The organism is Providencia rustigianii DSM 4541 (genome assembly GCF_000156395.1).
Classification (GTDB): domain Bacteria; phylum Pseudomonadota; class Gammaproteobacteria; order Enterobacterales; family Enterobacteriaceae; genus Providencia; species Providencia rustigianii.
In genome coordinates, this window is the sequence record NZ_GG703817.1 from 825066 (window position 1) to 881619 (window position 56554).

The window sequence follows — 56554 nt, forward strand, 5'->3', positions numbered from 1 at the left end:
ATAAATGGAATAATCCATCTTCACCACGAATCAGCTCATTCGGCTGTGCTTCAACGACTTTTAATCGACCAATCTGCCCTAGCATCGTCGGTGGGTCTGTGGCTAATAGCGCCGTGATCGTTCCATCAGCCCCAATAGTCAGATCGGCATTCGGTGGAACATCAATAGGACCACCATCACCTTGCAGAAGATTCCCACCAATCATTAATTCACCATCAGGGGATACTTGAATGTTCCCGTTACGGGTATACGCCTCTGAGCCATCTGCTAATGCGACCGCCAAAAAGTGTTTATCATTCAATGCCACGTCCGTGGCTTTTCCTGTGTAATTCAGTGGTCCTTGGCTCATATCCGCACCGGGCGTTGAAGCCACTACCATCGTCCGAGTCTGCTCGCTATCCCCATGAATAGGCACTGCACGCATCGCAGAAAGTTGAGCTTTAAAACCCGCCGTGGAAACGTTGGCAATGTTATTAGAAACAATCCCTTGATTTTCAAGCGCATGACGCGCCCCGCCCATTGCGGTATAAATGACATGATCCATGGACAACCTCTACCCTTAACGTAAGTTAACCAATGTTTGTAGCATTTGGTCTTGAGTCTTGATGGTTTGTGCGTTGGATTGATAGTTACGCTGCATCACGATCATGCTAATCAGCTCTTGGCTCATATCCACGTTTGAGGACTCTAATGCACCGCTAGTTAATTTACCGAACTGACCCACACCCGGTACGCCATCCATCGGGTTACCCGACGCATTTGAAGATGCCCAGACGTTACCCCCTTGGGAAACTAAACCATTTGGGTTAGCAAATGCAGATAAGGCGATTTGACCAACAACACGTTTTTGTTGGTTAGAATAGTTAGCCACAACCAGACCGTTATCTTCGATCTTGAAGGTGGTGTATTCACCTGCGGGATAGCCATTAACATCGATGGCACTGACTGAAGATTCACTGACTTTTTGTTGACGGGTTTTATTTAAGTCAATTTTCAGAACTCCATCATTTGCACCATTTAATCCTTTATAATCAAAATCAAATATTGCATCTGTTGGTGCTTGTAAACGACCATTCCCATCAAAAACGAGTCTGTCATGAACTATTACTGGGTCAGCCGGATCTGTGGGTTCTTCCGTATTTATCAGCTGAGTAGCTTTCGTTTCATTTGCGTCTTTGGCGTACACTTTCCATTCATTATTTGCGCCTTTAACAAAATAAACAGAAATCTCATGAGTATTCCCTTGGCTATCATAGGAAGTCATCGTGGTACTAAAGTTATACGTCGCGATGTCATCTGGGTTGTTAACATCAAACGCTTTTTCTTTAATTTTATCTTCTGAATTTAGGTTAATGGTTAACTTGGCTAATTCAGATTTTTTTGCATCCATCATATCCGTTGGGATATTCATGCCCGCAGGTACGCCACCACTTTGAATTGACACATTGCCTTTAGCATCAACGCTAGCGGGATACCCCGTCACAACCATGCCTTGGTTATTCACTAAATTACCGCTTTTATCGCGCTGAAATTGCCCATCACGGCTATAAAAAACATCACCATTTTGGTCTTCAACACGGAAAAAACCGTTGCCCGAAATCGCTACATCGGTCGCTCTATCAGTTCGGGTAATAGGACCATCTTTAAAGTTTTGGGTAACCGCAGCAACGTTAACCCCTAACCCAACACCTGAGCCGGCAAACATATCAGCGAACGATGTCGTTGCCCCTTTAAAACCATTGGTTGCGGAGTTGGCAATATTGTTACCAATTGAATCTAGCCCCGCTGATGCTGCATTTAAGCCGCTAACTGCTTGTGAAAAAGACATATTTTCTCCATAAATATTTGGGGAATAAAATTAAGATGCGGGATACACTTTGAAGATGCTGCTTAGTGGCACACTTTGCCCTATGCCGACATCCAATAACGGTGCATCTGAGCCGGGTGTTACACCATTGACACGGGTATAGCCGAGTTTGGTGACCTCAATTTCAGACCCCATCCTGACGGCTTTCACATCAAAGAAATATTTACCTTTCGGGTCAGCAACCAAATTGCCGTTGTTATCACGCCCATCCCATGCCATATCGTAAATATCGGGTTTAACTTCTGAGTCATAGCTAATGGTGCGGATAACTGTGCGGTTTTTGTCACGAATGGTAATTTCAACGGTATCGGCTAACTTCGGTAAGAAGAAACCAAATGGCGATGAAATATAATCGGTTTGTGGCTCTTCAGAGCCCTCATCACCTTCATTAGCCCCTAGATTACTGAGACCAAAATTCGATGGGCTGTTCGCGCTGATCACCTCATCTGGCAATGGATTTGCTGGTTTGGTCACGGTACTATTTTCACCGTTACTCTCTTTTTTCAGTGACGCTAAAATGATTTCATTACGCGGGATCAGGACCCCTTTTCCAACTAATTGCGTCGCCTGTAATGATTGTCCAGAACCAATTTGCTGAGAAATGCCACTCACGCTATCGCTCAACTTATTCATGCTCTCGAGGGTGGCTATTTGCGCTAATTGCCCCGTCAAATCGGCATTATCCATCGGTTTTGTGGGGTCTTGGTTTTGCATTTGCGTCACAATCATGGTTAGAAATGTGTCACGCATATCATCACTTTGACTTTTCTTTGGTACATTACTTGCCACAGCCGCTGGGCCTGCAACAGAGTTATCCAAAGAATCATTCATTGAGGCAGAAATTCCCATTTCGCGTCTCCGTTACTGACCTAGCGTTAAGGTTTTCTGTAGCAATGTTTTAGCGGTATTCATCACTTCTAAGTTAGCTTGATAGCTACGTGATGCCGATATGGTGTTGATCATCTCACCAACCGTGTCGACATTCGGCATCTGGACATAACCTTTTTCATCAGCAAGAGGATGTCCCGGTTTATACTCCATGCGCGGTGGAGAAGGATCTTCAATCAGTTCACTGACTCGCACGCCCCCCACTTGATGACGACCTTGCGGAGCCATTTGGAAAACGACCTGTTTTGCACGGTAAGGTTGTCCATCGGGACCCGCCACACTTTCCGCGTTCGCCATGTTACTGGCACTCACGTTCAGGCGTTGAGATTGCGCAGTTAATGCGGAAGCGGAGATATCAAAAATACTCAATAGAGCCATGACAATTACCCTTGCTGTAGAACGGCCAACATACTTTTGACTTGGCTATTAATAAATGTAAGATCGGCTTGATATTTCAACGTGTTGTCAGCAAATTGACTACGTTCTATATCCATATCAACGGTATTTCCGTCCATTGATGTTTGGTAAGGCACTCGGTATTTCAGATCCATTGCCGCAGGCTGCATATCATGCCCTTCAATGTGCCCTTTCGCCGTCACAGCCAGTGAAATTCCCTTACCTTTAACAACTCCTTTATCCATCGCTTGCTGCAATTGACGATTAAAATCGATGTCACGAGCTTGATAGCCTGGGGTATCCGCGTTGGCGATGTTAGATGCCAAAACGGTCTGTCTTGCTTCTCTTATGGACAAAGCCCGCTGTTGAAAAGCAAAAGTGGCATCTAATTTATCAATCATGGTTACCCTCAATGGATTTCAGTCAATTCCTAACTTTTTAATGAGTAAATTAGGAATTTTTTGGTTGCAGATTTCATCAATACAAAAATTCGATGCTCATATTAGCTGGCAGATAAAAAATCTAATGGCGAGATAAAGGCAAAATTATTGACCTATTTGCCTCATTCATTATTGAGGATGTCGGTAAACTTCAGCGGAATAAAAGTGAGATACTGAAAAGGAAATGGTGTAATGAGACGTGTTTATTTAGTTAAATATATTTTATATATCAGTCTATTAAATCTAATTCCTTTATCTGTTCAAGCTTCACTACCCCAAGATATTGACCAGTATTTTCGCCATGTTCACGGTAAACAAAATACTGTCTCCATTGAAATAAAAACGCCGATAGATAAATGGCCAAAATGTGATAAGCCCCAAATTAGCCCACCAAGCGGGGGCAGAAATATGGGCAATGTCTCCTTACCCGTACAGTGCGACAAAAAAAAACAATATATTCAATTAGTCGTCAATGTGACCGGTCAATATTATGTGGCAACCCGTAATATCAATCGTGGTGAGACAATTGAATTTGTAGATATCGGCACAAAAAAAGGGTTAATCCATCAATTACCGTCTGGAGCAGCAACAGAAAAAATAGCATTACGTGGAACCATTGCTCTACGTAATATTACTGCGGGACAAACATTAACCAACTCAATGGTAAGACGTCCTTGGGCAATCAAATCAGGTCAAACCGTACATGTGTTCGCGACTGGAAATAATTTTTCGGTGAAATACGAAGGAAGAGCGATTAACAACGCTGTCATCGGCGAGAATATTCGAGTCCGGTTAATTAATGGGCAAGTTGTGAATGGTGAGGCTCAAGAAAATGGCAGTGTTCAGGTTGCATTGAATTAATTGAAAGCGAAATATAATCATTAACTTAGCGGATGATAATTTTCTGTTTTTCATGGGAATTGCAGGTATAATTTTTACAATTCGTCCGACATAGTAAAAAATAAAAAAGTGGCATAGCGGCAACTTGAAATATAACGGAATATTAAAGGTTCATTAATATCTGCCGATAACTGACTATATGAAAAATATCGGGAACAGGAAAAAACACTATGGCTATTGAGCAAACATCTGCAATTTCTGCGCTGACTCAGGTTACGACTCGCGATCCACAAGATGCGACAGCCCCGATGCGCGATAAAAAAATTTCAGCTAATGAAGCAGTTAAAGAAAGTTCTTTCGCACCCAGCGAATTACAAAAGAAATTACTCCAGCCTCAAGCAACCGATATTGATACGGCAAAAGTCGAGAAGATCAAGCAAGCTATCAAAGACGGCACTTTAACGATGGATGCAGGTAAAATTGCTGATGGCATTTTGCGTGACGCCCATGAATGTATGCTTTCCATGAAATAAATTGAATTACTATGAACGACGAATTATTGCTATTACTAGAACAACAATTGGGTCATTTGCAATCACTGGAAATTGTGATGAAAAATGAAGAGTTATTATTAGGTTATCATCGCGTTCCACCGTCACCTTTTCAGGAAACGACTGAGCAAAAACGCTTTTTGGTCGCCGCTATTAGTCACGGAGAAAATCACCGTTTGCAGCTAGAAGAGCAAGCGCAGATTGCAGCGCCTTACGATGACAACCTTGTACTGAGTAATATTTGGGAATCGATTAAAGCCCTGACCACTTCATTAAAAGAGCTAAATTATCGTAATCACCAAATGCTACAACTGCATATTGAACTGAACTCACAGCGCCTTAATTTTGTGAAAAAACACAATAATCAATCCACATATGGTGCCGATGGTTTAGAGTCGAAACGCCCTGCATTAGGAAAGAAAATCTCGATTTAGATTTCTGACTATCTCCCTGTTATCTATCTCTATCTGGTTAAATAATCAGAGTCTTTTGCTCGATTAAATTTAGTAATCTCAACGCTGCGCCGTTGGGTTTGATTTCATCACGTTCCCACTTAGACACACTTTCTTTTGTCATATTTAATATAAGCGCTAAAGATGATTGAGAAATATTATTCTCTTCGCGAATACGTTTAATATCCTCACCCGTCATTGGCTTAAGAGCACTAAATTTCTCCTTTAACTCTCTCGCCTTAATTCTTGCTTCAATACGTCGAGAGGCAATATCATCAGTCACTCCAATCTTTTCCAATCCTTGAGCAAATTCAAGTAACTCTTTCATCGTATTAGACATTTTCTACCTCAATTAAATAGCCAGTTTTAAGCATATGTGCAATTTTCATTGGATCAGAATTTAGTAATATTCGAGCAATATCTTTATAGGATTCAAGATCATCATCCTCAATTTCTTTTCTTCCTTTTGAGGCTAATCGTGATTTGGACCAACCATCAGCAAAAAATAGATGAGAACCTTGTTTATAAAAAATAATCGTTCGTATTCCAGCTCTTTTCCCAAAGCCTTGAATAGCCAGACGCTTTTTAATCACACCGCCACCCAAATCCGCTTCATAACAGCCGGATAAAACCTGCTTAGCCGCTAACAATACGTCAATTTCATCCAGTTCTAGCTTTTTTAGCTTACTCTTAAAAATCTTAGTTTTATAAATTGCCATCCTTAGCCCACCAATTAAACCATAGTAATCCTTACTACAGTTGGCATCAATAAAAAACAGGCGAAAAACAAGATTTCATCAAGAAAACCCCATTAAATCGCCTGCTACCTGTCTGTATTAAACAATAAATTAATCGGTTGTTTATGACCCGCTAATCATCGACGTCATTCTAATCTTACGATGATCCGTCATCTCTAAATTCGACATCACGACCAACTGTGGCAAGCTACGACGCAAGAAACGAGACAATATCAATCGTAAACTGTGATTCACCAATAATACCGTTGGTGCCCCCATGGCTTCTTGATGAGAAATCGCTTCTTCCGCTTGAGATTGAATAAATTGCGCAAGATTTGGTTCTAAACCGCCACCATTTTTAGCCGCTTGTAACAGAATTTGTTCTAACTTAGCATCGAGACCAATGACTTGGATTTCTTCTGCATTACCAAACCACTGTTGGGTAATTGCCCGTCCAAGCGCGATCCGTACCTGAGAAGTCAGATAGTCGGTATCTTTTTGTTCACCATTTTCCCCTGACATTTCAGCTAAGGTTTCAATAATGGTGCGCATATCGCGGATCACGACATCTTCCATCAATAAGTTTTGCAGAACGCGATGTAAAATTGTCAAAGATATAGTATCTGGGATCAGGTCATCCGCCAGTTTTGGCATCTCTTTTTTCACTCGGTCATACAACATTTGGGCTTCTTGACGCCCAAACAATGTACTTGAATATTGCAGTAAAATTTGATTGAAGTGTGTTGCTACTGCGGTACTGGCAGAAACAACCGTATAGCCTTGGATTTGTGCTTGTTCACGGAAATCATCATCAATCCAAACCGCAGGTAAGCCGAACGCTGGCTCTTTCGTCACATCCCCTTGCAATGAACCAGCGGCATTTCCCGGATCAATCGCTAGGCTACGACCAGGTTGTGCTTCGCCGCGCCCGACCTCTGCGCCTTTAATAAGAATACGATACTCACATGGCGACAATTCTAAGTTATCGCAGATATGCACCACGGGTGGTAAGTACCCGACTTCTTGAGCAAACTTTTTCCGTAATCCACGCAAACGGCCTAATAATTCCCCTTGCTGGTCATTATCGACGAGTGGAATTAAGCGATAGCCCACTTCCATCGCTAATAAGTCCTCTAACTGAACATCCTCCCAAGTCGCTTCCACTACTTTATTGGCTTCTTGAAAGTGTTGTGCTTGACCGTCATCAGAAACTTTCTCTGGGCTTTGGGATTTACGAACGAGATACCAACCTAATGCAGCTAGCGCCGCAGTAAATAAGAGAAACACGAAATTTGGCATGCCAGGAATCAGACCAATAAGCCCTAAAACTCCCGCACTTAGCCACATAACTCTAGGATTATTAAATAGTTGAGTGACCATCTGCTCACCGACATCTTCATCGGTTGCAACACGGGTAACAATTACCCCTGCGGCGGTAGAGATAATCAATGCTGGGATCTGAGCGACAAGTCCATCACCAATAGTTAATAGGGTATATGTACTGGTGGCATCACCTAAGGTCATATTGTGTTGAGCAACACCAATGATTAAACCACCAATCACGTTGATGACCATGATCATAATACCGGCGACAGCATCACCACGGACAAACTTACTCGCACCATCCATCGAACCGTAAAAATCTGCTTCTTGAGTTACTTCTGAGCGGCGTTTTTTGGCTTCATCATCATTAATAATTCCTGCGTTTAAGTCCGCATCGATTGCCATTTGCTTACCAGGCATACCATCAAGAACAAAACGAGCGCCCACTTCAGCAATACGCCCCGCACCTTTGGTAATGACCATAAAGTTAATCAAGACGAGAATAATAAATACCACGATACCAATGGCAAAATTACCACCTACCAAGAAATGACCAAAAGCTTCAACTACCCGTCCTGCGGCATCAGGTCCGGTGTGACCATCTAATAAAATAATTCGAGTAGAGGCGATATTGAGCGATAAACGCAGTAATGTGGCAAATAATAAAATCGTTGGGAAAGCCGCAAAATCCAATGTCCGTTTAGTGAACATCGCCACTAACAACACCATGATGGAGAGCGCAATATTAAAGGTAAACAGCAGGTCGAGCAAAAATGCCGGTAATGGTAAAACCATCATCGACAAGATCAGCAAAATCAGTACGGGCCCAGCGAGAATTTGCCACTGAGTTCCCTGTAAGTTCTTCGGCAATTTTAAAAGTGTAGCCAAATTAGCCATCGCGATTGTCATCTCCAGCAAAATCCAGCGTCGGTGGCACTGGTAAATTTTTCGGTTTTTTGGGTTTCAGGCCACCTTCTCGACGCCAACGGCGTAATTGGTAAACCCATGCTAAAACTTCTGCTACTGCTGCATACAGCGCAACAGGAATACTTTGTCCAATCTCAGCGTGTCGATATAACGCACGCGCTAACGGAGGAGCTTCAAGTTGTAAAATTCGATTCTCTTCGCCAATTTCTTTTATGCGTTGAGCGATAACTCCCGCCCCTTTTGCCAATACCTTTGGAGCCCCCATTTTTTTATCATCATATTTGAGTGCTACCGCATAGTGTGTTGGGTTAGTGACGATAACATCTGCACTGGGAACATCGGCCATCATTCGGTTGCGAGCAATCGCACGCTGTTGTTGACGAATTTTGGCTTTAATATGCGGGTCACCCTCTTGCTGCTTGAATTCATCTTTAATTTCTTGGCGGCTCATTCGTAATTTTTTTAAATGCGAACGAAATTGGTAAAACACATCAAATGCCACCATCGGAATCAACATAAAAACAATCAAGTAACCGGCAAAAATGACTTTTTCTAGCGCATTTCCTAATGCCGTGACAGGGGGCTCCATCACCAAATGCAGTAATGATGGCCAACTTTGCCAAAGAAAAATCCATGTCCCCAGTCCCACAAATAAAGATTTCAAGATCGCCTTAAATAGCTCGGATAAGGCATTCATTGAAAAAATTCGTTTCAATCCTTTAATCGGATCTAATTTTTTAGGATCAAATTTAATCAGCTTACTGTTGAATAGCAGTCCTCCTACCAATGAGGATGCTGAAATTCCAACTAGCGCCAACCCACCAATCACGGGTAATAATGCAAATAGTGCTTCACTCACTACCGAGCCTAAATAATTGAGCATCAGCTTTGTGTTCTGTAGGTAGTGACCATCAAAAATAAACCCTTGGCGCATGATTTGACGTAATTGTGCGGCAAGGTGCCCACCACTTAGCCACAGTAAACTGACCCCAGCTAACATCATCATCAGGGAGCTCAGTTCTTTTGATCGAACGATTTGCCCATCATCTTTGGCTTTTTGCTTTTTATGGGGCGTGGGTTCTTCTGTTTTTTCTACATCACTTTCGTCGGACACATCGCTTCCAAAAATTCAGCCTATACGTATAGTCGCTATAGCATGACAGAGTGTAAAAAATTCAATGGTGGAAATTAGATGCACTTCGCAGGGGTTTTTGGGCAATTGAGTAATATGACATCAACTTTGGGAAGCGTTTCGCAATAAGATATGAAACCTGCAAAAAAGAGATAATTTAAAAATTTATTTCCTATAATACCCATGATGTAAAATGCGGTATATTGATAGCAGAAATGCAAAACCATCTATTGATAACAGGTACTATTTATTATGGCTCTGATCCCAAAAAACTACACTCGGTTGGAAAGTGGCTACCGTGAGAAAGCACTAAAAATCTATCCGTGGGTATGTGGACGCTGTACACGGGAGTTTGTTTATTCAAATCTACGCGAATTAACAGTTCACCATATTGATCACGACCATACCAATAACCCAGAGGATGGCAGTAACTGGGAGTTATTGTGTCTATTTTGTCATGACCATGAACACTCAAAATATACTGAAGCGGATCAATACGGAACAACGGTTGTGGCTGGGGAAGATGCACAAAAAGATGTTGGTGAAGCGACCTATAATCCGTTCGCTGATTTAAAGTCGATGCTCAATAAGAAAAAATAATCTTAGCAAGATTCACTTTAAGCAAAGTCTCAGTTTAAATGTGAACAAGTGCCATTTAATACGTTTTTCTGACAGATAAATCAAAGTAGTTTGAGTCATAGCTAAGAGCAACCAACAATGCTATGACTCAAAATATGGCAGAAAGCGAAAATTAAAAACCTAGTTCATCTAAAAGATCATCCACCTGTGACTGCGATGCCATCACATTCACACCCTCTTTATTAATCTGCGGTCCATTTAGCAGACTTTCACTTTGGGTTTTTGCACGCATTTCTGGCGGTGTATTTTCCATTAATAAAGCTAGCAGTTGTTTTTCCGCTTCTTCAACGACTTCCATCATTTTTTTGACGACTTGACCCGTTAAATCTTGGAAGTCTTGAGCCATCATGATTTCCATAAGTTCCGCTTTAGTCACTTCACTATCTTGAATCACGGTTCCCAAAAAATCTTGAGTCGATTCACGTAGCTCGGCGGGAACATCATTTGATGCAACCGCTTGCCACTGTTGTTGCAGCGCTATCGCATTTTTGTTCATGTTCACTTGTAGCGGCTTAATGACATCGATGCCATTCAGGGTTTTTTCTGCCGCTTGTGCCGTCATTTGAGCGATATAACGTAAACGATCTTTACCATCTGGAATACTGGCCACGGCTTGTTGAACACTTTTTCAAGACCAAGCTCACGCATGCTCTCTCTCAGTGTTCGCATCAAAGTACCAATACGTGTAATGACCTGTTTTAAATCTTCATTTCCAGTACCTGTGCGGCTGCCGTTCATTGTTACTTGTTCAATCATCACTGTCTCCTTTAGCAAGCGCGATTATTGCAGCCCCATTTTTTCAAACACTTTGTTCAATTTTTCTTCAAGAATTGCCGCCGTAAACGGTTTCACAACATAACCGCTAGCACCAGCTTGAGCTGCCGCAATGATGTTTTCTTTCTTCGCTTCAGCCGTCACCATCAGTACAGGAATATGTTTAAGTGCTTCATCTCCACGGATAGTTTTCAGCAATTCCAAGCCATCCATATTGGGCATATTCCAGTCAGCAACCACAAAATCGATATTTCCAGCACGGATTTTTTCCAGTGCATCAACCCCATCCTCGGCTTCATCGATTTTATTAAAACCAAGTTCTTTTAATAAGTTGCGAACGATTCTGCGCATCGTGGAGAAATCATCAACAACCAGAAAACTGAGATCTTTAGCGGCCATAACCACTCCTTCAAAAAATACAATGATGAATAACTGCCATCACTAAATGGTGACAGACGAAAGTTTTGTTAACAAACTCGGGGCAATTTTAAGGATATCGAGCACCTCATCAGCAGCATTCATTTCGATCGCTGCACGAGGCATACCAAATACCACACAACTGCTTTCATTCTGGGCATAGGTTATTGCGCCCTGTTGGTGCAAATTCAGTAAACCTTTCGCGCCATCCATTCCCATTCCGGTCAATAACACCCCAATACATTTACGACCGACATGTTTCGCCACAGAATCGAACATCACATCCACCGAAGGGCGATGACGGTTCACGGGTTCACTTTGTTCTAAAATAATTTGGTAGCCTTTGCCTTTATCCGTAATGAGCATATGAGAATCTCCGGGGGCAATATAAGCGCAGCCTTTTTGCAGCAATTCGTTGTGCTCAGCTTCTTTAACCGTTAATGAGCACAGCTTGTTAAGCCGCTCGGCAAAAGAGCGCGTAAAACCCGCAGGCATATGCTGAGTGATCACTACCGGAGGACATTCTCTTGGTAGCATCTCTAAGAATTGACGAATAGCTTCCGTCCCCCCTGTCGATGCCCCTACCGCTATCACTCGGCTATTGCACGCATATGGCGAAAGTGGTTTAGCTAATGTCACAGGCTCCGGCACTTTTTTCTCTGTACGAGCAAAACGGCTGCGTTGTGACATTTTAGACATCGCAGCGGCGCGAATTTTTTCACCTATTAACTCACGATAGCTCATCATGGTTTCGCGGATACCAATCTGTGGCTTAGTCACAAAGTCCACCGCGCCCAGCTCCAATGCTTTTAATGTCACCTCAGAGCCTTTAGATGTTAACGTCGACACCATAACAACCGGAATTGGGTGTAATCGCATTAATTTTTCTAAAAAATCAATACCATCCATTCTTGGCATTTCAACATCAAGGGTCACAACGTCAGGTTCTAGCTGTTTAATCAGATCCCGAGCTACATAGGGATCTGGCGCCGTATCGACGACTTCCATATCGTGGTGGCTATTAATGATTTCACGCATCAATTGGCGCATCAGCGCGGAGTCATCAACACACAATACTTTGATTTTTTTCATTATTCTCTCCTCACTGATTGCAAGCTATAGACGGTTTGTCCGTTGATCACAAACTGTTTGGATAGTTGAGAAATATTTTCAGAGTGACCGATAAACAATAAGCCGTCTGGCTTTAATAATGGCGCAAAGCGCTCTAGTAGTTTTATCTGCATTTCTTTATCAAAATAAATCATGACGTTACGGCAAAAGATTGCATCAAATCGATGCTGTATTTGCCAATCACTGTCACTTAAATTTAAGTGACGAAATTCAATCATATTGCTCAGCGCGGGTTTTACACGGGCAAAACCTTCATATTCCCCCACCCCTTTCATGAAATAACGTTGGCGCTGTAATGCGCTGAGGTTTTTCAACTCTTCGACTCGATAAATCCCTTGTTTCGCTTTTTCTAAAACTTCCGTATCGATATCGCTTGCCATCACCTTTGCGGTTGCTGCACTAGAACCCAAAACATCGCTCACTGTCATCGCGATTGAGTAAGGTTCTTCCCCCGTAGAAGATGCCGCACACCATATGTTAATGTTGGTATTACGTCGGCTTCTCAGGAAATCAGTCAAGGTTTCGAAGTGATGAGGCTCTCGGAAAAATGCTGTTAAATTCGTCGTTAATGCGTTAACAAATGCTTGCCATTCTGGATTCATTGGCTCGCGTTCTAGCATCCGTAAGTAGTCAGAAAAATTGTCGATATTAGAGTCCCTTAACCGCTTTAACAGTCGGTTATAGACCATGTTTTTTTTATTCATCGTAAGGACGATCCCAGACTTTTTATGAATGAATCGACAAACTCGACCAAATTCATCGTCAGTCAAAGGTTCTATTTGTGGTACTAAAAGCATCGTACTTGTCGTCCTATTCAATAAAAACCGGTGAGGCAGCCAGTAATATGGCTGCCAAATTGTCGAACATGTAACGAGCTAGGAAGAGATCCTAATCAGCGTCTCATTCGTCCTGATTGCTCAGGTAATTCAAAAAATGCCACGGTTTCAACCAAGTTATTCGCCTGATCTTCTAAGGCGGCGGTTGCACTGGTTGATTGCTCAACAAGAGCGGCGTTTTGTTGGGTCACTGAGTCCATTTGACTTACAGCAACGGCTACTTGTTCGATACCACGACTCTGCTCATTGGAAGCGGATGCAATATTTCCCATTAATTCAGTAACTTGATTTACTGCTGCTACCAATTCGTTCATGGTTTGCCCAGCTTCATTGACCAATACAGAACCTTGGCTAACACGTCCAACTGATTCATCGATCAGCGCTTTGATCTCTTTTGCTGCTTCAGCGCTACGTTGTGCTAATGCGCGAACTTCACCCGCTACCACAGAGAATCCACGACCTTGTTCACCCGCTCGTGCCGCTTCAACCGCCGCATTCAGTGCTAAAATATTGGTTTGGAATGCAATACCATCAATAACACTAATAATGGCGCTGATTTTTTGTGAGCTATTAGAAATCGAAGTCATTGTGTCAATGACCTCTTCCGTAATTTCGCCACCTTTGGTTGCTGTTCTTGATGCAGTCACGGCTAATTCACTCGCTTGACGTGCATTATCCGCGTTTTGTTTTACCGTCGCGGTCAACTCTTCCATACTTGCTGCCGTTTCTTCTAATGATGCGGCTTGCTGTTCAGTTCTTGAGGATAAGTTATTATTGCCTAGAGCAATCTCGCGAATACCGGTAGACATTTGGTCTGTATTCACTCGAATAGATGTCACTGTTTTTGCCAGTGAATGCTGCATCAATTTCAATTTTTCGAAAACATCGCCAATTTCATCACGGAATGAAATTTCAATATTCTGATTCAGTTTTCCTTCCGCAACCTGCATGAAATGTTCACTCATGCTGTTTAACGGGGAAATAACTTTGCGTTTGAGCCACAGGTGTACAACACCAATGACCAAAAAGATAATGACAACGACACTGAAGAATGAGGTCCATGCAAATTGGTTATAGAATCTTGCATCTGCAATGGAGGCATTGCTTTCATCATTTAAAACAGAAAGATAACTGTTAATAACCTTAATTAATTCATCTTGGTTTTTTTGAGCGGGTAATGCGATATACGCCGCGACATCATTGTTATCAAGGTGAGTATTCAAGGCATTTAACGTGACAATAAAAGAGTTAAATTTCTCTTCTAATGCAGAGAGATTTTCTTTTTCACTCAACACAGGTTGGGCTTTAAATTCGGCGTAATCGTTATTTGCTTCGACTAAGTAATCATCAAAAATCTTGCGGGTTTCTTCGATTAAATCGTTGTGGCCGCCTTCTTTCAGTAATAAAGCAATTTGTGTCAGGCTATTGCGTGCCTGCATTAAGTGCTTGCTGGTCTCTTCAAGTAATGCACGCTTTTTAGATCCCAAATCAATATTTTCTAAAGATTTCAGTTCACTATTGACGATACCTACAGAAATCCCACTTGAGGCTAACTGCATGCCACAAAATAGGATTAGGAGTAAGTATAAGCTCACTGAAATTTTGATATTTTTTCCTAACATATTTAATCCCCTACTTATGACAGCCAAATAATTGGCTCTTTTTAATTATCGAGCTTAAACATATAAAAACGCTGCGGGATAAACTCCCACAGCGCTAGATTGGATTTACTTTTTAGAAGGTTTCCCAATTATCATCATCTTTATGATTTTTCGAAGAAATTTTAGATAAATCCGGTGTTTTAACAATATTAGAGACTGTTCTTGGTGCAGGTTGAGCATTGCGTACTTTGCCATGATCCAGTGCAGGTAAACGGAAAATGGAAATTAATTGAGAGAGCTTAGCGACTTGCTCTTCCAGTACGTTAGCAGCCACTGCCGATTGCTCGACAAGTGAGGCATTTTGTTGAGTCACTTTATCCATCTCAGCCACTGCGATGCTGACTTGAGAAATCCCTTTGCTTTGCTCATCTGACGCTGTAGCGATGTGCGTCATGATGTCGGTAACACGAGTGACAGAATCAACAATTTTGGTCATAGTTTCGCCAGCATCTTCTGCTTGACGAGCCCCAACATCCGTTCTAGAAACAGAGTCTTCGATCAGCGTTTTGATCTCTTTCGCTGCATCCGCACTGCGTTGAGCTAGGTTACGAACTTCGTCAGCAACAACAGCAAATCCACGACCATGTTCACCGGCACGTGCAGCTTCTACGGCAGCATTAAGCGCTAAGATGTTGGTTTGGAATGCGATGCTATCGATGACCGCAGTAATGTCAGAGATTTTTTGGGAGCTATCCGCAATATTGCGCATGGTGTGAACCACATTAGAGACGACTTTGCCGCCTTCTTTTGCAATCACTGAGGCTTGGCTCGCGAACTCACTCGCTTGATGAGCATATTCAGTATTCTGTTTAACGGTCGCCGTTAACTCGCTCATGCTCGCTGAAGTTTCTTCTAAACAAGCTACCTGCTGTTCAGTCCGCGATGACAAATCATTATTACCGGCTGCAATTTCTGTGGTTCCTTGATAGATAGTTTCACTACCATCTAGAACACCACGCACCGTATTGATCAGCTCTTGTTGCATATGCTGAACACCACCAGCTAACTCACCAATTTCATTGTGTGCTGAGGTATCAATTTTGGGTGTTAAGTCCCCTGCTGCAAATACTTTGATGCGCTCAATCAGTGTATTTAATGGCTCAGTAATTCCTTTACGCACATAGCGATAACTGAAGAAACCAATCAGTGCTAACAAGATTGATAAAACCACCAGCATATATAAAGATTCACGGTAGTTTCCTTCTGCATTATCAATTTCAGCTTGGAAATCAGCTGCAATATCAGCAAAATAAGCACTGAATTGCTCTTCAAATTTAGCTTGTAGTCCCGATGTTCTATGAGCATAGAAACCGTTTAAGTCACCTTTTTCCGCATATTCAGCGAGTTTTGTTAATGCCACCCGATAGTCTTCATAAGACTTGAGCAATCTATCAAACTGGTCTTTATCAATGGAGGTATTTTCCATCATCTTTCTGTATCGACCGTAAGCGTCATCAGCGGCTGTAAATTTATCATGTGCCGATTTGATTAAGTCACCAGCTGATGCATCATCCTTAATGTTGAGTTCTTCCAACAAATAAGCATTGATCGAGCGGTTTAAATCAGAGCGAGCCTGTAATAAATTAACCCAACTTTCAGTAAGAACTTGTCTTTGGCGTTGAAGAGAATTCAAATAATTAATGCTGTCGCTGTTATCGCCTAGTTTGGTAAACATCAAACCACTTGAAACCAGCTGCAATAAAATAAAAAGAAAAATAACGGACAAAAGTCCTGAAACGATTTTAATTCGACTGTACATGGCGTTTTACTAACATAATGTTGTTGTAATTTGGATATCGGTCATCTGCTCAAAAACTTTAGTGAGTGCCTCTGGCATTTTTGAGCAAATTGACAGCAGAAACGAGGTGATCAGCGGATGATCACTCCGCAATATGGTCGATTAGTGCCATTTCTTCACTGGTCAATAATTTTTCAATATCGACGAGAATTAACATCCTTTCACCCATCGTACCCAGCCCAGTTAAATACTGAGTAGATAACGTGACAGCAAAATCTGGTGGTGGAGCGATTTGATCTTCATTCAGCACCAACACATCCGATACGCCATCAACCACAATCCCGACAACGCGGTCTTTCAGGTTAACCACAATGACGACCGTATTATCGTTGTACACCACATTTTCATGGGAAAATTTAATCCGCAGATCGATGATAGGAATTATCACTCCACGCAGATTAGTAACGCCTTTAATAAAATGAGGCGTGTTCGCTATACGCGTTACTTGCTCGTAACCACGAATTTCCTGTACTTTTAAAATTTCAATTCCGTACTCTTCTTCACCAAGCGTAAAAACGAGGTAGCCTTCGCCATTTTTTTCTTCTTCGAGCTTGTTTAAATCATCATCTAACATAGACATGGTGTTTAGCCTCTATTTAGTGCATTACGGGTTGAGAAACAGGCTGTTTCTTATTAATCAAAATGTGGTTGTTCATTCGTTGTAATTCTGCAACATCTAAAATTAGGGAGACTGAGCCATCGCCCATGATGGTTGCGGCGGAAATACCCGGAACTTTGCGGTAATTACTGGCAATATTTTTCACCACGACTTGCTGCTGACCAACTAACTTATCGACTAATAAAGCAAAACGATGCCCCGCATTTTGAATAATTAACGCAATGCTATTTGCTAAATTAGGTTCGGCATTTTCGATAGAAAAGACTTGGTGGAGTTCGACGAGTGGTAAATATTCACCTCGAACTAAAAGCATTTTTTCTTCTCCCGCGAGACGATAAATATCTTCAGGGCGAGGTTGTAGCGTACTAATAATCGCACTAAGCGGCACAATGAAAACGTCATCTGCAACTTTTACTGACATTCCATCCAGAATAGCCAATGTTAGTGGCAGTAAAATACGAATAATGGTGCCTTTTCCTTCGGTAAAACCAATTTGAATTCGTCCACCCATGTCTTGGATATTACGTTTCACTACGTCCATACCCACGCCACGACCTGATACATCAGTAATCACTTCGGCTGTCGAAAATCCTGGCGCCATAATCAGCATCGCGACTTCGTCATTGGTCATCGCATCATGAATATTCATGCCTTGAGAGCGGGCTTTGGCAAGAATTCGTTCACGGTTCAATCCTGCTCCATCATCACGAACTTCAATACAGATATTGCCACTCTGATGTGCAGCAGAAAGCGTTAACGTACCCGCTTCAGATTTACCATTAGCAAGACGAACTTCTGGTTTTTCAATTCCATGGTCGAGGCTGTTACGTACAAGGTGGTTCAATGGATCAACGATACGTTCAATCAAGCTCTTATCTAACTCTGTCGAGCTACCTTCCACCTTAAGCTCTATTTTCTTGCCCAGTTTTGAGGCAATATCACGAACCATTCTAGGGAAACGGCTAAATACATAATCCATCGGCATCATGCGAATGGACATAACGGATTCTTGGAGCGCGCGAGAATTTCGTTCTAGTTGCACGATGGAACTGAGTAAATCTGAATATTCGTTTTGATCAACTTGCTGGCTATGTTGGGTCAACATCGATTGAATAATGACAAGTTCACCCACTAAATTAATCAGTTGGTCAACCTTCTCAACAGCGACACGGATACTGCTCGAATCGCCTTTTGGCTTCGCAGCGGCAGCTTTTTTTGCTGAAGAAGAGGACGATACAGCAGATGCAGGCGTTACCACCGGAGCAATCACTTTAGTGGTTTCAATCTGCCCTACCGGTTTTTCAACCATTGCGGCTAATTCTTCTACCGTTGCAGCCAGTTCATCGAGAGTCGCTTCTACATCCACAACTTTATTTGGTTCGCCACCACCTAGGATAAAGCCTTGGCACGCTTCATAATTTGTTGCACAGTGCTCAATCTGGGATTCATCCACGACGAAACACAATACACCGCAAATGTCATCGATATCCGTGTTGGTTCCCAGCCATGCTTTTAGGCTAGATTCACTTTTTTCTGTACCGAATAAACGACCAAATAGACCTAATTCATCTGCTAAAACATCAACTTCGGTTGATTTCAGTGAATTCAATGTAATGATAAAATAGTGAGAAAATTCATCATTCGTAAGCGCAGTGTTGGTTTGAATTGCAGATTCTGAAACGGTATCAGTAACCGTTTCCATTGCTGCAATAGACTCCTCATCAAAATTCACTTCTCCAACACCGTGCTCCACACTTTTTAGTACATCGCAGATATGTTGGAAAGTTTCATCATCAGGTAATGAATCATTTTTATAGGCATCCAACTGTGATGCCATTACATCCTTAGCATCTAAGAAAACATCAATAATATCCGGTGTTAGTGTTAGCTCGTCATGCCGAGCTTTATCGAGTAAATTTTCTAAGGTGTGAGTTGTATTTTGTAGGTGCGTGAAACCAAAAGTTGCCGCCCCCCCCTTAATCGAGTGGGCACTACGGAATATGGCATTGAGTTGCTCGCTATCTGGGTCGACAGGATCAAGCTCAAGTAAATGCTGTTCCATATCCCTGAGCAGTTCATCCGCTTCATCGAAAAACGTTTGATAAAACTCGGTAATATCCATGCTTTTTATCCAATTTCGCTTAAGTTTCACTTAATGCTCACTGCTAAAAACTCTAGCAGTGAATATTTTGATTAATTATCGATATAAGTCATTGTTAATTTGTGAATTTATTTTCCCACTTTAACGGTTACGACTTCGTTAGTTGCCTGAATCGGCACATCTTGTTGTGGCTTTTTAAGCACATCATGAATCGGTGTTGCTCCATCGTATTCATGCAAAATTTGATTAGTTTCATCTTCATTTAATACGATGATGCTGATCCGCCGGTTTATTGGCGCTAAGCCATTTTCTTTGTCCAAGTGGATAGATGACGCCATCCCAACAACACGTAAAATCTTTTGCTCTTCCATGCCACCCATGATCAGTTCACGGCGAGAAGCGTTCGCACGGTCTGATGACAGTTCCCAGTTGCTGTAATAGGCTTCGCTGGCATAAGGTAAATCGTCCGTGTGTCCCGAAATGCTAATACGATTTGGTACGTCGTTCAGTAATGGCGCAATGGCACGTAAAATATCGCGCATATAGGGCTCGACTATCGCGGAACCCACTTTGAACATCGGTCTATTGGCACTATCAACGATTTGGATGCGTAGACCATCGTTGATCATGTCGATAAGTAAATGAGGCTTTAATTCATTCAAACGAGGGTCTTGTAATATGGCTTGCTCAAGGTTTTCTTTTAGTTTTTCAAAACGATAATTAGCATCCCCTGAGATGATATTATTTGGCTCAGGCATCACATCACCATCACGAAATATCGGATCTTTACCGCCACCAGGTATGGGATTTGTCGCGTCCCCACTTTTTGAACCAGGATTAATCGCAACACTTAATGGAGTACGAAAATATTCAGCAATCTTAGTTAACTCTTGTGGGCTGGAAATAGAAATCAACCACATCACTAGAAAGAAGGCCATCATTGCAGTCATAAAATCTGCATAAGCAATTTTCCATGCACCTCCATGGCTACCTTGCTGATGACCACCACGTTTTTTGACACGAATAATTTGAGGATGATTGCCAGCCATGGTCAATTATTCCTCACTAGTTTCAGTTGTTCGGTTACCCACTTTCACTTCACGAACTTTGTCTTCCAGCTCGATAAAGGAAGGCCTATCTACGCTAAACAGCACCTTACGACCAAACTCGACTGCAATTTGCGGGGCATAACCTTGCAAAGAGGACAAAAAAGTGACCTTGATGCATTCCATTAGCTTGAGCTGCTCAGTGCTGCGCTGACGAACCAAACTCGCTAACGGTAAAATAAATCCGTATGCGACTAAAATGCCAAGAAATGTTCCTACCATTGCATGAGCAATCAACGCTCCCAATTCACCCGCAGGACGATCTGCTGCACCGAGTGCATTGACAACACCTAATACCGCAGCAACAATCCCAAATGCAGGCATCGATTCACCCACCATATTCAAGCCAGTGGCCGGAACTTCATTTTCTTGACGAAAGGTTTCCAATTCCTCATCCATCAGCGCTTCAATTTCGTGACTTTGCAGGTTACTGGTCACCATAAGGCGTAGATAATCCACAATAAACATCATGGCTGTTGGATCTTTGAGTATGCGAGGATATTGCGTGAAAATTTCACTTTCCTGTGGATTTTCAATATCTTTTTCTAAGGCAAGCAGCCCTTGTTGGCGGGATTTATTCAGTAATTGAAATAGCAAAGCCATTAAATCCATGGACATGGCTTTGTTGTAGGCTGAACGTCGGAAAAGTCTTGGTAATACTTTGCACAATGCAACGATGGATTTACCGCTGTTACCAACTACAAATGCGCCGAGCCCAGCCCCTAGAATAATAACGAATTCAGCTGGTTGGTACAGCGCGCCAAGATGACCACCGACCATGACATAGCCGCCAATAACTGCAGCTGTAACAATGATATATCCGATGAGTATTAACACAGTATTCCCTTTCACTCCGTTGGTTAACAGATGGCAGTCAAAGGGAATATGAGGAAGGACAGGCAATCTACTTGCCTGTTTACCAAATCAATCCAATTACATTACCGCTTTCGTAATGCCATCCTGTCGATACTCCGTAATATCGGCGAGATGCTCGGAAAGTTTACGTTTTTTTATTGCTCTTGATGGCGGTTGGCACAAGCTGCACGTAAAACTATTTTCAGGGATATGAGCGTAAGTGATAAATGAACCACTACAGCAGTTACATCCAGACCGCTGCAACATGCCACTTTCAACAAATCTAACCAGAGTCCAAGCTCGAGTGAGTGCTAAAATTGGCTCTTTTCCTTCTTCAGGAATGCATTGTTCTAAGTAAAGTTTATACGCTTTCAAAATCGCATCTACCCCTTCACATTGACCGGACTGGAGTAGAAATTGGTAGGCGTTATAAAACATGGATGAATGAATATTTTGTTCCCATGTCATGAACCAATCGGTAGAAAAAGGCAGCATCCCTTTTGGTGGCGGGCAACCTCGTAACTCTTTGTATAAACGGACTAAACGTCCACGGCTGATTTGTGTTTCGCTTTCTAACATTTGAAGACGGGCGCCGAGGGAAATCAATTCCATGGCTAAACGAATATCATTAGCTTCCTTGACGATACTTTTTTCAGCTACGCTACTCATCTTTTTCTCGCTATATCTGAATCGGACTCATTGTGCGTTTGCAATAATCGAGTCGAAAGAAGGATACCTGTATGAATTTGTTGAAGTTCATCAACTCGAGAATCGCGGGTTAATTTTTCAATCGTATCGCTGCTATCAAATCTAAATTGACAGATTAACTGGTTTGTTTCCGCTAATTTAACCAATTGAGGTAGAGAGAGTTCTGCTAAAGTGTTTGCCATCGAATCAGAGATACCGAGTCGAAACATCGCAGTGGCTTTTTCCTGGGAGATAAGCTTTTGAGCTAACAGCAAATATGAAAGATTAATATCGTATATATGCTTCAGAAAATCAGTGGTAGAGCTCATTTTTTTATACCTTTCGAATAATTATTAACATCTATGTGCAGAAAGAACAAATATCAATTTGAGCCTATTGTGTTAGCCAATGTTTTAAATATTAAGAATAATTAAATCTGGATAGCGTAGTCCGTTACTATCCCATGAGATCCGTTGAAATACCCAGTTTGGAGTATATAAACACAAAGATTCAAACCTAAATTAAATATATTTCCTGAATACCTACAAACAATAACGAGTGGTCAAAAAATTAGCAGATTCAGTAAAAGTCAGAATATACCGATTTCATTTTTAACCGTTAATTATTATGCACCACTAAATTAACTATTCAAGACACTTATGTTTCTTTTTATCCTATCGGCATAATTATCCATCTATATATTAACAATTCTTTATTACGACTATATCTTAATCCTACTTATCTAAAATATTTGCAACATTTCAATTTAACCTAAGTCAAATAGCAGAATTTTAATCAAACCATTACTCTAAAATAGGGAATTTATAAGCAATAAACCCCAAGCACATCACAGGAATCATAATATTGATCTAAATCAATCTTTTTTATTACCCTATAAAAGTGACTTTTATAAAACCCAATCAATATCGGTAAGTTAGGTAGAAAGATTAAACATTATTTTTCAATACCTTTAATCAAATTAATCACTATCATTCAAAATTATTCAATCATTTCCTTAGCAATATACATCTTAAATTTGTCATACATATTAATATTCACATATTACGTTTGATTAAATAAATTTAACTGTACCAATAATAACCAGTAAAAATAACATTAAAAAAATTAATTAAGTTTATCTTTTACTCTATCCGAATAGAGTGAATGTTAGATATCTGTAAATATAGATTTTTACCTCTATCTGCTATATTAATCACCGACTTTATTATTTTTGTATGACAAATATATTTTATATAAATTAACTTTTCAGGTATGTAATAAACATTTTTCGTTTTTATTCTAAAAACAAAAAACTCAAGCCACAGCATTAGTTATGCATGATGGCTTATTAATAAACGTCATATTCAAGATGATTTTAAATCACTGAAGAAGGTGGCAGTTCAAAAATCACTCTAAATTTTTTATTTACTATGTATATGTGTAAACGCATGAGCAAAAACTTGTAATATCACTTATGTTGGTAAGTAATTTAACTTAGCCAACCATTCCCTGCATATCTCTTTACTTAACGAATAGTAACAAAGCTAAATGATAACTCAATGTTACTATATACTTTTATTTTAACAAATCACTTCATGGGAAATACAAAATTAAGGGTATTTACTTATAGTAATTATGATGCAGACATATTATCAGTTGAATCATTTAAAAAATTATACGATGCCAAAAAAGTACAAAAAACAACCTCTGATTATTTGTATCTACAGATAAAATTTATTGCCAAAACTGAGAGTTGGCTCACAATTGTCATATTTTTTAGACAATACGTTTCGTTATGAAACGCTGTTTTTTAATCAAAATCACCTAGTAAAAAAAGAAAAAAAACACAGTCCGAGGATAATGACGCACCATTTTCATCTCATTAACACTTGTATCTTTGATTAATTGACAATGTTTTATACTATGGCTTTTAAATAAGATTAACGATGGGAGAGGAAAATGTTTGATTATTCAGCAGTGGTAGAATTTATTGAGGACGAAGGGGTATATGAAATTAATTTTTGTGATTTTCCTGATGTGCAAGGTGTAACTTATTTACAAGAAGATGTTGAATTAGAAGCAGAAGAAACTCTTACAGCAGCAATTGCCGAGCTTATTTCTTTACGAGCCCCTATTCCTCTCCCTGAAAATACCGCTCCTAATGCTTTTATCGTTCATTTACCGATTCTTTCCTGCTTAAAAATCGCTCTACATAATGCGATTTTAGAAACACAAACTCGCCGTGCAGATTTAGCCCGTAAGCTTAATATCAATGCTCAGCAAATTGAGAGGCTGCTCGATATTCAGCATGCTTCTAAAATTGAAGCTTTGGAGCAAGCCTTATACTTAGTCGGCTATGAAACAAAAGTCTCCGTAAAAAAGCTAGCTATCTAACTCTTTCTTAAACTAGCTAAAACTATAAAAATAACCATCCAGCCCAAGGACGGGCTAGATTGAGATAATAAAGTTGAGTCACAACTATGCGGTCAATTTATAGCGCTAATCAATTTAGCGACGATTGCTAAGTCGTTTTCCAATAACTCTTCGCACTCGGCTTTTGTATAGATTTTTGTGAGAATAATATCAGGGTCTGTATGCTCATAAGTACCGTATTAGTACGGGGGCATATCCCTCAAAATTAGTCACCGTGACGACAGTTAAAACCGTGTATGGTCCCTATGAATCATAGTCAGTGTATGATTAAAATTCTGTGGCGGCGTATACAAAAAAAGCCACGCAATGCGCAGCCTTGAAGAATTTATATCATGGAGTATCTATATTGTTATGGCTTTACACTATAACGACTTGCTATAGCAATACGATTAAAAGCGCCTATCGTGATAGATATCCATTCAATGAGTGCTAGCTGATCCTCACTCCAATATTTTGCAGCGTTTTCGTAAATATCATTAGATATATGGCCATCATGGACCATGTTTACCGACTCCACTAACAAGAACGCTGCTTTTTCTTTCTCTGTAAAGTAATCAGCCTCCTTCCATACTGGAACCAATGCTATTTTATCAATACTGATTTGGCATTTTTGTGCATCTTGAGTGTGAAGTCTCACGCAGAAAGCACATCCATTAATTTGAGATACTCTCAACTTCAACAAATGAATAAATCCCTCTTCTAGGCCTACAGATACCGCTTGCTCATCAAGATGATTGCTAATCTCAATTAATTTACTATATGCATTCGGGGATTTTTTAGATAATGAAACTCTGCTCATATAAACTCCAATTTACATTCAGATTCAGACTGAATACATATAATCAGTTTAAATAAACCTGATCTATCATGTTTGTGCGTTGGGTATATCGGATAAAAAAGGCCACACTCGGCGACCTCTATTCATTGATTGATCTAATTTATGAACAACGTTTAGTGGCTATGTCCCAAATGATATGTATAAGTAACGCAATTAACACGTAACTCATTGAAAAACTTGGTGGGCTGTTGGGGGTTCGAACCCCAGACCGAGCGATTAAGAGTACTTTTAACCGCCATCAAAAAACAATAACTTACTTATATTTCATCAATTTAAGAAACGAATAAATACGAATAAATTTGATGATTAAGTTTTTCTGCTGCCATTTTGCTGCCATTATTTTATTTTTTGTAGCGGGTTAAACTCTACAGCTTCTGACAGATGATTAGGTGAAAAATGAGAGTACCGCATCGTCATTTTTATGTCTGTATGGCCTAGTATTCTTTGTAATACTAATATGTTACCCCCGGACATCATAAAGTGTGAAGCAAATGTATGGCGTAAAACATGTGATGATTGTTGTTTAGGTAACTCAATCCCTGTTCGCTCAAGAGCCGACCTAAAAGCAGAATAACACGATTTGAATAATCGGTTATTACCCTGCCCTTTTGGCAACTCATTTGCTAACTCATCACTAATTGGAATAGAACGATTGCGCTTACCTTTTGTTCTAACATATGTGATGGTGTTATTTCTAATCTGTGTTGCTGTTAAGTTTTCAGCTTCAGACCATCTAGCCCCTGTTGCAAGACAAATTTTAACGACGTGAATTAAATCTTTAGACGTACTTTTCTCACACTCAGATAGTAATAATCTAATTTCATCATCGCTAAGAAACCCCATCTCTTGCTCATCGGTTTTATATGACCGAACTTTTGCTAATGGGTGTTCTTTTGTCCATTCATCTAGTCGAATTAATTCATTGAACATTGCCCTAAAATAAGCAAGCTCTAAATTAACAGTGCGTGGAGTTACAGTTTTTAATCTATCCGTTCGAACGATTTCTCCGCTTAACCTCTTTTCACGATAAATGGAAAAAATCTTTGCATTAAATTCAATCGCGAGAGGATCCCCCATAGCTTCACAAGCAAACAGCATTGAGGATTTTCGCTTTTTACCATCACCTAACGTTATACCATGAGCTCGAAACCAAGTTTCAACTAGCTCGGTTAGTTTACGCTTATCTTGTTTTTCACCAAGCCAAGGTTTCTCTTGTGACTCCTCAAGGAGGTAGCGCTCAAAAGCAATCGCTTCACCTTTAGTTGTAAAGAGTTTTCGTACTCGTTTACCATTGCGACCATTAGGAAAACACTGAACCAACCAACGCCCGTCAGCTTGTTTTTTTATAGTCATATTATTGATAGTTAATCTGTAAAATCACCAGTAACAAGAAATTCACGAAACTGATTTTCATTCAGGATGATAATTCCCATTTCTCTAGCTTTATCCATTTTCATTTGGCTAGCGTTATACCCGTAACATAATAGTTTTAAATGAACAGTTACTGACTTCCTTACAACCATTCCTGCATCAGCTGCTAACTCAGTTAGCTTTTCTTTATCAGCTTTAAGAAAGCCTGTAAAATGAACATCAAAAGTTTCAGATTTAGGCTTACTAACATAAAACTTACCTGTTTCTAAACCTTCCGATATATATTCTTCAGATTCATTTATAGAGTTGGTATACTTTATAACCCTATCTTTTCTAAATGTTTTTAACTTTCTATCTTCATCGGGTAATAAACTCTCACCTTGGAAATACTCATCATTTTCACTGACATTTGTTATTGATTGAGCTTTTACTTCATTTTTCGTATTTATATAAACAAAATTCAATATAGCACTCACAAATATCACCTCATTGATTGTCAATGATAGTAACAACACGTCCAATAATAGATATATCTTTTAGTTCACAATCGAAAGCCATTCCAGCCCCAGAAACTCTAACACGCTGCATAGGCATTCGAGTAAGTTCTCTAATGCTTATTTTATCATCAATTTTAACGACCCATTTACCGTCATAAACTTCGCCAAATTTGCGGTCAACAATAAAATGATTCTGCCCATCTTGAAACATAATAGGGTCACTAGGAAAAGGTGTACCCTGTTTGAACAGAACTTTATCAAACATAGCTATACCAGCCTCAAACTCTTCACCGTCTATAATTTTATATTTTTTAAGGCGTAATACGTCTAATTCCTCATGATCAAATTTTTTACCTTGACCTGTCGCAAGCCATTCAAGACTAACACCTGTTTCTGCAACACATCTAACAACTAAATCAGCAGGAAAATTATCTCTTTTATATCGCCCTGCTAAACTGCTAGAAGCCATTTCAAAGTGTTGAGCTAGCATAAGCTTAGAACCAAAACCATACGCTTCAATAATACGGTCAAGAACCGGAGCGCTCTCTCCAAACATTTCTAAATGAAATTTTCCCATAGCTATACCATCTAATTCGTAAAATACTACAAACAACTTGACTTGTAGTTAAATACGAAATAGACTCGCCTCACATTGTAGTTTTTAACGAATTAACCCGGATATAGTTGAATAAAACCCGAATAGGAGATTTTGCACTATGCGCCCAATGATTTCAATCAACATTCCAGAACCATATATCACCATAGAAGCCTACTGTAAAAGATTTAATATGGCTAAAAGTACTGTTAATGACATGATTGCCGACGGGCGCTTACCAGTACGAAAGAAACATAAAGGAATGAAAAAAGGCACTGTGTTTATTAACCTAGCAAAGCTTACAGTTGAAGCCTTATCAGACTGCGACATTTCGCTTAATGCGTAACTAATTATTCGTATTAAGAGAATAAAAGCCATGTTTGATTATCAAGCTTCCAAACAATCACATTTTGATGATGCCTGTCGGGCTTTTGCCTTATCTCACAAAGGTGATCTTGTTCAGATTGCGGAAGCCATCGGCATGAATGCACAAATGTTGCGTAACAAATTAAACCCTGAACAGCCGCACAAGTTCACTTGGGATGATTTAGTAAAAGTGACGGATGTCACAGAAGATGCAACGCTGATTGATGGTTTGCTAGAACAATTACATTGTCAGCCTTCAGTGCCGTTGAATAATGCGAGCGAGGGTAATTTCCCTACTTATGTCCTTAATGCAACAGCTGAAGTCGGAAAATTAGCAAGCCAAGCGGTTTTAGGTGGTCATATCAATAGTACCCGTTCCGCTGAAATGAAACAGAGCGTAAATAATGCTATCCGTTGTTTAGCGCTAGTCGGTGTGACAATTTCAGCTCGTTTACATTCTTCTCCTGCGCTTGTATCCGCAATAGATACTGTTGTGGGATTTGGTCAATCAATTGTGTGAGGTAATCATGACTCAAGCACATAAACAACAATACAAATATAAAGTCACAGGTGATTCATTTAAACATAAGAGCCCTAAAGATTTAAAAGTCATCATTCTTTTTATAATTTTTTCTATCGGTTATTTAATGTCTAGAGTGTAGGTAATGGCTATGCAACAGAATTCAACAACATTAGAACGTCGATACATGCCGCTATCTATACAACAGAGAGCACATGGAATGAATAAGGTGGCAGAAATAAAATCTAAAACCTTAGGTTTAAGCAATCAAGAATTAAAGTTATTCATTAAAGAAATGCGCGATAGATTTAATGATGATTACGAAAACAATAAAAAATTACTCGGTATTATATTTTATATGGCAGGTATCGATAAAACCCGTTACAACTGCGAATTTGAGGAGTTAACATCAACGGAAATTTTTAATCTTGTTAAATCAATAAATTACATCAAGGCGGCAAGCGCATTGCTACCCAAGAATTTAACCTTACCACTTAATTAAACAATACTCATTTTATTCAATGACGTTAGCGCGTCAGGGATTCTTACACTTTAAATTTAAGGATTAAATAAATGAATATGCCAGAACCAACATTTACATCGGTATTAGATACCACGTCAAGCGACGCAATTTTAATTAACTGGAATCGTCAAGACGAGCGTCAAATTTGCAATGACCGTTATGTGTCACGCCTGCGTAAACTCCAAATGTATGTACTGACTGAAAAACCTGATTACGCGGTTATCAGTCAGTTAATCGAAAGTGAAATTGGGTATATAGAAAATACAAAAGGAGCGATGTAATGACTATTAATCTCTTAACGGGGCGTATTCAGGATACTTACCATTATCCGCACCGGGTGTCATACCAGTATCAACCTTTGCAATCCATGCAGGATAAATTTCACCAGCTACCAGTGATGCAAGAAATTCATTCATACGTGAAGGAACCACAAAGACATCTGTCGGCATTGTCAAATGTCGGTTGTCTCCACTCTGAAAAAGTAAAATCGTCTTACGTGTCGCCTGAATCGCAAGGTGTAAGTCTGACTCTAGTTCTTCCAAGGAATCCCAAAACTCAGATTCAGGTATACGGGGGTGGTTACGTCCATGAATCATACTATCCAATCCGTGCTCAATTAGTTCTGTCCATTTTGCGTGCTCTATCCATTCGTTTGGAAAAATCTTGCGCAGGTGGTGCGCCAACGCATTTCGACAATCTTTTGATGGAAGCCAACGCCTTTCTATATGGTTTCGAGTGGCGCGCTGAAAAACGCCGCAAACCTCGTACAACTCGCCAGCTGATAAGAGCCTTACTTCGTTTGGAGGAACGCCTACAGAAGACAACATATTAACAGTATCTATATATCTTTTATTTTCAGGTTTATTCATTGAATACCTCAATCAATAGCGGCAGACCGAACAATATGCCGCTAACGCTTTTTAAAGTACCGCAGTATTCTTTTTCATGAGGTTTAAATGACTACGGTGTCAAATAATACAGTTAAGAAAACCTTATATTACAAGGCTATCAAGCCTATTGAAAGACCATTTCTGACATACCCTGAACTTCATGAAAAAGAAAAAAGAGCCAAGGCGTTAGCTTATGCAGAAACGCTACTTTCACAACAGCCTAAAATCGTTCAACTGACAGTTGAAAAGCAATTCGACACCTTATTAAAAGAGAAAGGTGTTGAGCGAGCGAGTGTGTACCTAGCTAAAAATTTTTATGAGCGTATCTACCCTAGAATTGAAACAGTAACAAAACGGTATTCACTCACTGAAAAAAACTCTGAAACCTACCGATTCTTTAACTGGTTTAATGCGATGCCCGATATGTCGCGTAAGTCACTTGAATCACTAGCGCTTGAATTATCTGCTTTTGTGTTCACCGCGCTTTCAGCTATCAGTGAAAATAGAAAGGATGAAAGTGATCTGAAAATTGCCCATATGTTGTATACCGAAGCGGCAAAAATTACCCAAGCTTATCGCCAAGAGCCTCCACGGCTAGCGAAGTTATCCAAACGTTGCTTTAACGAAAAAGACGCCTTCATTGCGATTGCCCAAATGACCTCCGAAAAATGGTGGTTAAATCGCTTACGTCGACATGCAGCAGAATGGCGCGAACATCTGCATATTGCTTTAACCAATGTCAGTAAGCGAAACAGTATTTACGCAAGCACAATGGCAATCAGTGAATGGAAAGAGCAAAAGCGTCGTACTCGCGAATTTTTGAAATCGATGGAGCTCGAGGACGAAAAAGGAAATCGCTTTAGCTTAATTGATAAATATTATGGCAGTGTGGCAAACCCTGCCATTCGTCGTACTGAAATGATGGTGAGAATCCGTGGCTTTGAAAATATTTGCAATGACCTCGGATATATCGCTGAATTCTATACATTAACAGCCCCATCTAAATATCACGCCACAACTATTCATGGTCACCGTAACCGTAAATGGAACGGTAGCAGCCCTGCCGATACACAGCGCTATTTAAGCCAAGTGTGGAGTAAAGCACGAGCAAAATTGCACCGTAATGACCTGCGTATTTTTGGTATTCGTGTAGCTGAACCACATCATGATGGAACGCCACATTGGCACATGCTGTTTTTCATGTTACCAGAGCAAGCGGACAGCATCAGAGAAATCCTCAGAGAATATGCTTTTGAAGAAGATAAAAGCGAGCTTTCCACTAATAAAGCTAAAAAAGCCCGTTTCCACGCTGAAGCGATAGATCCAGAAAAAGGCTCTGCAACGGGCTATGTTGCTAAATACATTGCTAAAAATGTGGATGGCTACGCTTTAGACGGTGAATTGGATGATGAGAGCGGACGCCCCATGAAAGAAGCTGCAATGGCTGCGGCGGTATGGTCTGCTCGCTGGCGTATACGCCAATTTCAATTTATTGGTGGTGCTCCCGTCACTGTCTATCGTGAGCTACGCAAAATGGCAGATCATGAAACAGCAGTTGGTTTGGATGTGGAGTTTGCCGTTGTTCATGATGCCGCTGATTCAGGCGATTGGGCTGGTTATGTCAATGCGCAAGGTGGTCCATTTGTTCGTCGCGACGACCTTATCGCTCGCCTATGGTATGAAGAAAGTGAGGAAACCAACGCGTATGGCGAAGAAATCATCCGTGTTAAAGGGGTATTTTCGCCTTTAGTGGGTTCAGGCTGCCCAATTATCACCCGACTCAAAAGCTGGAAGATTGTTAAGAAGTTAGACGACGCGATAGCGGAGTCTGCTTTTAGTGATGCGAACGCATCACCTAGGAGTTCTGTCAATAACTGTACGGGGGTTCTGAGTACGGTTAAAGATAAAAAACCCGTTGTCGCGGATATTGTGAGGAAGGCCAAAGAGATTGGCATCACATTAGACCCAGAAAAAGACCCTTACATGATCCACTCAATAGCGAGAGGGGCTATTTATACAGAAAACGGCAACAGCGTGAGGTTTCACGCGAATGGACATATTCAAAAAATTGTCAGTAAAGCAGAAAAAGTCAAAAAATCACTCTCTCGGTGTGAGTTGGCTATGTCTCGGATTCAACAGAGGATAAAAGAAAATGGCAAAAACGGCAGCAGAGCGCAAAGCAGCCCAGCGTAAACGTCAACGTGATGCAGGTTTTGTAACCCCTCAGTGGAAGGTTGAAATTGAAGAACATGAAATGGTGAAACGCAATTGTGCATTGCGTAGACCGGGGCGTGAACCGTATGACGAAGCTGAGTATATTCAAATGCTCATCCGAAACGATAATGCAAAACTGAAACGTGAAATAGCAAAGCTATCAAAACGGCGTTGCGGTAAATGCGGGGAGCCTTTACCCGTAGCTGAATGTTGCCTATCGGGTGCGGCTGATTGTTGGGTAACAAAAGGATGGCATGAATTATCACTCAGCAAAGTGGGCGTGACATGTCACGAAATCTAAAATAAAGCAGATATCGACCACAATAAAAAATCTTAATTTTTTGTTTATACCCGTTTTTTCGACAAGTTTATTTATGTATACTGTATATGCGTACAGTATACAAATGGGAATTTGAATATGAGTGATTTACTACAGGAATCAGTAGCATTTGAACGCATTAGTGTTATTGCTAAATTGGGAAGTCTTGATGTTTGCAATCATTACGAGCGCCAAGTGGTACTCACACTGATTACTGAACTTGCCGATGATGCCAGAAAAGAAATCTCAAAGAAGAACAATCAAAAAATTAGGCTGCTAAGTCGCAGCCATATTGAGGATAAGTCATCATGCCGTTTTTGAACTCAGCAAACCCAGCGCCAATTGGCGCTGTTCTGGACTAAATTTATCAATCATTGATTGAATTAAATCCGTAGAATATGCGCTAGGGCTTATTGTGTGGCTAAACGTTAGATTTAAAACATAAGTATGGCCACACTCAACATCATTACAGGCACAATAAAGATCTGATATTTCACGATGTTTTCTGTTAGATTTGCGAATTGTCGCACGTTGGCCGCAAACAGGGCAGAATATTTTTAATACTCGCACGTCCCAAACCTCCGATTGTTGATAACGTCTTAATTTTACCTTTTTTTTAGACATTATTCAGTTTCCTTGCTGATGTTTTGACGAAAAATTAATTTTAATGATTCATTATTATCGCACTCACTATTAATCGCATTCATGAATAACTGTTGAACAGGTATCACTTCATCCTTTCGGTATGCTTCCCGGGCTTTTATTGGGTCACCTAACCCGCCAACGTTGCCCGGAATAATGCCTGCTAATCCCGCCGGGAAACGATGAGCCGTCAATACATCTTGGGCACTGATGCTTTTTACATTACTGAATTCATCATTCGCCGAAATATCCCCCACTGGAATAAATTTGATGCCATCGGGATCCCCATTGGGAACGCTCACAAACATGGTTTCAAAGTTACCAATCCCTTTGCTCTTACTGAGTTTGTAAACAATTTCCTCTTCAACTTCATCACTCATATTGGGATCATTACAATAAATCATCCCGCCAGTATGGGCACCATTATGATAATAACGACGACGAAAAATTGTCGCTTCGCTGTTGAGTAACGCAGCATGGATCCCCCCAATATAGTCTGGAAGTCCATATATTTGCTGTTGAGGGTCATATTGTTTGATGTAGATAATATCGTTCGGGGAATAAACCAGCGGTTCTCCTTCTTGTAAAACCACAAAATCCCCATCTTTACGGCGTCGTAAATAAAGCGACGGAAGAACATAAAGTTGGACGACTTCCCCCCATCCATTACGGACTTTAAGAATAGCAACATCACCAAAAACAAAATAACTAAACACGGCGGCTTTCAATTGTTCATGGGTTAAACCGCCTCCTAAATAATCACTCACCACCATGTTATGACGGGCATAAAGTACGCCACCATGCTGGCCGTTTAAATTCACTAATTGTGCAAGTGCCTCTCGGTCAATTGGGGGTGTCCAATAATCAAACTTATTGTCATACCAAATATTTTTATAGTCAGTATGGGTCGTTAAAATCGGTTCAGGTTTGCCTAGCGTGATACTAAAACCCTTTGATGGTGCTTTTGTCGATTGCACCTTATTTTTGCGTGAATTCCTTTTCTTTTTCATCATACAACCTATGTAAATCGATATTTTGACGTTCGTTTACGTTCAAAATTAAGAGGTTCATTCATGACAGCATGCGCGATTGCCCAAAACGCATCAGCATGTCCCGTTTCCTGCGTTCTATCGGCTACAAAGGTCATTGAGCCGCCTTTACCCGTTGTGGTATGACGAATGGATAAAAAAGAGGCGAGGATTTCTTTTTGCTCTTCATCCCATTCAAGGCGCTCTTCACTCACAACATCAATCATTTTCATGACTAGCTGATTTTTGGTTTGTTGACTGTAGTGAATCGAATGCGTTTGGCGTGGAGCAAAATCTTGCACCATTTCATAAACCCCATGACCAATACCTGTCGTGTCGATGCCAATATAAGTAAAACGATAACGCTTAGTGAGATCTTCAATCAGTTTGGCTTGGTGCTTCCAGTTCATGCCTTGCCAATAGAAAATCGCCAACACGCGAAAAACCTCGGGTGCCATCATGGGTGGTGCAACAATAGCAAATGTGGATGTGTCGCCAGAGCGTGCAGGGTCAAAACCGCCCCAGACTTCACGATCACCAAATGGGCGAGGCGCATCAGGGTTATGGTCTTCCCATAAATGAACATCTACTCCACATTTATCAAGTTGATGGTATTTAAAGACAGACGCGCCACTGTCCACAAACACACACATAAACAACATGTTAAATGAGTCGGGATTATATTTATTGCGTAATCTCTCGATGCTGGCTAAGTTGAAACCGCCTTTTATTGCGTCTTCAAGTGTAATGACATATCGCCATTGCCCATCAGGGCAATCTCGCCCACCGTCACGTAATTCATCGAATTGAGGAAATTTAACTTTTTTACGCGCAGGATCACTTCCTCGCCATTCATCCCCTGTCCAAAAAGGATAAGCGGGATGCGTTTTTGCACTAGGCGTAGAGAAATACGTGGTTCGCCAATGGTCATGGGTTGCCATTGCCGATGAAACTTCATTAAACCGTTTAAAATCAGGTACCCAAAAGTATTCATCGCAATATAAATGACCGCTGTATGATTGTGCTGTGTTTTTATTTGTGGATAAGAAACGCAGTTCCGCGCCATTACTCAAGCGAATTGGGTTGCCCGTTAACGTCACCCCGAAAAATTTTTCGGCAATATTCACGATATAAGAGCGAAAAACCTCAGCTTGAGGTTTCGATGCAGATAAAAACAGTTGTGGCTTACCCGTTAAACACGCATCTTCAAACGCTTCAAATGCAAAATACCATGTCGCACCAATTTGGCGGCTTTTTAAGATATTTCGCACGGACTTAGTGATGTTTGCCCGTAAATGTTTCTGGTAACCAAAGAGCATTTCATCGGCAAATTTTTGGAAATCATCGGCGGTTAAATTCGAAATATCATTTTTACGGTAGCGTTTTTTCTTTTTCTTCGATTCACCATCATCATTGAATGCCGACTCTCCACTTCCTTGCATCTCGGATTGACGAGCCGCTTTCAGTGCCGCTAACTTTTCCGCGTGCTTATTCGCTTGCGCCATTAATTTGACGTGATGCTCGATGAGACGGTCTAGCTCATCTTTTTCTAATTCGGTCTTTTTATCCCGTCCTGCAAGTAGCGTAATACGACGATTGATAGCGTCAATGACGGTTTCATGACTGAGCATATCTGCCCAGTTCCATTTTTGCGCCCAGTAGTAAACGATCCGCCTATTAGGCAAATTCAATTCCTCTGCGATTTCCGCAGGCGTGTAATGTCGCAAATAGAGTGATTTAGCGACCTGTATTTTTGCGTCAGTGTATTTAGCCATAGTGAAAACATTGTGCCCCGACACAATGCCGCTGGCATTAAACCGCTTTCGATAATGGATTTATAACCGAATCGAACTTATCGCCAGTGAAAAAAATGTGGGCAATACTGATGCCGAACAGAACGGAAGCACATAAACCCATGGATGGGAGCAACATGTAAGAATGTCTCAATTAATGACAAATTGGCTATGCATTGCGACTGAAGGAGACACGGTTGATGGGCGTCGAATTGAGGCTGCTTGGCTTGAAGAGGCAGCTGAACTTTATGACCCCCATTTATATACCGCCTGCATTTGGCCTGAACATGAACGCTGTTTTGGCTCAGTGGGCGAAGTTCTCGCAGTCAAAGCCGAGCGAGATGGCGAAGGCGTTCTCAAGCTTTATGCTCAACTATGCCCGAATCTTCATCTATTACAGGCGAATCGTGATGGGCAGCTTTTATTTACCTCTGCTGAATTTACACCGGATGGAAATTTTAGAGGTACAGGAAAAACCTATTTAGAAGGACTTGGGGTGACCTGCTCACCTGCCAGTGTAGGAACAACCCGATTACGGTTTAAATCAGGAAAAAACGCTTATCGATATGGCTCATTCAAGCCGTTGGTTATCGATGAAGTGAAACAGTTTAAGGAAAAACAGAACATGGCAAAAGATAAAAAAAGCGGCTGGAAAAGATTTTTCGAGATTGATGAACCATCAGATGCAGAGACACCGTCCACCGATGAAACAACCTTAGAAAATATCAAAGAAGCGCTTCAAGAGTTTGATTTACGATTAAAAAAAATCGAAGAACGACTTGATTCGACTGAAACAGACATTGAAGAAGTACAAGAAGATATCGACGTGATTAGCGATGTCGTTGATACCGCGGAGTTTAAGCAATTAAAAGATAATTTACCGAAGATTTTAAGTAACTTCAGTAAATTAGACGAAAAAGTTACCAACTTACCCAAACAAAACCCACGCAGCGACAAAGGTAAAAACAAACGTTTCAATCATTTAGTTTAAGTGGATTAACCTAAAAAATTGGATCAGGAAAATTTAGGAGAAGGATTTCCATGTTATTAAATCAAAAAGCGCGCGAGTTTGTACGCAATTATGCGATTGCATTAGCTGGCGAAGCTGGGGTTGATGATGCCTCGTATTATTTTTCAATTTCTGAACCCAAAGAAACGCAACTGCGTGATGCCCTATTAGAATCTGTTGATTTTCTCAGCATGATTAATGTGCAGTATGTAGACCAACTGCAAGGTCAAGTTGTGACAACCGGTAATCCGGGCATTTTTACCGGGCGTAGTAAAAACGGACGTTTCTCTCGCAAACTGGATATTGATGGTAACACCTATCAACTGCATGAAACTGACTCGTGCGCGGCGTTAACGTGGCATTTACTGTCAGTTTGGGCAAACTCGGGAAGTGAAGAAGAATTCTTCCAGAAAATGCAGGGCTTTACCTTAAAGTCCTTTGCATTAGACCAATTACGCATTGGCTTTAATGGTACACATGTCGCAGAAAATACCGACCCAGCAACCTACCCAAACGGCGAAGATGTGAACATTGGTTGGCATGCGATTGCCAAAAAATGGAATGGCGGAAAACAAGTTATCACAACCCCCATCCTCTTAGATGAAAAAGGCGACTTTAAATCGTTGGATGCCATGGCTCAAGACATTGTAAACAACTGCATTCCAGCAGAATTTCGCAATGACCCTCGGTTAGTCGTGCTTGTTGGGGCTGATTTAGTTGCCGCAGAACAATATCGTTTATACCAAGCCGCAGACCGTCCAACTGAAAAAATCGCAGCTCAAATGCTGGGCTCAACCATTGCGGGGCGTCCTGCGATTATCCCTCCATTCATGCCGGGTAAACGAATGGTTGTCACACCATTGTCTAACTTGCATCTGTACACGCAACGTGGAACAGGTCAGCGCAAAGCTGAGTTTGTCGAAGACCGCAAACAGTTTGAAAATAAATACCTACGTAATGAGGGGTATGCACTTGAATACCCAGAGTTATATGGTGCTTATGATGAAAGTGCAGTAACCATTGGTGAAATTGCAGAGCCTAAGGAAACGGTTGAGTAATGCTATCACCTGCTCAACGCCACCGTAAAGCCGTTGAACTGCGCCAAAAGCTAGAACAAAAACAGGCGATTACCCTTGCGGATGGTGTCAGCATGCACTTACAAGCAAGGGCGATTGAGCAGGATGTTAAGCGATTGCGTGAGCAACCCACAACGGCAAGCCGGGTCGAAATGAAAAAGCGAGAGTTATTACCCGCTTACCTTCCCTCGGCTGAACGCTACTTGGCAGAGGGTGGCGTGTATAGAAACCCGATTTTTGCTTATTGCGTCATTTGGCTATTTGATGTTGGGGACTTTGATAAGGGATTAGATTGGGCAGATATTGCCATTGAGCAAGGACAGCTCACCCCCGACAACTTTCGCAGCAATTTTCCCGCCTTTGTTGCCGACACTATTTTGGCATGGGCAACGTTAGAAAATGAAGCGGGAAACAGTATTGAACCTTATTTTTCAAGAACATTTAAAAATGTCACGGAGAAATGGCAAGTTCACGAAAAAATCAGAGCGAAATACTACAAATTTGCCGCATTGAACTTACTGAGAAGTCATGTCAATGCGGATGCGAAAGCCAGTGCGATTGACTGTGTTGATACATTAGAGCAAGCCGCATCCTATATGGAAAAGGCGCGACAGCTTAACCCCAAGGTGGGCGTGGATACACATTTGAAACGCATAGCAATGCGCATTAGAGCGTTAACGACAACATAAAACGACTACCGCAAGCCAATCGGGCGTGGTGGAGAGAAAGCAATGTATTGCGATTCATCTTGGAAGCCAGTCTGCCCGATTTTTTATAAGGAGCGTTATGTTTAACGGTAATGACGTAGGTTATCAATCGATTGATATTACGAATGATGGATTTTGGCCGGATTTAAATTTAGATGAATTTCAACGGCAACGAAAAATTCCCATCGATTTAGATAATGGGTTATTAACGGATGCGTTGTTAGCCAGCATTGCTGAAATTAATTTATCGCTTGAAGCATTAAAAAATCGCTATATGGCAAAAGGTTATCGTAACGCCAGTGATGTGCCGGGGGCAAAAGCAAACGGACAAAACGCATTATGTGCGCAATATAAAAAAGCCCTGTTCGCAAGGGCAAAGGCTGACTTAATGGGAGAGTTTAATTCTGTTTCAAGTCGCGCGCCGAATCCGAAGCAAGAAAATCCTGAAACGAAGAGTAGCTTACTCGCCGAAGCCGCATTTGTGATTAGAAATATGAAAGGCTTAAAACGTGTAACGGTAGCGATGATATGACTAAGTTGCAAAGCTTAACGCATTTTTTGAAAACCAATTTACCTGAGCGAGTATGTCAGGTTGAATTTACAAGCGAAATGGACGAAATACAATTCATCCGTGCGCATAAAAATTTAGGCTTAAACCAGTATCAAATGATGATCCGTCAATGTGATGCGCTGATTTCGTGGGGACGATTCCCTTATCGCGAAATTCACCCGGATTACATTCCCCTGTTGATTGATGCATGGGCAAGTGAACAGGACAATGAATTAGGTGATAGCAATATAGTGCAAGAGCCGCCATCAATGACTGTTGATGTTGATGATGAAACCGCCGTGGTGATTGTCTCCATTTCTTTTAGTGAGCCCGTGGTCATGAAAGAAGATCCTCACGGTATTGTTCCGTTTGACGGCAAACGTTGGTCAATTGCCAATACCCAAATTGGGTATGCTGAACACGCTGAAATTTATAGTGACGTGAAACATGATAATCAACGGCCGGCTCAATAAAAATCAACTTGCTGATATGCAGAAAGCCTTAAAAGGCTTGGAGTTACCGCCTAAAAAGCGACAACGTTTTTTATGGCGCATGGCGAAATATGGTGTTATTGCAGCCGCCAAGCGCAATGTTAAAAACCAACAATCGCCTGATGGTCGAGCATGGAAAGCAAGGCAGAGTCACTATAAGAAAAAAATGCTGCGCAATATGCCTAAATTGCTTCATATCAGGGAAATGCCACAAATTGAAGCTGTACGCATTTATTTACAAGGCGGTAAATATCGCAATGGAGCTAAAAATGTGCGAGCTGGCGTTGTTGGACATGCTCAACAGCATGGAATGAATGCCACTGTCAATCGAAAGCAAGTGCAAAGCCAGCAAAGTAGAGATCCAGCGCGACTAGCCACTCGAAAACAGGCAAGGAAACTACGCGATTTGGGATACCAAGTTAAAATAGGGAAACGATTAAAAAAACCAACAATAAAACAGATAACGGAAACCATGTCTTTTAATCAAGCAGGTTTACTTATCAAAAAATTAAGAGGAAAAACAGCGAAAGCCAGTTGGACAATTGATATTCCTGCACGTGTTTTCCTCGGTATGAGTGACAGCGATTTTAAAAAAGCACTCGCAAGGCAGTTACAAGGGATTGAGTTTGGCGCTGATATCAAAGCGCAGGATATGAAATAAAAGGACTTAACTATGTGGCCTACTATTCAGGTTAATCAAGTCAATCAGTTACAAGGTGAAACCAAAGAAATTGAGCGCGTTTTACTGTTTGTAGGAAAAGGAAGCACGCACATTGGTGAAACCTTGCCAGTAAATACTCAAACTGATTTCGATACCTTGTTGGGGACAAAAGAAACCCCGTTAAAATCAAATATCAAAGCCGCCGCAGCCAATGCGGGACAGAATTGGTTTGGCTATGTCCACACCTTACCGGAGAGCGCATCAGATACGGATTTTGCCGATGCGGTAATGAAGGCACAATCCATCGCATCTGTTGAAGGTTACGTGTATATCGGTGAAACCTCCAAAGCAACCATCAAAGCGGCGCAAACACTCCGCACGAATTTAATCGCCAAATTGGGTCGCTGGTCATGGGCAATTTTGTCAGTGGAGGGATTGCAATCGGGGGAAACGTGGCAAGAAGCGCTAACGCGTCTTGGTGACCTACAAAAAGGTGAAGCGGTTGAATCCGTTCAATTAGTTCCGACATTTTGGGGAAATGAATCTGGCGTACTGGCTGGGCGTTTATGCACTCGTTCGGTGACAATCGCAGATAGTCCCGCGCGTGTCAAAACGGGGGCATTAGTCGACTTAGGTCGCGTTGAGTTTCCAAAAGATGCAGACAACGCAGAAATTGATTTAGCCACCTTACAAGCATTGGAAAAACTGCGTTATAGCGTGCCAATGTGGTATCCGGACTATGACGGAATGTATTGGTCAGATGGTCGAACATTGGATGTTGAAGGCGGTGATTTTCAGGCTGTCGAAAATTTGCGTATCGTCGATAAAGTGGCTCGCCGAGTACGTTTACAAGCCATTGCAAAAATGGCCGACCGAAGCTTAAACAGTACGCCAAACAGCATTGAAACGCATAAATCCTACTTTGCTCGCACCATGCGTGAAATGTCGCGTAGCGCGGAAATCAACGGAGTGACGTTCCCCGGTGAGTGCAAACCACCGCAAGACGGTGACGTTGTGATTGTATGGAAAACGAAAAATACCGTTGAGATTTATATCACCGTGCGAACTTATGAATGCCCGAAAGGGATCACCGTCAGTATCTTACTGGATGCCAGCTTAGGAGAGAATCAATGAGCCAGCGTTTATCAGGTCAATCTTTTGACTTCAATATCGACGGAGACTTAATTCACGTTGAGAAAGTCAGTTTATCTATTACGGATAATACCGCCGCGGCACAAACCAGAGGCATGCCCGATGGGTATGTTGCTGGTGATGTGAGTGCCGAAGGTGAAATCGAAATTAGCACAAAGTATTTTGAAATTATTGTTGCAAAAGCCCGAGCCGCAGGCTCATGGCGAGGTATTAAACCCATGGATTTTCTTTGGTATGCCAAAGCGGGCAATGAAGAAATGAAAGTGGAGTCATTCGGCAATAAATTGATCTTGAGTGATATTTTGGATGTTGACCCCAAAGGAGGTGCAGTGACTACACACAAAATTAAATACCTGGTGACAAGCCCAGATTTTGTGCGAATTAAAGGCATTCCTTACTTGGAGTCTGAATTAACTCAAACCCTTATCGGATAATAAGGACATTTGTTCATGGAAGAACACGAAAAAACACTCTTAACCATTGCGGTTATGGGGGCGCTAATTGGCATCGGAAAAATGCTCACGGGCGCAGAGCCTATCACGATTAAATTATTTATTGGTCGTGTCATTCTTGGGGCAGCAACCTCTGTTGCAGCTGCCGCAATTTTGATTTGGATCCCTGACCTTTCCCCTATTGCCCTGACAGGATTAGCGTCAGCATTGGGTATCGCTGGATATCAAGCGGTTGAAATGTGGTTGAAAAAGCGTGGAAATACATTATTACAAGGAAAGTTTAAAAAATGACGCTAAGAGAAAAACAAGCCCTGTTTACAGTGATGATTGCCAAATTGATTTTATGGGCAAATGAACGCGGTTATCAACTGACATTTGGTGAAGCATATCGCACGCCAGAGCAAGCCGCAGCCAATGCAAAATCGGGAAAAGGCATTAAAAACAGTTTGCATACACAACGTTTAGCGGTTGATTTTAATTTGTTTAAAAATGGTGTTTGGCTAACAAAATCAACTGACCATCAACCGCTTGGCGAATATTGGGAGTCTATCGGCGGAACATGGGGCGGACGATTTAACGACGGAAACCATTATTCATTAGCGCATAACGGGGTTAAGTAATGACAAAACAACTCGCAATTGGGGTCACATTATTAGTTTGTGCATTTATTGCGGGTTGGACAGTCAACGGTCTTTATCACGATAGTATTGAACTAACCGCGAAAAAAGCCGTTGATAAAACCCGTAAGATCATTGAAGACATTTCGAGCCAATCAGGACAGCGGCTGGAAGAAAAGTTGGAGGGGATTGCCAATGCTGCCCCCAGAGAAATACGCACTGAAATTATTAAGCCTGTGTTTACTAACGTTTGCGTTAGTGATGAGTTTGTCAGCATGTACAACCAAACCGTCGAAAACATTGAGCGTGAGTTATCAGGAAAACCTGCTAAAAAAATGCTCAACGGTTATTCCGAGACTCAGAGGAACAACAGGCCGTGATATTTCAGAGCCATTAGAAAAAATGGCGATTTTATATGGTCAATGTGCCGCACGGCACAACCAATTAACGGACGAAATCAGAAAGAGAAAGGAACTATCTCATGACTAAAAAAATCATCACATTAACTATCGGCGACAAAGACATCAGCTTTGAGCCGAACATCACGGCTTATCATGGCATGATTAACGATATGTCGATGGATAACAAGGTTGCTCCTATCACCACATATTTAAAACGCATTGTGTGTACTGACAGTAAAGCGTTTCTGGATGAGCTGCTAGCAATTCCGGGTGCCGCAATGCAAATTGTTGAACTGGTCAATAAAGAATATGCACCGAAACTGGAAATTAGCGTAAAAAAATAACCAACCGTGTTCGTGCCATTGAAGATAATCCGCTGCAACAGTTTATCATACTGCGGCAGCGGTATTTACCCCACGAGCCGGACACGGAGGAAAATCTCGCCGCCGCCATTTGGTTGGACAATCGACACGCAGAAAATATGCGAATTTCTGTTGCAAATGGAATTGCATTAGCCTTTAAGGGTGAATCATGACGGAACTTGATTTCACGCTAAGTCTTATCGACAACATCACAAAACCCATTCGACAAGTACAGTCAACGGTTTCTACGTTTGCTAACAAGAGTCAAATAGCATTCGGTAATATTGCCGTCGGTGGTGCTGGTCTTGCGGGGACTTTTTGGTCAATTAAAAATCTTCTTGATCCTGCTATCGAAATGAATGACGCGATGATGAGTGCATCATTACAAGGTATTGATGATGGCGTCATGGATAAAATTGCTAAAGATGCGCTGAAATTTGCGTCTCAATACGGTAAGTCGTCAATTGATTTTGTGAATTCCACGACCGCAATCAGTAAAGCGATTAATCATGTTTCTCAGCAAGAGCTACCCCAACTCACCCGTATTACGAACACCACAGCAGCCGCCTTAAAAACCTCATCCGAAGAGGCGACCGCTTACATGGGGCAAATGTTCAACCAATTTGAACAACAAGCGAACGCCATCGGTCACGTAAAATTTGCTGAAGATTTGGCAGGAAAAGCCGTGTACATGTCCAAAACCTTTGGCGTATCCATGGCGGAAATCACCGGGCTAATGGAGGGCGCTAAGAATGCTGGCACGCAATTTGGCGTTGGTATTGACGAACAATTAGCCGTATTGGGGGAATTGCAACGAACGCTTGGCGGAGAATCGTCTGGTGCATATGAAGCCTTTCTCAAAACGGCTACCGACAGTGCTCAAAAGCTCGGATTATCGTTCGTCAATGCTTCAGGTCAAATGCTGTCCATGCCCGACATGCTGGAAAAACTGCAAACCAAATATGGAGCTAGTATTGAAGGCAATTTGAAAGCCCAAAAAGACATTGAGGCGGCTTTCGGTGACGCTGCCGTGGTGGTTAAACAGCTTTACGGCAATGTCGATATTTTACGGAAAAATATTGGCTTCTTAGGTGCCAGTGATGGCATGAAACGCACCACGGAACAAGCTGCAAAATTAGCCAATCCGTGGGAGCGGCTTATGTCTATTTGGCAATCTATCCGCATCGCTATTGGTATGACACTCTTGCCAGTACTCACCCCTTTGGTCAATAAAATGGCTGAGGGCGGGCAAACACTAGTGCGTTGGCTAACGCTTTTCCCCAATATCGCTCGCTGGGTGGGATATATCACGCTGGGGATCCTTGGTTTTGCGGCGGCCGGTGCTGCTGCCAATATTGTAATGGGAATATCCAAATTCATCATGATGGGATTAAAAATCATCCTGAGCGTGTTTACTGGCGTCTTAAAAATGGGGGCTGCCGCTATTTGGCTTTATCGAGGGGCAATACTCGCATGGAATACGGCACTTAAATTTATCCGAGGCACATTGTTAGCGGTGCGTATTGCCGCAATGGCGGCGGGGATCAGTTTTTCGTGGATGAGCTTGCCTGTTCTTTTGGTGATTGGGGCAATCGCCTTATTGGTTTATGGCATTTACAAACTGATTAAACATTGGGATGCGGTCAAAGCCACCGTTATGGATACAACAGCATTTAGCGTGGTTTCGATGGCGGTTCGCATGGTGGGGCTGGTTGCTGCACAAGCTTTGGCATGGATGGTTCAAAAATGGGCTGAATTTAAAGCATATTTTAGCGATACGCTCGTTTTCAAAACCATTATTGCGATGTCCAAATTAATCAGCCAAGCCTTTAGCACCGCATGGAATGTAATTGCTGATGGATGGGAAGCGTTATGGGGAACGTGGGAGAATTTCTCTTTAAGCGACACTTTTGACGGCATGATTAATGGCGTTGTCGATTTGTTCCTCCAGGCATGGGATACCATCAAATCCTCATTCACACAAACGTTTAACGGCATTATTGACCTGCTAAATTACTTGCCGGGTGTCAATATTGAAACTCAATCCACCGGGACTGTGGACGGTTCACCCGCGCCAGCAAGTGCGGCGGGGTTATTAATTGGTGGGCAACTTAAGGGCATAGAAAAAGGCGGTATTAGTCGGCAAATCAGTAATAACCGAACTCAAAGCGTTGATAACAGTAGGCGTTTTGATAACGTAAATATCACGGTGACAAACGGAATGTCACCAACAGATTTAGCGGAATGGACTGCGCTGGAAAATGGATAATTTACTCTATTTTGATTTATTAATTACAAACCGAAATTTCACATTGAACTCCGGTAATGAACCGGAGTTGTGTCATAACCGTCGGTCAATCACCCAAGATGTGGCGCATCGTATTATCGAAAGTGGACTCGCGACACAATTAGTTGCAGAGCGTAGCCCAACATTACGCGCTGATATTCGCACACAAATGGAAATCTTAGTTGAAAGTGATGAGCGATTAATTCCGGGCACGATTGTTATTGATGAAGAAAGCACCAAACGACTTTGGATAACAGCCGATACTTATGATTTTGGTCGCATCAGTTTGGGGATGAGTTATGAATAGTGAAAACATGCCCAAAATCGACTATGAACAAGTATTACGTGAGAGTGGCATGCCGATATCGGAAGATGAAATCAGTCAGCGATTTGCAGAAATTGTGCACGATGAGGGACTAATTACTAACACGTCGAATATGTCTCCATTCTGGCGTTTAATTAATACAATAGTGACTCGCCCTGTTCGCTGGTTAACGGATGCGTTAATTAATGTCACCTTGAAAAATATGTACTTAGCAACAGCATCAGGCAAGTGGCTTGATGTATTCGCATGGGGTGTCAATTTAACGCGTAAACCTGCAACAAAAGCCAAAGGCGCTATCCGTTTTTATCGTTCTGCGGGCGCAGGCGTTGTCACTGTTCCGGCTGGAACGCTCATTCAAACTGAGCGCATTAATGGGGTAATTTACTGCGTAAAAACCGTTGAAACCATCGCTATTGATGCCGACAGTACTTTGGTGTCCGTTATTGCTGACAGTGCCGGAGGCGCTTATAACCTCGCACCGGGGTATTTTAGAATTTTGCCTTCCGCTATCACTGGAATAGCGCGTGTTCAGAATGAAGACAACTGGCTTTTAGTTCCCGGAGCCGATGCTGAAAGTGACGATGATTTACGTGACCGTTGCCGCAACCAATATAACTTAGTCGGAAATTATCATACCGATGCCGTTTACCGGGGGATGATTGCTAATGTCGTGGGATTAAGTATTGACCGCATTTTCTTTTTGCATGATGCGCCACGAGGAGCAGGCACGGCTAACGCCTATTTGTTATTGGACAGCGGTATCACTAGCCAGAGCTTTATTGACAAGGTGAATGATTATGTCAATACACAAGGTCACCACGGACACGGTGATGACCTGCAATGTTTTCCCATGCCCGAAACTCAGCATGCATTAACCATGACGTTATATGTACACCGTGTTGAAAATTTCACGCATGAAGAATTGCAAAAATTAAAACAAGATGCAGGCGATTTAGTACGCTGCGCCTTTCGCGAAAATACCAATTATGACGTCAAAAAAACATGGCCATATTCGCGATTTTCGTTCTCAAACTTAGGTCGTGAACTGCATAAACAATTCAGTGTGATTGATTCTATTGAGTTTAGTTTGTCAGATATTATCAGCGAATTAAGTGTGCCGCGATTGCAAACTCTCACGGTTGAGGTGCGCAATGGCCGAGTTTAAAGAAAAACTAAAACGACTGGTTTTGCCCTCATGGATGAATAAAGGCGAACCTGACACGCTACTGCGTGCGGCAAAGCGTTTTTGGCAAATGATTTATGGTTGGTTAACGTGGCCATTGGCTCAGTTAGATCCCGAAACCTGTACCGAACCATTATTGAACTTACTGGCTTATCAACGAGATATTCAGCGGTTTAATCATGAGCCGTTAGATTTATACCGTAAGCGCGTCAAATATGCCTTTATCAACGCCAAAGACTCCGGCAGTGTTGCAGGCTTTATTGAAATCTTTAAACGCCTTGGCGTGGGTTATGTCGAAATTAACGAACGTCAACCGGATATTGATTGGGACGTCATTATTTTACGAGTAAGTGATGGGCAAATAGCGAATAACCCTGATTTGTTATTGCAAATTATTCGGCAGTATGGGCGAACCTGCCGACGCTATCGCTTTGAAGTGATGGCGGCACATCATCTAGGAATGCGTGTGGGTTTTGTTGAAGCAGATTATGTTTGTTATCACGCAAGCATTCCTAACCAGCCATTATTTATCAGAATTGGACAAATTACTGCGTCAAATGAAACCTTTGGCGCATCATTAATGTAAAGGATTACATTCATGGCTTCAGTGATTACGACAACTTTCGAAAATTGGAAAGCACAAGAAGCGGCAAACGGTAAAGCCGTTTTGCTGGATGAGTTCGTTTTTGCGAACGTCCCCAATTTAGACCCAACACAACCTATCGATAGAAATGAAACATTACCGCCAACAAATCAAATAGTGCATCGCCAAGCTGTGAATAAAGCGGGGTTAGCCAGTGAAAATGCGGTGGCTTATAGCGTCACCTTGGGGGCAGACGTGGGTAACTTTGATTTCAACTGGATTGGTTTGATAAATAAAGAATCAGGCACGGTTGCCATGATTACGCATGCGCCAACCCAAAAGAAATTAAAAACTCAAAATGGTCAGCAAGGTAACGTATTAACCCGTTCATTTTTGTTGGAATTCCAAGGCGCCGCCGCAGAAACCCAAATCCAAACAACAGCCGAAACGTGGCAAATTGATTTTACAGCACGTCTCTTTGGCATTGATGAAATGCAGCGCCTTATCAATTTAGATAACTACGGGGCGGCGGCATTCTTTGATGATGGTTTTGAAGTCACCCGAAATGGTGAGCAATATACAATTAAAAAAGGGTTGGGCTATGTTGGCGGGTTACGTGGGCAGCTTGAGAAAAACCAAATTTTAAATGGGCTTAGAAACACGAAAATCTACGCTGACTTTTCATATCAAGGGAATATTTCAAGTCAGTGGAACACGGTTATTAAAATTACAGAAGCCGCAACGTTAAGTAATTATGTTGATATAGCCGGATTTTCTCATCAAGTATTTGCTATTGCGAGTATTGATGCATCGGGAAACGTGAAAGACTTGCGACCTAAAGGGGCATTAAGTACCCAGTTGATTGATGAGCTTAATAAAAAAGTCAATGATGGTTTGAATAGAAAGCAAGATAAAGGTGACTATGCGACTAACGCCGTACTTAATGAGAAATTTGATATTGCTAATAATAACGCCAATGGACGAGTTCCTAGTACACGGAAAGTTAATAACAAGCCTTTAAGTACAGATATCTCATTGTCAGCGGGAGATGTTGGAGCCTATACCAAGGTAGAAACAGATACCAAGGTGGCTGATGCGAAAAAAGCTGGCACCGATGCGCAGGTAACAGCCAATGCCGCAAATACGGCAGCAACCAACGCGAATAACAACGCCAATGGGCGGGTTCCTAGTACACGAAAAGTGAATAATAAACCGTTAAGTGTAGATATCACATTAAGCGCTAGTGATGTTGGTGCGTACACGAAAGCAGAGGTTGATAATAAAATAGTAACCTCAGTTAATAATAAAATATTTCGGATCTCTGCCTATGTAGAAGTTGCTATGGGATACAGTGGATGGTCAACATTCCCAACAGATCAATTTATTGTAGGAATGAGAAATAAAAATGGTGGGCCAGGAGATGTATGGTGTGATCGATTAAGAGCAGCAAGTTTACAAATGTTGGTCAATGGAGCATGGGTTAATGTCACTAACTAAGAAATTTGAACGATATATTCCAGAAGAAGAACATTACTCAAATGTCATTTATTTAAGGAATGTAGACGGAGATTGGTACAAGCAGCAGGCTAACTTTAAAAATAATACTCTCAAGATTTTATATGATGATGATGGAGTCATTACATCAATGCATCACGATGTATCAATGCTCTATCCGGAGGGTGCTTATATTTTAGAATTAGATCCTCAGACTGAGGTTGATATTGATATTCATAGAGTTAAAAATGGACAACTATTTGAATATCAGACAAAAAATGAAATAAATGCGTTACAAAATGAAGCTCAAAAAAAAATACTATTGGCAGAAGCAGGTAATATTATTGATACACTTCAAGATGCTATTGATTTAGGCCTAGCAACAGATGAGGAGATAGAGAAACTAAAAGAATGGAAGGTTTATCGAATTCAACTAAATAGAATTGACACATCAACAGCTCCGGATATCGAATGGCCAGTGAAACCTTAATCCATCCAACATGGCGTAAATCCGTAATGAAAATGTCTCCGACAATGTCGGGGACAACGTGCTCTATGGTACAAGCACATCCCTTTGTCTATGGGCTAGGACAAAGAACAGAGACTGGTAGCTATTTAAGCCCAACCAATGCGATTAAACACATAGCTAAAAAACTCGTTGGCGCAGGAGAAATAGACATTGTTGTCATGATGGTTTGCGCGAAAACGCAGGCCGAATTCATGAATTTATTACAGCTATTCTCGGCTGTATTTCCATTGCCTGTTTTTGCGCAAGTTGAGCGTATGGCAAAAACGGCGGCAAACTTGCAAGTAACAAAAATGCAGTTACCGGGAGCTCAATTTGGAGGGTTACCTAAACCGCAAACACTATCAACAACCAATAGTCGCGCCACAATGAATGCCCAATTGATAGAGCTCGCCAAAAACAGCGCGGGAAGTGTAAGTAGTATCGATGCCATGAAATCAGCGATGTCTAGATTTAAGTCCACGAGAGAAACCGCACTTAAGGACATTGGTAATAAGCTTGCCGATTTATTAGGAAAATCCACTATTATTTGGAGTTTTACTGGATTTGGTACAGGAGATTATCTTGCGGAACACTTGCAAAAAGAAATCCCTGAACCAGATGCAATTTTGACATTAGCAACACTGTTCGCAGGGAGCGAACTATCGTCACTAAAGGGAATGCTTCATGAACCCGCAAAACCAACCAACACCTCAGAATCAAACAATCACATTCGCACTTGATGGTGAAGCCATCCCGTTAAAAAATATTAAAGTTAACCCATCGGTGCAATTCCAAGATAAAGATCAGTCAGGACAAACCTCCAGTACAGCCGTTGCTGAGCAAGGTATCAAGCCCAAAGAACTGCGAGTTACGGGCGTGATTAATTTCACTGACCATAAAGTATTAACTCGCTTATTTGCCCTTGCTGAAGCTAAAGAGAACGGTAAATTGAAACGTTATCGAGTTGCCAATCACACCGCCAAAGCGATTAATTTTCGTCTCGGCACCTTTACTGGAAATATTGACGCGAGCGAAATCGATGGTCAAATGGCGTGGCAAATCACTTTTACATTAAGAGAACATTTGTCTGTTTCGGAGAAAAAAGACATTCGAGCCGCCAGTCAAGTGCAAGCTAAAAAACAAACAGGCAATCCTAAAGCCCCTATTGCAGCATCTAAAGAAGAAAAAGATGAATTAACATGGTTTGAACGGACGGTATTAAAACCCATTGATGATTGGGGGAACTCATGAAGCCCATTAATCGATGCTATTTGTCCAATGATGAGGTGCATATTGTTGATGCTAAAATTATGCTTGAATTATCAGCCTGTGGTCGTGGTTTTTTAACGGTAGAAACGGAAACAGATTACACCGGAAAATTAGTTCGGTTTGATACTGGCTACACGGATTCATTATATCGCTATTTCACGGGATATGTTGAACGCTCACAACCTGCTGATAACGGCTTTCAAAAGTTATTTGTTCGGGAGTTAGTGGCAGTGTTTGATAAAATGTGGCCATGCTCTTTCCAGCACCCTACACTAAAAATCATTACAGATTATCTGCAAGAAAATAGCGGGTTGACGTTTATTTTGCCCGAAGCGAAATATATTAATACGCCAATTCCACACTTTACGCATAACGGCACGGGATTTCAGTTATTAGCCAATTTAGGGACTGTTTTTAGTATTCCTGATTATGTGTGGTATCAACTGCCTGATGGCAAAGTCTTTACCGGAAGTTGGGCTGATTCAATGTTTAAAGATGATAATCATCAAATACCCGCTGAATTTTCAAAGAAACAATCCGCAGGCAATAGTGCCACTTACCCGTTAATCCCTGCTTTACGAGCAGGCACTGTGGTCAACGATAAGCGTATTAATAAAATTCAGATTGAAAATGACGACATCACACTGCATTGGGAAGTCAGAAACCCATTAACGGGCAAGGCTGAAAATAAAAGTCCGATTCAAAATCAAATGGATAAAGCCTATCCTGAATTGTCCGCAGGCTTACATTTACCGAAATTTGCCAGAATTGTCTCGCCAAGTGAATCAGTGAAAGCGGGTGATATATCTGATCCATTCAGACCGAAGTATGCGGTAGATGTGCAGCTACTTGATAGTGATGGCAAAGAGTCCGCCGCGCCCATTTATAAAGCAGTTCCATTGCCATTACCCATGGCAGGAACTGAAAGCGGATTATTTCAGTTTCCTCCTGAAGGCTCACTGGTCGAGATTGCTTTTGAAGGGGGAAGACCAGATAAACCGTTTATTAGACAAACGCTAAGTCAAAATAATACGTTGCCGGATATCCAACCAGAAGAGCAATTGCAGCAGCAACGAAAAGAAGTTTTTCAGCGCGTAACGCCCGACGGTAGTTGGAACCGTGAAACAGACCAAAGTATCAATGAGTCATCAATGCTACGCACGATTAAAGCGGATAAAGAGCAACGCGAGTTAGTTGTACGGGAAACGACAGTACAAGCTACGGACACGTTAACCGTTCTAGGCACCAGAAAATTGTTAGCCGGGGCAATCCAGCAATTATCTGAGGGGGACTATTCTATCGCCACGTCAGCAAACTATGTTGCGAGTGTTGAAAAAGATATGACTGTTGATGTTGGCCAGAATGCCACTATCGAGATTAGCCAAAAGCTTATAGAGAAAGTTGGGCAGATAAAGCAAAGCATCGCAGGGGCACAACAACACATCATTGCGCCTGTAGTTTGGATAGGAAGCCAGCAAGTCAATGTAGCGCAACTCATGTTAGATACGTTAGATGTGGTGAGTGAACTAGCTGAGCTTACGGCTAACCATAATCACAGTAACACTGGAGCACCAACTAACTCAGCAGCAATTAAAGGCACTGGTACCAAGTCAGCTAGTTTGAAAAACAAATATTCGCCTATCATTGGTCAATAAAGTTATCGTCCATTCTTTGCCCACATCTTGTGGGCTTTTTTATTCCCGCCATAAAACTGTCTAAGCACCATTCTAAGCGCACAAATAACCACATAGCGAAACGCATCAATCAATCTTGATCATGCCTGTTGTATTCCACTGGTGAATCATACGTCCCACGAAATAAACGATTTCACCACGTAAACCGAACTACACCGCACCCGCCTGCGCGTTTTGGATCATAAAATTATTTCAGTTTTTAAATTTTCCAAAACATATTGCCAAGCCCCTCCAATACTAGGGACTTGCCGAAGACCTCAAACTGAAATGTGTGAAAAAAATTTCAATAGATTTCAGTTTTTAGATCACCAACTGGATTGAAAAAAAACATAACACATTGAAAATGTATATAGTCTCTATTTTTAGTGTGTTTTATAATACATAACGGAAAGTTACATAATTAAAAAAAACTAAGACTCTCATAGAGTTGAGTAAATTGAAAAATTGAAATAGGATGAAGTAATAAATCATCATTTAGGATTACATTGTGAGTAAAATATCAGAAAGGATAAAAGAGCTACAAACTTCGAAACCAGAAGGATACTGTGTAATATGTGATAGTTATTCAAAGTTAACCTATGATCATGTTCCTCCTCTTGGAGCAATTACTGTCACCAAAATAGAACAAAAACATGTTACTGAAATGATAGGTTTAAAAAAAGCATCTCTAAAAGGTGCTCATTCTACAAATGGAAGTAAGTTTAGAACGCTATGTAAAGATTGTAATAGTCAAAAAATTGGGCTTTGCGATATGGAAGTAGCTAGAGTTAATGAAATACTTACAAAAAATATATCTGCTTTTTTTTATTATACAAATTATCCTAGTAATATTGTATCAATAAAATTTAACTCTATTGCATATGCTCGAGCAATGATAGGACATATATTATCTGCCACAACACCAAAAGAATGTGAATCACAAGATGGCATTTCAACATATTTCTCGCCATTAAAGCGTTTTGTTTTAGGTGATGACACTGCAATTAATGATACTCATGATATTTATTATTGGTTTTATCCAAGAGAGCGACATGTTAGTGCCAAACTAGTAAACTTTTATAATAAAGGTCATTTTGCATTAATCAGCCTTTTAGCATTTTATCCGATTGCATTTTTAATTACTGAAAAAGATAAAGGTATATATCCTGCGAATGCACTTAAATATAATTTAGGCATGAATTACTTATCCTTAGATTTATCTGCAAAAAACCTTGATTTTGTTGATTTTCCTTTCATCAGTTTAGAAAACGATAATATGTATATGCTGAATAGTTCTCAAGCTATTGTGAGCTATCCAATAAAAAGTAAATAGAATTTAGTTTATGAAATAAAACTTCAAATAGCAGGTTCAATAGTAGGTAATAAAAAATCTAAATTAGATAAAAATAACACTATATCCAGCCTTTTATATCAAAAGGCTGTTTTTATACAAATAAAATGAATTGTGTCAAATAGAAATACTTAATTTTATTCTTCATTATCTCACTTAGTACCTCAAATGCTATCACTAATTTCAATCACACGAATTACTTCCTCCTCTGAGTAACCTATTAAATAGACAACTTTCATTTACATCAACATTGATTCTGACATTACGTTTTTGATTAAATATTTTTAATCATCCTTATAACTTTTTCCGCCAATTTAAGCTTCGCAACGGGGGGTAGTATAGCGCCTTTACAAGGCTTGATGGATTCACCAAAAAGTATTTCGGCTCATTTGATTCACGCCGACTTTTTTACAGACTAACAAAAAGTTACCTTTGAGGTTTACACATATAGGCATATGAAATGGAACAGTATTTAATAATTGCTTCGAATTGTTCATATACAGAAATTTGTTAAATTAATGACAACTGTAAAATTTTGCTGCCATTTTGCTGCCATTTATTTTTACATACAAAAAAGAAACCATATTAAAAGCAACTTAACGCAATGATTTAATAGATATAATTTGGTGGGCTGTTGGGGGCTCGAACCCCAGACCGAGTGATTAAGAGTCGCCTACTCTGCCAACTGAGCTAACAGCCCGAATAGAATTATTTAACGCCTCACATTTGGTACAGTCAATAATATTCTGCTATTTTTATTCTTTAGGTTAATTTTTAGTTATCAATGTTAAATTTAAGAGAATAATCGCTTTATTAACAATCATACTCCCGATTGTCAGTGAATTTTTTCTTACTCCAATTGAGATTTATGTCACAATATTTCACGCAAACACCGCCAAAAACTTAAAAAAATAGCATTGGCTAACATCATAATCACTATCGGATAAATAACAGTATGGAAGAAAATGCACCTACAAACACCTCTCGGCCCTCTACTGACCGAAACCAATTAAAACGTAGTCTCAGTAATCGTCATATCCAATTAATTGCGATTGGTGGAGCCATCGGAACAGGCCTTTTTATGGGCTCGGGTAAAACCATTTCCCTAGCAGGGCCGTCAATTATCTTTGTCTATATGATTATCGGCTTTGTGCTGTTTTTCGTTATGCGGGCAATGGGTGAGCTACTCCTATCCAACCTTGACTATAAATCTTTCAGCGATTTCTCGGCCGACTTGATTGGACCTTGGGCTGGATTTTTTGTTGGCTGGACTTACTGGTTCTGCTGGGTAATTACTGGAATAGCAGATATTATCGCGATAACCGCGTACGTCAGTTTCTGGGTTCCCAATTATCCAGAATGGGTGACATCCTTTATCTGTGTTATCACCCTGCTGACACTGAATCTTGTTTCAGTCAGATTGTTTGGTGAGCTAGAGTTTTGGTTTGCCATGATAAAAATCATCGCTATTGTGGCATTAATTGCCGTTGGCGGTACATTGATTGCCATGAATTTCCAGTCCCCCACAGGGCATACTGCGTCATTAAGTAATATTTGGAATGATGGTGGTATGTTTCCAATGGGAATTAGTGGCTTTTTTGCTGGGTTCCAAATTGCCATATTTGCATTCGTGGGCATTGAATTAGTCGGAACTGCTGCTGCCGAAACCCGCGATCCTGAAAAATCCTTACCAAAAGCAATCAATGCGATTCCAATCCGCATTATCGCCTTCTATGTTTTATCATTAATTGTCATTATGGCAGTGACACCATGGAGAACCATTCTGGCGGATAAGAGTCCCTTTGTTGAAATGTTCGTCCTGATCAGTCTTCCAGCAGCGGCGAGTATTGTGAACTTTGTGGTTTTAACTTCTGCTGCTTCATCTGCAAATAGTGGCGTATTCTCCACCAGCCGCATGCTATTTGGGTTATCTAAAGAAGGGGATGCTCCAAAACAATTTAGTCAATTATCGAAAAAAGCGGTGCCTGCAACAGGGTTAATATTTACCTGTATTTGCCTCAGTTTCGGTATTGTACTTATCTACTTCATTCCCGATATCATGCATGCGTTTACCTTAGTCACAACAGTATCCGCCATCCTATTTATGTTTATCTGGAGCATGATCCTCATTAGCTATTTGAACTTTAGGAAAAACCGCCCAGAAAAGCATGAATCATCCCATTATAAAATGCCATTA

Annotated in this window: 64 protein-coding genes, 1 tRNA gene and 1 pseudogene (2 of these 66 only partly in view); 36 read left to right on the forward strand and 30 right to left on the reverse strand. The window is 41.0% G+C overall.

Translation table 11 applies throughout. The features are described from left to right. The 5 genes in view from PROVRUST_RS03995 to flgB are tightly spaced (at most 30 nt apart) and all read right to left on the reverse strand, a layout consistent with a single transcriptional unit that may run on beyond the window. Positions 1-544, reverse strand: partial view of a flagellar basal body rod protein FlgF gene (locus tag PROVRUST_RS03995; protein ID WP_006813423.1) — the 5' portion only. The gene continues 212 nt to the left of window position 1, outside the view; the window shows 544 of its 756 coding nt (coding positions 1-544); the start codon lies at positions 542-544; its stop codon lies beyond the left edge, outside the window. A 15-nt stretch (positions 545-559) separates the two neighbouring features. Further along, a complete protein-coding gene (flgE, locus tag PROVRUST_RS04000; protein ID WP_006813424.1) occupies positions 560-1828 on the reverse strand; it encodes a flagellar hook protein FlgE in 1269 nt (422 codons plus the stop codon). A gap of 30 nt (positions 1829-1858) precedes the next feature. Then, positions 1859-2716, reverse strand: a complete 858-nt coding sequence (locus PROVRUST_RS04005; RefSeq protein WP_006813425.1) for a flagellar hook assembly protein FlgD — start codon at positions 2714-2716, stop codon at positions 1859-1861. Positions 2717-2728: 12 nt separating this feature from the next. Beyond that, positions 2729-3133, reverse strand: a complete 405-nt coding sequence (gene flgC / locus PROVRUST_RS04010; protein WP_006813426.1) for a flagellar basal body rod protein FlgC — start codon at positions 3131-3133, stop codon at positions 2729-2731. 5 nt (positions 3134-3138) lie between these two features. Continuing rightward, the gene (flgB, locus tag PROVRUST_RS04015; protein WP_006813427.1) at positions 3139-3552 is read right to left on the reverse strand and encodes a flagellar basal body rod protein FlgB; all 414 of its coding nucleotides are present in this window, start codon (positions 3550-3552) and stop codon (positions 3139-3141) included. A 231-nt stretch (positions 3553-3783) separates the two neighbouring features. Here flgB and flgA point away from each other — a divergent pair, with 231 nt between their 5' ends. The 3 genes from flgA to PROVRUST_RS04030 all read left to right on the forward strand — a co-directional run bounded on the left by flgA (position 3784) and on the right by PROVRUST_RS04030 (position 5416). Beyond that, positions 3784-4452, forward strand: coding sequence for a flagellar basal body P-ring formation chaperone FlgA (gene flgA, locus PROVRUST_RS04020; RefSeq protein ID WP_006813429.1), 669 nt, complete (start codon positions 3784-3786; stop codon positions 4450-4452). Between the two features lie 209 nt (positions 4453-4661). Next, positions 4662-4964, forward strand: a complete 303-nt coding sequence (flgM, locus tag PROVRUST_RS04025; RefSeq protein ID WP_006813431.1) for a flagellar biosynthesis anti-sigma factor FlgM — start codon at positions 4662-4664, stop codon at positions 4962-4964. Positions 4965-4975: 11 nt separating this feature from the next. Continuing rightward, a complete protein-coding gene (locus tag PROVRUST_RS04030) occupies positions 4976-5416 on the forward strand; it encodes a flagella synthesis protein FlgN (RefSeq protein WP_006813432.1) in 441 nt (146 codons plus the stop codon). 37 nt (positions 5417-5453) lie between these two features. On the opposite strand, the gene PROVRUST_RS04035 is transcribed toward PROVRUST_RS04030, so the two are convergent. The 4 genes from PROVRUST_RS04035 to flhB form a co-directional block, all read right to left on the reverse strand. Then, positions 5454-5774, reverse strand: coding sequence for a helix-turn-helix domain-containing protein (locus PROVRUST_RS04035; RefSeq protein WP_006813433.1), 321 nt, complete (start codon positions 5772-5774; stop codon positions 5454-5456). After that, positions 5767-6153 carry a type II toxin-antitoxin system RelE/ParE family toxin gene (locus tag PROVRUST_RS04040; protein ID WP_006813434.1) on the reverse strand — a complete coding sequence of 129 codons (387 nt, stop codon included), beginning with the start codon at positions 6151-6153 and terminating at the stop codon, positions 5767-5769. Before PROVRUST_RS04040 ends, PROVRUST_RS04035 begins: the two co-directional genes overlap by 8 nt. Positions 6154-6294: 141 nt before the next feature. Continuing rightward, a complete protein-coding gene (gene flhA / locus PROVRUST_RS04045; protein ID WP_006813435.1) occupies positions 6295-8391 on the reverse strand; it encodes a flagellar biosynthesis protein FlhA in 2097 nt (698 codons plus the stop codon). Then, positions 8384-9535, reverse strand: a complete 1152-nt coding sequence (gene flhB / locus PROVRUST_RS04050; RefSeq protein ID WP_006813436.1) for a flagellar biosynthesis protein FlhB — start codon at positions 9533-9535, stop codon at positions 8384-8386. Before flhB ends, flhA begins: the two co-directional genes overlap by 8 nt. Before the next feature lie 270 nt (positions 9536-9805). On the opposite strand from flhB, the gene yajD reads away from it, so the two are divergent. Next, on the forward strand, positions 9806-10153 hold the full coding sequence (yajD, locus tag PROVRUST_RS04055) for an HNH nuclease YajD (protein ID WP_006813437.1): 348 nt from the start codon (positions 9806-9808) through the stop codon (positions 10151-10153). A gap of 151 nt (positions 10154-10304) precedes the next feature. On the opposite strand, the pseudogene PROVRUST_RS04060 reads toward yajD, so the two are convergent. The 12 genes and pseudogenes from PROVRUST_RS04060 to flhD all read right to left on the reverse strand — a co-directional run bounded on the left by PROVRUST_RS04060 (position 10305) and on the right by flhD (position 22506). Beyond that, positions 10305-10948 (reverse strand): annotated as a pseudogene (locus tag PROVRUST_RS04060) (protein phosphatase CheZ). A 24-nt stretch (positions 10949-10972) separates the two neighbouring features. Next, positions 10973-11365: a chemotaxis response regulator CheY gene (gene cheY / locus PROVRUST_RS04065; RefSeq protein ID WP_006813440.1), complete on the reverse strand. Its 393-nt coding sequence runs from the start codon at positions 11363-11365 to the stop codon at positions 10973-10975. A 42-nt stretch (positions 11366-11407) separates the two neighbouring features. Beyond that, complete coding sequence (locus tag PROVRUST_RS04070) at positions 11408-12475, reverse strand: protein-glutamate methylesterase/protein-glutamine glutaminase (protein ID WP_006813441.1); 1068 nt, start codon at positions 12473-12475, stop codon at positions 11408-11410. Further along, the gene (locus tag PROVRUST_RS04075; RefSeq protein WP_006813442.1) at positions 12475-13311 is read right to left on the reverse strand and encodes a chemotaxis protein-glutamate O-methyltransferase; all 837 of its coding nucleotides are present in this window, start codon (positions 13309-13311) and stop codon (positions 12475-12477) included. The genes PROVRUST_RS04070 and PROVRUST_RS04075 overlap by 1 nt, the downstream gene beginning before the upstream one ends. A gap of 95 nt (positions 13312-13406) precedes the next feature. Further along, the gene (locus PROVRUST_RS04080; protein WP_006813443.1) at positions 13407-14972 is read right to left on the reverse strand and encodes a methyl-accepting chemotaxis protein; all 1566 of its coding nucleotides are present in this window, start codon (positions 14970-14972) and stop codon (positions 13407-13409) included. 112 nt (positions 14973-15084) lie between these two features. Continuing rightward, positions 15085-16770, reverse strand: coding sequence for a methyl-accepting chemotaxis protein (locus PROVRUST_RS04085; protein ID WP_006813444.1), 1686 nt, complete (start codon positions 16768-16770; stop codon positions 15085-15087). Between the two features lie 121 nt (positions 16771-16891). Further along, complete coding sequence (gene cheW / locus PROVRUST_RS04090; RefSeq protein WP_039854244.1) at positions 16892-17389, reverse strand: chemotaxis protein CheW; 498 nt, start codon at positions 17387-17389, stop codon at positions 16892-16894. 16 nt (positions 17390-17405) lie between these two features. Then, positions 17406-19550: a chemotaxis protein CheA gene (gene cheA, locus PROVRUST_RS04095; protein ID WP_006813447.1), complete on the reverse strand. Its 2145-nt coding sequence runs from the start codon at positions 19548-19550 to the stop codon at positions 17406-17408. Positions 19551-19657: 107 nt separating this feature from the next. Continuing rightward, positions 19658-20578 carry a flagellar motor protein MotB gene (gene motB, locus PROVRUST_RS04100; protein WP_006813448.1) on the reverse strand — a complete coding sequence of 307 codons (921 nt, stop codon included), beginning with the start codon at positions 20576-20578 and terminating at the stop codon, positions 19658-19660. Between the two features lie 6 nt (positions 20579-20584). Continuing rightward, positions 20585-21472: a flagellar motor stator protein MotA gene (gene motA, locus PROVRUST_RS04105; RefSeq protein ID WP_039854245.1), complete on the reverse strand. Its 888-nt coding sequence runs from the start codon at positions 21470-21472 to the stop codon at positions 20585-20587. A 96-nt stretch (positions 21473-21568) separates the two neighbouring features. Then, on the reverse strand, positions 21569-22159 hold the full coding sequence (flhC, locus tag PROVRUST_RS04110; protein WP_006813450.1) for a flagellar transcriptional regulator FlhC: 591 nt from the start codon (positions 22157-22159) through the stop codon (positions 21569-21571). Then, positions 22156-22506: a flagellar transcriptional regulator FlhD gene (gene flhD / locus PROVRUST_RS04115; RefSeq protein WP_006813451.1), complete on the reverse strand. Its 351-nt coding sequence runs from the start codon at positions 22504-22506 to the stop codon at positions 22156-22158. Before flhD ends, flhC begins: the two co-directional genes overlap by 4 nt. A 1630-nt stretch (positions 22507-24136) precedes the next feature. On the opposite strand from flhD, the gene PROVRUST_RS04125 reads away from it, so the two are divergent. Then, complete coding sequence (locus PROVRUST_RS04125; RefSeq protein WP_006813453.1) at positions 24137-24571, forward strand: type II toxin-antitoxin system HicB family antitoxin; 435 nt, start codon at positions 24137-24139, stop codon at positions 24569-24571. Between the two features lie 388 nt (positions 24572-24959). Here PROVRUST_RS04125 and PROVRUST_RS04130 read toward each other — a convergent pair whose 3' ends face one another. From PROVRUST_RS04130 to PROVRUST_RS04145, 4 genes are all read right to left on the reverse strand, one after another. Next, complete coding sequence (locus tag PROVRUST_RS04130) at positions 24960-25409, reverse strand: carboxymuconolactone decarboxylase family protein (RefSeq protein WP_006813454.1); 450 nt, start codon at positions 25407-25409, stop codon at positions 24960-24962. Positions 25410-25784: 375 nt separating this feature from the next. Next, positions 25785-26801, reverse strand: coding sequence for a phage integrase (locus tag PROVRUST_RS04135; RefSeq protein WP_006813455.1), 1017 nt, complete (start codon positions 26799-26801; stop codon positions 25785-25787). A gap of 11 nt (positions 26802-26812) precedes the next feature. Continuing rightward, a complete protein-coding gene (locus PROVRUST_RS04140; protein ID WP_039854248.1) occupies positions 26813-27295 on the reverse strand; it encodes a BRCT domain-containing protein in 483 nt (160 codons plus the stop codon). A 10-nt stretch (positions 27296-27305) separates the two neighbouring features. Next, positions 27306-27893 carry a phage repressor protein CI gene (locus tag PROVRUST_RS04145; RefSeq protein ID WP_006813457.1) on the reverse strand — a complete coding sequence of 196 codons (588 nt, stop codon included), beginning with the start codon at positions 27891-27893 and terminating at the stop codon, positions 27306-27308. Between the two features lie 139 nt (positions 27894-28032). On the opposite strand from PROVRUST_RS04145, the gene PROVRUST_RS04150 reads away from it, so the two are divergent. From PROVRUST_RS04150 to PROVRUST_RS04165, 4 genes are all read left to right on the forward strand, one after another. Continuing rightward, on the forward strand, positions 28033-28257 hold the full coding sequence (locus PROVRUST_RS04150; RefSeq protein ID WP_006813458.1) for a hypothetical protein: 225 nt from the start codon (positions 28033-28035) through the stop codon (positions 28255-28257). Positions 28258-28287: 30 nt separating this feature from the next. Next, positions 28288-28797 carry a phage regulatory CII family protein gene (locus PROVRUST_RS04155; RefSeq protein ID WP_006813459.1) on the forward strand — a complete coding sequence of 170 codons (510 nt, stop codon included), beginning with the start codon at positions 28288-28290 and terminating at the stop codon, positions 28795-28797. Positions 28798-28948: 151 nt separating this feature from the next. Continuing rightward, positions 28949-29299, forward strand: a complete 351-nt coding sequence (locus PROVRUST_RS04160) for a DUF5347 family protein (RefSeq protein WP_039854251.1) — start codon at positions 28949-28951, stop codon at positions 29297-29299. Between the two features lie 71 nt (positions 29300-29370). Next, positions 29371-29601 (forward strand): hypothetical protein, encoded by a 231-nt coding sequence (locus PROVRUST_RS04165; RefSeq protein ID WP_006813462.1) that lies wholly within the window; start codon positions 29371-29373, stop codon positions 29599-29601. 6 nt (positions 29602-29607) lie between these two features. Here the strand turns inward: PROVRUST_RS04165 and PROVRUST_RS04170 are convergent, their stop codons facing one another. Beyond that, a complete protein-coding gene (locus tag PROVRUST_RS04170) occupies positions 29608-30189 on the reverse strand; it encodes a hypothetical protein (protein WP_006813463.1) in 582 nt (193 codons plus the stop codon). Between the two features lie 87 nt (positions 30190-30276). Between PROVRUST_RS04170 and PROVRUST_RS04175 the strand changes: the two genes are divergently transcribed. The 3 genes from PROVRUST_RS04175 (at position 30277) to PROVRUST_RS04185 (ending at position 33064) form a co-directional block, all read left to right on the forward strand. Continuing rightward, on the forward strand, positions 30277-32403 hold the full coding sequence (locus PROVRUST_RS04175) for a replication endonuclease (protein ID WP_006813464.1): 2127 nt from the start codon (positions 30277-30279) through the stop codon (positions 32401-32403). Next, complete coding sequence (locus tag PROVRUST_RS04180; protein ID WP_006813465.1) at positions 32363-32725, forward strand: hypothetical protein; 363 nt, start codon at positions 32363-32365, stop codon at positions 32723-32725. The genes PROVRUST_RS04175 and PROVRUST_RS04180 overlap by 41 nt, the downstream gene beginning before the upstream one ends. Before the next feature lie 117 nt (positions 32726-32842). Further along, a complete protein-coding gene (locus PROVRUST_RS04185; RefSeq protein WP_006813466.1) occupies positions 32843-33064 on the forward strand; it encodes a hypothetical protein in 222 nt (73 codons plus the stop codon). On the opposite strand, the gene PROVRUST_RS04190 is transcribed toward PROVRUST_RS04185, so the two are convergent. Genes PROVRUST_RS04190 through PROVRUST_RS04200 form a run of 3 tightly spaced genes read right to left on the reverse strand, consistent with a single transcriptional unit; the run spans position 33050 to position 36188 of the window. Next, positions 33050-33367: an Ogr/Delta-like zinc finger protein gene (locus tag PROVRUST_RS04190; protein WP_039854253.1), complete on the reverse strand. Its 318-nt coding sequence runs from the start codon at positions 33365-33367 to the stop codon at positions 33050-33052. The genes PROVRUST_RS04185 and PROVRUST_RS04190 overlap by 15 nt on opposite strands. After that, a complete protein-coding gene (locus PROVRUST_RS04195; RefSeq protein ID WP_036979771.1) occupies positions 33367-34395 on the reverse strand; it encodes a phage portal protein in 1029 nt (342 codons plus the stop codon). Before PROVRUST_RS04195 ends, PROVRUST_RS04190 begins: the two co-directional genes overlap by 1 nt. An 8-nt stretch (positions 34396-34403) precedes the next feature. Then, entirely contained in the window at positions 34404-36188 is a 1785-nt protein-coding gene (locus PROVRUST_RS04200) for a terminase large subunit domain-containing protein (RefSeq protein WP_006813469.1), read from the reverse strand. Between the two features lie 163 nt (positions 36189-36351). Between PROVRUST_RS04200 and PROVRUST_RS04205 the strand changes: the two genes are divergently transcribed. The 23 genes from PROVRUST_RS04205 to PROVRUST_RS04320 all read left to right on the forward strand — a co-directional run bounded on the left by PROVRUST_RS04205 (position 36352) and on the right by PROVRUST_RS04320 (position 54339). Continuing rightward, positions 36352-37197, forward strand: coding sequence for a GPO family capsid scaffolding protein (locus tag PROVRUST_RS04205; RefSeq protein ID WP_006813471.1), 846 nt, complete (start codon positions 36352-36354; stop codon positions 37195-37197). Between the two features lie 50 nt (positions 37198-37247). Next, entirely contained in the window at positions 37248-38273 is a 1026-nt protein-coding gene (locus PROVRUST_RS04210) for a phage major capsid protein, P2 family (RefSeq protein ID WP_006813472.1), read from the forward strand. Further along, positions 38273-38980 (forward strand): phage terminase small subunit, encoded by a 708-nt coding sequence (gpM, locus tag PROVRUST_RS04215; protein WP_006813473.1) that lies wholly within the window; start codon positions 38273-38275, stop codon positions 38978-38980. The genes PROVRUST_RS04210 and gpM overlap by 1 nt, the downstream gene beginning before the upstream one ends. Before the next feature lie 97 nt (positions 38981-39077). Beyond that, positions 39078-39530 (forward strand): head completion/stabilization protein, encoded by a 453-nt coding sequence (locus PROVRUST_RS04220; protein WP_039854256.1) that lies wholly within the window; start codon positions 39078-39080, stop codon positions 39528-39530. After that, on the forward strand, positions 39527-40021 hold the full coding sequence (locus tag PROVRUST_RS04225; RefSeq protein WP_006813475.1) for a phage tail protein: 495 nt from the start codon (positions 39527-39529) through the stop codon (positions 40019-40021). Before PROVRUST_RS04220 ends, PROVRUST_RS04225 begins: the two co-directional genes overlap by 4 nt. Further along, positions 39996-40700: a hypothetical protein gene (locus tag PROVRUST_RS04230; protein ID WP_006813476.1), complete on the forward strand. Its 705-nt coding sequence runs from the start codon at positions 39996-39998 to the stop codon at positions 40698-40700. Before PROVRUST_RS04225 ends, PROVRUST_RS04230 begins: the two co-directional genes overlap by 26 nt. A 12-nt stretch (positions 40701-40712) precedes the next feature. Further along, positions 40713-41834, forward strand: coding sequence for a DUF2586 domain-containing protein (locus PROVRUST_RS04235; RefSeq protein WP_006813477.1), 1122 nt, complete (start codon positions 40713-40715; stop codon positions 41832-41834). After that, a complete protein-coding gene (locus PROVRUST_RS04240; protein WP_006813478.1) occupies positions 41831-42286 on the forward strand; it encodes a DUF2597 family protein in 456 nt (151 codons plus the stop codon). The genes PROVRUST_RS04235 and PROVRUST_RS04240 overlap by 4 nt, the downstream gene beginning before the upstream one ends. A 15-nt stretch (positions 42287-42301) precedes the next feature. Next, positions 42302-42595, forward strand: a complete 294-nt coding sequence (locus PROVRUST_RS04245) for a phage holin family protein (RefSeq protein ID WP_006813479.1) — start codon at positions 42302-42304, stop codon at positions 42593-42595. Beyond that, the gene (locus tag PROVRUST_RS04250; protein ID WP_006813480.1) at positions 42592-42924 is read left to right on the forward strand and encodes a M15 family metallopeptidase; all 333 of its coding nucleotides are present in this window, start codon (positions 42592-42594) and stop codon (positions 42922-42924) included. The genes PROVRUST_RS04245 and PROVRUST_RS04250 overlap by 4 nt, the downstream gene beginning before the upstream one ends. Further along, positions 42924-43301, forward strand: a complete 378-nt coding sequence (locus PROVRUST_RS04255; protein ID WP_006813481.1) for a hypothetical protein — start codon at positions 42924-42926, stop codon at positions 43299-43301. The genes PROVRUST_RS04250 and PROVRUST_RS04255 overlap by 1 nt, the downstream gene beginning before the upstream one ends. 101 nt (positions 43302-43402) lie before the next feature. Continuing rightward, on the forward strand, positions 43403-43666 hold the full coding sequence (locus PROVRUST_RS04265; protein ID WP_006813482.1) for a putative phage tail assembly chaperone: 264 nt from the start codon (positions 43403-43405) through the stop codon (positions 43664-43666). 50 nt (positions 43667-43716) lie between these two features. Continuing rightward, positions 43717-43857 carry a DUF6890 family protein gene (locus PROVRUST_RS20680; RefSeq protein WP_410431436.1) on the forward strand — a complete coding sequence of 47 codons (141 nt, stop codon included), beginning with the start codon at positions 43717-43719 and terminating at the stop codon, positions 43855-43857. Continuing rightward, the gene (locus PROVRUST_RS04270; protein WP_006813483.1) at positions 43854-45953 is read left to right on the forward strand and encodes a phage tail tape measure protein; all 2100 of its coding nucleotides are present in this window, start codon (positions 43854-43856) and stop codon (positions 45951-45953) included. The genes PROVRUST_RS20680 and PROVRUST_RS04270 overlap by 4 nt, the downstream gene beginning before the upstream one ends. Further along, complete coding sequence (locus tag PROVRUST_RS04275) at positions 45946-46278, forward strand: DUF2590 family protein (protein WP_006813484.1); 333 nt, start codon at positions 45946-45948, stop codon at positions 46276-46278. The genes PROVRUST_RS04270 and PROVRUST_RS04275 overlap by 8 nt, the downstream gene beginning before the upstream one ends. Continuing rightward, positions 46271-47461, forward strand: a complete 1191-nt coding sequence (locus PROVRUST_RS04280; protein ID WP_006813485.1) for a baseplate J/gp47 family protein — start codon at positions 46271-46273, stop codon at positions 47459-47461. Before PROVRUST_RS04275 ends, PROVRUST_RS04280 begins: the two co-directional genes overlap by 8 nt. Continuing rightward, positions 47448-48065, forward strand: coding sequence for a phage tail protein (locus tag PROVRUST_RS04285; protein ID WP_006813486.1), 618 nt, complete (start codon positions 47448-47450; stop codon positions 48063-48065). The genes PROVRUST_RS04280 and PROVRUST_RS04285 overlap by 14 nt, the downstream gene beginning before the upstream one ends. A gap of 12 nt (positions 48066-48077) precedes the next feature. Further along, positions 48078-49559, forward strand: coding sequence for a phage tail-collar fiber domain-containing protein (locus PROVRUST_RS20120; protein ID WP_006813487.1), 1482 nt, complete (start codon positions 48078-48080; stop codon positions 49557-49559). Beyond that, a complete protein-coding gene (locus PROVRUST_RS04300; RefSeq protein ID WP_006813488.1) occupies positions 49546-50046 on the forward strand; it encodes a tail fiber assembly protein in 501 nt (166 codons plus the stop codon). The genes PROVRUST_RS20120 and PROVRUST_RS04300 overlap by 14 nt, the downstream gene beginning before the upstream one ends. After that, positions 50028-50804 (forward strand): hypothetical protein, encoded by a 777-nt coding sequence (locus tag PROVRUST_RS04305; RefSeq protein WP_248696621.1) that lies wholly within the window; start codon positions 50028-50030, stop codon positions 50802-50804. The genes PROVRUST_RS04300 and PROVRUST_RS04305 overlap by 19 nt, the downstream gene beginning before the upstream one ends. Beyond that, positions 50749-51315 carry a baseplate complex protein gene (locus tag PROVRUST_RS04310; protein WP_006813490.1) on the forward strand — a complete coding sequence of 189 codons (567 nt, stop codon included), beginning with the start codon at positions 50749-50751 and terminating at the stop codon, positions 51313-51315. The genes PROVRUST_RS04305 and PROVRUST_RS04310 overlap by 56 nt, the downstream gene beginning before the upstream one ends. Beyond that, entirely contained in the window at positions 51312-52988 is a 1677-nt protein-coding gene (locus PROVRUST_RS04315) for a hypothetical protein (RefSeq protein ID WP_006813491.1), read from the forward strand. The genes PROVRUST_RS04310 and PROVRUST_RS04315 overlap by 4 nt, the downstream gene beginning before the upstream one ends. A gap of 526 nt (positions 52989-53514) precedes the next feature. Then, complete coding sequence (locus PROVRUST_RS04320; RefSeq protein ID WP_006813492.1) at positions 53515-54339, forward strand: hypothetical protein; 825 nt, start codon at positions 53515-53517, stop codon at positions 54337-54339. 642 nt (positions 54340-54981) lie between these two features. Here PROVRUST_RS04320 and PROVRUST_RS04325 read toward each other — a convergent pair. Then, positions 54982-55057: transfer RNA gene (locus PROVRUST_RS04325), tRNA-Lys, on the reverse strand. Positions 55058-55312: 255 nt separating this feature from the next. Between PROVRUST_RS04325 and cycA the strand changes: the two genes are divergently transcribed. Further along, positions 55313-56554, forward strand: partial view of a D-serine/D-alanine/glycine transporter gene (cycA, locus tag PROVRUST_RS04330; protein WP_006813493.1) — the 5' portion only. 159 nt of this gene lie beyond the right edge of the window; 1242 of the gene's 1401 nt are visible here — the first part of the coding sequence; it begins with the start codon at positions 55313-55315; its stop codon lies off the right edge, out of view.

Bases quoted from the DNA above. Each gene is read 5' to 3' on its own strand.
- flgE (WP_006813424.1), bottom strand. From the start codon at position 1,828: ATGTCTTTTTCACAAGCAGTTAGCGGCTTAAATGCAGCATCAGCGGGG.
- PROVRUST_RS04005 (WP_006813425.1), bottom strand. From the start codon at position 2,716: ATGGGAATTTCTGCCTCAATGAATGATTCTTTGGATAACTCTGTTGCA.
- flgC (WP_006813426.1), bottom strand. From the start codon at position 3,133: ATGGCTCTATTGAGTATTTTTGATATCTCCGCTTCCGCATTAACTGCG.
- flgB (WP_006813427.1), bottom strand. From the start codon at position 3,552: ATGATTGATAAATTAGATGCCACTTTTGCTTTTCAACAGCGGGCTTTG.
- flgA (WP_006813429.1), top strand. From the start codon at position 3,784: ATGAGACGTGTTTATTTAGTTAAATATATTTTATATATCAGTCTATTA.
- flgM (WP_006813431.1), top strand. From the start codon at position 4,662: ATGGCTATTGAGCAAACATCTGCAATTTCTGCGCTGACTCAGGTTACG.
- PROVRUST_RS04030 (WP_006813432.1), top strand. From the start codon at position 4,976: ATGAACGACGAATTATTGCTATTACTAGAACAACAATTGGGTCATTTG.
- PROVRUST_RS04035 (WP_006813433.1), bottom strand. From the start codon at position 5,774: ATGTCTAATACGATGAAAGAGTTACTTGAATTTGCTCAAGGATTGGAA.
- PROVRUST_RS04040 (WP_006813434.1), bottom strand. From the start codon at position 6,153: ATGGCAATTTATAAAACTAAGATTTTTAAGAGTAAGCTAAAAAAGCTA.
- flhA (WP_006813435.1), bottom strand. From the start codon at position 8,391: ATGGCTAATTTGGCTACACTTTTAAAATTGCCGAAGAACTTACAGGGA.
- yajD (WP_006813437.1), top strand. From the start codon at position 9,806: ATGGCTCTGATCCCAAAAAACTACACTCGGTTGGAAAGTGGCTACCGT.
- cheY (WP_006813440.1), bottom strand. From the start codon at position 11,365: ATGGCCGCTAAAGATCTCAGTTTTCTGGTTGTTGATGATTTCTCCACG.
- PROVRUST_RS04070 (WP_006813441.1), bottom strand. From the start codon at position 12,475: ATGAAAAAAATCAAAGTATTGTGTGTTGATGACTCCGCGCTGATGCGC.
- PROVRUST_RS04075 (WP_006813442.1), bottom strand. From the start codon at position 13,311: ATGCTTTTAGTACCACAAATAGAACCTTTGACTGACGATGAATTTGGT.
- PROVRUST_RS04080 (WP_006813443.1), bottom strand. From the start codon at position 14,972: ATGTTAGGAAAAAATATCAAAATTTCAGTGAGCTTATACTTACTCCTA.
- PROVRUST_RS04085 (WP_006813444.1), bottom strand. From the start codon at position 16,770: ATGTACAGTCGAATTAAAATCGTTTCAGGACTTTTGTCCGTTATTTTT.
- cheW (WP_039854244.1), bottom strand. From the start codon at position 17,389: ATGTCTATGTTAGATGATGATTTAAACAAGCTCGAAGAAGAAAAAAAT.
- cheA (WP_006813447.1), bottom strand. From the start codon at position 19,550: ATGGATATTACCGAGTTTTATCAAACGTTTTTCGATGAAGCGGATGAA.
- motB (WP_006813448.1), bottom strand. From the start codon at position 20,578: ATGGCTGGCAATCATCCTCAAATTATTCGTGTCAAAAAACGTGGTGGT.
- flhC (WP_006813450.1), bottom strand. From the start codon at position 22,159: ATGAGTAGCGTAGCTGAAAAAAGTATCGTCAAGGAAGCTAATGATATT.
- flhD (WP_006813451.1), bottom strand. From the start codon at position 22,506: ATGAGCTCTACCACTGATTTTCTGAAGCATATATACGATATTAATCTT.
- PROVRUST_RS04125 (WP_006813453.1), top strand. From the start codon at position 24,137: ATGTTTGATTATTCAGCAGTGGTAGAATTTATTGAGGACGAAGGGGTA.
- PROVRUST_RS04130 (WP_006813454.1), bottom strand. From the start codon at position 25,409: ATGAGCAGAGTTTCATTATCTAAAAAATCCCCGAATGCATATAGTAAA.
- PROVRUST_RS04135 (WP_006813455.1), bottom strand. From the start codon at position 26,801: ATGACTATAAAAAAACAAGCTGACGGGCGTTGGTTGGTTCAGTGTTTT.
- PROVRUST_RS04145 (WP_006813457.1), bottom strand. From the start codon at position 27,893: ATGGGAAAATTTCATTTAGAAATGTTTGGAGAGAGCGCTCCGGTTCTT.
- PROVRUST_RS04150 (WP_006813458.1), top strand. From the start codon at position 28,033: ATGCGCCCAATGATTTCAATCAACATTCCAGAACCATATATCACCATA.
- PROVRUST_RS04155 (WP_006813459.1), top strand. From the start codon at position 28,288: ATGTTTGATTATCAAGCTTCCAAACAATCACATTTTGATGATGCCTGT.
- PROVRUST_RS04160 (WP_039854251.1), top strand. From the start codon at position 28,949: ATGCAACAGAATTCAACAACATTAGAACGTCGATACATGCCGCTATCT.
- PROVRUST_RS04165 (WP_006813462.1), top strand. From the start codon at position 29,371: ATGAATATGCCAGAACCAACATTTACATCGGTATTAGATACCACGTCA.
- PROVRUST_RS04170 (WP_006813463.1), bottom strand. From the start codon at position 30,189: ATGAATAAACCTGAAAATAAAAGATATATAGATACTGTTAATATGTTG.
- PROVRUST_RS04175 (WP_006813464.1), top strand. From the start codon at position 30,277: ATGACTACGGTGTCAAATAATACAGTTAAGAAAACCTTATATTACAAG.
- PROVRUST_RS04180 (WP_006813465.1), top strand. From the start codon at position 32,363: ATGGCAAAAACGGCAGCAGAGCGCAAAGCAGCCCAGCGTAAACGTCAA.
- PROVRUST_RS04185 (WP_006813466.1), top strand. From the start codon at position 32,843: ATGAGTGATTTACTACAGGAATCAGTAGCATTTGAACGCATTAGTGTT.
- PROVRUST_RS04190 (WP_039854253.1), bottom strand. From the start codon at position 33,367: ATGTCTAAAAAAAAGGTAAAATTAAGACGTTATCAACAATCGGAGGTT.
- PROVRUST_RS04195 (WP_036979771.1), bottom strand. From the start codon at position 34,395: ATGAAAAAGAAAAGGAATTCACGCAAAAATAAGGTGCAATCGACAAAA.
- PROVRUST_RS04200 (WP_006813469.1), bottom strand. From the start codon at position 36,188: ATGGCTAAATACACTGACGCAAAAATACAGGTCGCTAAATCACTCTAT.
- PROVRUST_RS04205 (WP_006813471.1), top strand. From the start codon at position 36,352: ATGTCTCAATTAATGACAAATTGGCTATGCATTGCGACTGAAGGAGAC.
- PROVRUST_RS04210 (WP_006813472.1), top strand. From the start codon at position 37,248: ATGTTATTAAATCAAAAAGCGCGCGAGTTTGTACGCAATTATGCGATT.
- gpM (WP_006813473.1), top strand. From the start codon at position 38,273: ATGCTATCACCTGCTCAACGCCACCGTAAAGCCGTTGAACTGCGCCAA.
- PROVRUST_RS04220 (WP_039854256.1), top strand. From the start codon at position 39,078: ATGTTTAACGGTAATGACGTAGGTTATCAATCGATTGATATTACGAAT.
- PROVRUST_RS04225 (WP_006813475.1), top strand. From the start codon at position 39,527: ATGACTAAGTTGCAAAGCTTAACGCATTTTTTGAAAACCAATTTACCT.
- PROVRUST_RS04230 (WP_006813476.1), top strand. From the start codon at position 39,996: ATGATAATCAACGGCCGGCTCAATAAAAATCAACTTGCTGATATGCAG.
- PROVRUST_RS04235 (WP_006813477.1), top strand. From the start codon at position 40,713: ATGTGGCCTACTATTCAGGTTAATCAAGTCAATCAGTTACAAGGTGAA.
- PROVRUST_RS04240 (WP_006813478.1), top strand. From the start codon at position 41,831: ATGAGCCAGCGTTTATCAGGTCAATCTTTTGACTTCAATATCGACGGA.
- PROVRUST_RS04245 (WP_006813479.1), top strand. From the start codon at position 42,302: ATGGAAGAACACGAAAAAACACTCTTAACCATTGCGGTTATGGGGGCG.
- PROVRUST_RS04250 (WP_006813480.1), top strand. From the start codon at position 42,592: ATGACGCTAAGAGAAAAACAAGCCCTGTTTACAGTGATGATTGCCAAA.
- PROVRUST_RS04255 (WP_006813481.1), top strand. From the start codon at position 42,924: ATGACAAAACAACTCGCAATTGGGGTCACATTATTAGTTTGTGCATTT.
- PROVRUST_RS04265 (WP_006813482.1), top strand. From the start codon at position 43,403: ATGACTAAAAAAATCATCACATTAACTATCGGCGACAAAGACATCAGC.
- PROVRUST_RS04270 (WP_006813483.1), top strand. From the start codon at position 43,854: ATGACGGAACTTGATTTCACGCTAAGTCTTATCGACAACATCACAAAA.
- PROVRUST_RS04275 (WP_006813484.1), top strand. From the start codon at position 45,946: ATGGATAATTTACTCTATTTTGATTTATTAATTACAAACCGAAATTTC.
- PROVRUST_RS04280 (WP_006813485.1), top strand. From the start codon at position 46,271: ATGAATAGTGAAAACATGCCCAAAATCGACTATGAACAAGTATTACGT.
- PROVRUST_RS04285 (WP_006813486.1), top strand. From the start codon at position 47,448: ATGGCCGAGTTTAAAGAAAAACTAAAACGACTGGTTTTGCCCTCATGG.
- PROVRUST_RS20120 (WP_006813487.1), top strand. From the start codon at position 48,078: ATGGCTTCAGTGATTACGACAACTTTCGAAAATTGGAAAGCACAAGAA.
- PROVRUST_RS04300 (WP_006813488.1), top strand. From the start codon at position 49,546: ATGTCACTAACTAAGAAATTTGAACGATATATTCCAGAAGAAGAACAT.
- PROVRUST_RS04305 (WP_248696621.1), top strand. From the start codon at position 50,028: ATGGCCAGTGAAACCTTAATCCATCCAACATGGCGTAAATCCGTAATG.
- PROVRUST_RS04310 (WP_006813490.1), top strand. From the start codon at position 50,749: ATGAACCCGCAAAACCAACCAACACCTCAGAATCAAACAATCACATTC.
- PROVRUST_RS04315 (WP_006813491.1), top strand. From the start codon at position 51,312: ATGAAGCCCATTAATCGATGCTATTTGTCCAATGATGAGGTGCATATT.